Source organism: Rhodanobacter sp. OR87 (assembly GCF_000473345.1).
GTDB classification, from domain to species: domain Bacteria; phylum Pseudomonadota; class Gammaproteobacteria; order Xanthomonadales; family Rhodanobacteraceae; genus Rhodanobacter; species Rhodanobacter denitrificans.
The window spans coordinates 53,576-108,087 of sequence record NZ_AXBJ01000004.1; the positions used below are offsets into that span (position 1 = coordinate 53,576).

Here is a 54,512-nt window from a genome sequence, read left to right on the forward strand (position 1 = left end):
TCCGCACGCGCCTGCGCTACCCCGACCCCACCGCGCCGGGCGGCCGGCGCGACGTCAACGGCGTCAGCCTGCCCGGCACGCCGGCGATCATCGTCGGCTCCAACGGCCAGATCGCCTGGGGTTTCACCAACAGCTACGGCGACTGGCAGGACTGGGTGCGCGTGCGGCGCGACCCGGCCGATGCTTCCCGCTACCGCGTGCCGGACGGCTGGGCGGCCATCGAAACCCACGACGAGCACATCCAGGTCAAGGGTCGCCCCGACACCATCCTCAAGATCGAGGACACCCGCTGGGGTCCGATCATGGGCACCGACACCGACGGCACGCCGCTGGCGCTGGCCTGGATCGGCGGCCGTCCGCACGGCTACAACCTCGACCTGATGCAGCTGGAGCATGCGCCCGACGTGGCCGCGGCGCTCGATCTGGCGCCGCATCTCGGCATGCCGCCGCAGAACCTGCTGGTCGCCGACAGCCGCGGCGAGATCGGCTGGACCCTCGCCGGCAACAGCGTCCCGTTGCGCGCCGGCATCGACCCGCTGCTGCCGTCGGACTGGTCCAGGCCCGGCAGCGGCTGGCAGGGCTGGGCTGCGCCCGCCAGCTACCCGCGTATCGAGAACCCCGCCGACGGCCGTCTGTGGACGGCGAACAACCGCACCGTCGACGGCGACGCGCTGAGCCTGCTCGGCAACGGCGGCCACGACCTCGGTGCCCGCGCCCAGCAGATCCGCGACGACCTGCACGCCCGCCCCAGCTTCACTCCCGGCGACCTGCTCGACATCCAGCTGGACGACCGCGCCGTGTTCCTCTCCCGCTGGCAGCGCCTGCTGCAGGACACCCTGGCCGACAGCACCGATCCATCGCTGCAGCCGCTGCGTCGGCTCACCGCCGCCTGGCGCGGACGCGCCGCCGTCGACGGCGTCGATTACCAGCTGGTACGCGCCTTCCGCCGCCAGGTCAGCGCGGCCGTGCTGGCACCGTTTGTCGCCCGCGTGAAACAGCGCTACGCGGATTTCGGCTGGCCCGGCGAGAACAGCGCCGAAGCCGCGGTGTGGACGCTGCTCCAGCAGCAACCCGCGCAACTGCTCGATCCGGCCTACCCGGATTGGCACAGCCTGCTCATCGACGCGGCGAAGCAGGTGACGGACGAACTCGGCCAACAACCCGGCGGCCTCGCTGCCCGCCGCTGGGGCAAGCACAACCGCACCGGCATCCGCCACCCGCTGTCCGCCGCCCTGCCGTCGTGGCTGGCCCGCTTCATCGACATGCCCGACCAGCCGATCTCCGGCGACAACAACATGCCGCACGTCGCCGCCCCCGGCTTCGGCGCCTCCGAACACCTCGATGTCGCCCCCGGCCACGAGGCCGAAGGCATCCTCAACATGCCTGGCGGCCAGAGCGACCACCCGCTGTCGCCGTATTTCGGCGCGGGTCACGCGGACTGGCTCCAGGGACGACCGACGCCGCTGCTGCCGGGCGCGACGCGGCACACGCTGGTGCTGCAGCCGGCCTCGCGCTGACGCAGCGCCCGCGTGCGGCATTGGACCGCACGAATCGCCCGGCCATATCTGATCGAAGTCAAAAGTACCGCCTTCGTGTGCGCGCATGATCCGCACCGTCCACACGGCGGATTCATCCATGATCAGCTGCGACACCGTCATCATCGGAGCGGGCCCGGTCGGCCTGTTCCAGGTTTTCGAGCTGGGCCTGCTGGGGCTGGATGCGCACGTGATCGATGCCGTGCCGCATGCCGGCGGCCAGTGCACGGAGCTCTATCCGGACAAGCCGATCTATGACATCCCGGCGGTGCCGGTGTGCAGCGGGCGCGAGCTGATCGAGCGCCTGCAGCAGCAGATCCGCCCGTTCGCGCCGCAGTTCCACCTGGGCCACACCGTCACCTCGCTGGAGCGCCTGGCGAACGGCCGCTTCAGCCTGCGCACCAGCGGCGGGCTCGTGTTCGATGCCGGCGCGGTGATCATCGCCGGCGGCCTGGGCGCGTTCGCGCCGCGCACGCTCGACCTGCCGGAAGCCGCACCGCTGGTGGGCCGCACGCTGCACTACAAGGTGGCGCAGCCGGCGCTGTTCGACGGCGAGGACATCGTGATCGCCGGCGGCGGCGACGCGGCGCTGGACTGGGCGCTGGCCCTGGTCGAGCGGGTACGCAGCATGGTGCTGGTGCATCGCTCGTCCAGCTTCCGCGCGGCGCCGGCCAGCGTGGCGCGCATGCAGACGCTGTGCGACGAGGGCCGCATGCAGTTCTGCGAAGGCGACATCGTCGGGCTGGAAACCAGCGATGAAACGCTGGCGCAGGTCCGCGTGCGCACGCGCAGCGGCATGGTCCGGCGTATCGAGGCGTCGCAGCTGCTGGTGTTCTGGGGCCTGCATCCGGCGCTGGGGCCGATCGCCGACTGGGGACTGGCGCTGGAGCGCCAGCAGCTGGTGGTGGATCCGTCGACGTTGCAGACCTCGGTGCCTGGCGTGTTCGCGGTGGGCGACATCAATACCTATCCCGGCAAGAAGAAGCTGATCCTCTGCGGCTTCCACGAAACGGCACTGTGCGCCTTTGCCGCGCATGCGCACCGGCATCCCGGCGACAAGGCGAACCTGCAGTACACGACCACCAGCCCGGCACTGCAGCGGCGCCTGGGTGTGCGCGATGCCGCAGGCGCCGACGTCGTGGCGCAACCGCCGCCACGGCTCGAAGCCAGCGCGGCCTGACGCTCCCCACCCTTTCGCATTCGCACCAAGACGCACGCCGGGAGGCCCTCCCATGCACGGCTCCATCGAACCCACCGAACCGCGCTCGCCCGAGCGCCGGCGACTGCTCCGGCAGGCCGGCCAGCTCGCCATCGCCGGCGGCCTGCTGGCCGGCGGCGGCTGGGCCGTGCTCAGGCGCAAGCAGAACCTGTGGCAGGTGCGCCGCGAGCGCACGCTGATGCAGACCTCGGTGGCGGTGACCTGCCTGGCCGACGACGTGCAGGCGGCCGGCGCGGCGATCGAGGCGGCGTTCGCGCGCATGGCCGCGACCGCCGCGCAGCTGACCCGCTTCGACCCGGCCAGCCCGCTGGCGCGGCTGAACCGCGACGGCCAGCTGGCGCAGGTGCCCGCGCAGCTGGACGCGGTGCTGCGCCAGGCGCTGTCGCTCTCGCGACTGACCAACGGCGCGTTCGACCCGACCGTGCTGCCGGTGCTGCGCTACTTCGAAACGCTGCGCGGTGCGGTGACAACCAACGCGCACGAGCAGCGCGTGGCCGAAAGTCGCGACGCGCTGGTCGGCTACCGCGACCTCGCGCTGGACGCACGCGGCGCGCGGCTGCTGCGTCCGGGCATGGCGATCACCCTGGACGGCATCGCCAAGGGCCACGTGGTCGACCAGGGCATCGCCGCGCTGCGCGGCGCGGGCATCGAGTACGCCCTGATCGACGCCGGCGGCGACATCCACGCGATCTGCGGCAACGACCCCGAGCGGCACTGGAACGTCGGCATCGTCGACCCGCGCGACGTGAGCCGGGTGGCGGCGGTGGTGCAGGTGCGCAACGCGGCGCTGTCGACCTCGGGCAACTATCGCGTGTACTTCTCCGCCGACCGGCGCCTGTTCCACATCGTCAACCCGCGCACCGGCTGGTCGCCGCAAAGCTACTCGAGCGTCACCGTGATGGCGCGGCGTTCGGTGCTGGCCGACGGCATGAGCACGGCAGCGTTTTCACTGGAGCTACCGCGGCTGTCGTCGTTGATGAACGCGCAGGACCACCAGTGGCTGGCCTTCTCGCGCAGCGGCGAGCAGCGCTGGCGCTCGCGCGAACTACCGCTGATCGCCGGCACGGCGGAGCTGGCCTGATGCGCGACGCACGCTCCCGCTCCTTCATGGCCAGGCTGCTGCTCGCGCTGCTGTTGCTGCTGCCCGCCTCCGCGGCGCTGGCCGGCATCGACGCCCGCTTCCAGCAGCTGCACCAGGTGTTCCCCGACGCCGACCGCTTCGGCGACGTCGAGGGCACCCCGCCCGCGGCGGCCGTGTACCGCGGCGGCAAGGTGGTCGGCTACGTGTTCGAGACGGTGATGGTGGCGCCGGTGCCGGCCTACTCCGGCGCGCCGATCAACGTGCTGGTGTCGATCGGCACCGACGGCACCATTCGTGACGCCCGCGTACTGGAGCAGCACGAGCCGATCCTGCTGGTCGGCATCCCGGTGCAGAAGCTGTACGACTTCGTCGCCCGCTACGTCGGCCACCGCGTGGACGACCAGATCGTGGTCGGCGGCGGCGCCAGCGGCAGCGTGCGCATCGACGCGATCAGCAGCGCCACGGTGACCTCGATGGTCGCCAACGAGACGATCATGAACTCGGCGCTGAAGGTGGCCGCCTCGCGCCAGCTGATCGCCGGCGCGGCCGACACCGGCGCGGCCGCCGCGCAGGTGCGCGCCGACCACTTCGTGCCGGCCGACTGGCAGGCGCTGACCGGCAACGGCGCGATCGGCCACCTGCAGCTGGCGCGGCAGGCGGTCACCGACGCGTTCCAGGGCCAGCCGGAAAGCGGCTTGGTCGACGACCCCACCGCGCCCGCGCCCGGCCACGGCGCAGACACCTTCATCGACCTGTACTTCACCGACGTCACCCCGCCCACGGTGGGCCGCAACCTGCTCGGCGCCGCGGCCCACGCCGACCTGGTGAAGCTGCTCAAGCCCGGCGACTCGGCGATCGCGGTGATGGCCAACGGCATCTACTCGTTCAAGGGCGTGGGCTACGTGCGCGGCGGCATCTTCGACCGCGTGCACCTGCTGCAGGACGGCAAGCTGGTGCTGTTCAAGGACACCGACCTGGTGCCGATGAACGACACCCCGCTGCGCGGCAAGCCGGCCTTCGCCGAGCAGGCGATCTTCATCGTGCGCCACGGCGGCAGCGGCTTCGATGCGACCCGGCCGTGGACGCTGCAGCTGATGGTGAACCGCCAGGTCGGCCCGCTGCAGAGCATCTACCACACCTTCACCCGCGACTACCGCATGCCGGCGGTCTACACCACGCGGCCGGACGCCGCCGAAGCGCCGGCGAACGCGCTGCCGGCCGACGCGCCGCTGTGGCAGAAGGTCTGGTACGGCCGCCGGGTCGACATCGCGCTGCTGCTGGCCGGACTCACCGTGCTCACGCTGATCCTGATGTTCCAGGACTGGATCGTGACGCGCCCGCACCTGCTCGAACGCCTGCGCGTGGGCTTCCTGATCTACACGCTGGTGTTCATCGGCTGGTACGGGCTAGCGCAGCTGTCGGTGGTGAACATCCTCACCTTCATCCAGGCGGTACTGCACGACTTCCGCTGGTCCACCTTCCTGATGGATCCGCTGGTGTTCATCCTGTGGGTGTTCGTGGCCGCCACCTTGCTGCTGCTCGGGCGCGGCATCTACTGCGGCTGGCTGTGCCCGTTCGGCGCGCTGCAGGTGCTGGTGAACAAGCTGGCGCGCCGGCTGCACGTGCCGCAGTTCGAAGTGCCCCAATACCTGCACGAAAGGCTGTGGGCGATCAAGTACATCATCCTGCTGGTGCTGTTCGGGATGTCGCTGCAGTCGCTCAACCTGGCCGAGCACTACGCCGAGGTCGAGCCGTTCAAGACCGCGATCACCTTGCACTTCGCCCGTTCCTGGAGCTACCTGCTCTACGCGCTGGCGCTGGTGGCGGTGTCGGCGTTCAACAACAAGTTCTACTGCCGCTACGTGTGCCCGCTGGGCGCCGGGCTGGCGGTGTCCGGCCGTTTCCACCTGTTCGAGTGGCTGCGCCGGCGCAAGGAGTGCGGTCGCCCCTGCCAGATCTGCGCGAACGAATGCGAAGTGAAGGCGATCAACGCGATCGGCCAGATCAACTTCAACGAATGCCATTACTGCTTGGACTGCCAGGTCACCTACGCCAACGACCAGAAATGCCCGCCGCTGGTGGAGCGCCGCAAGAAGCGCGAACGCGCCGCGCGGCCGCTGCCCACTCCGGTGCTGACGATCATCCCGGCGGCGACGCCGGCAACCCCCGAGCCGGCGAAGGCCGCCGACTGACCCACCCACCTATCCAGAGGGATGGAGCGCCATGCACGACGAATCGAGCAACCAACCCGGCCAGTCCGGACAAGCTGCGGAACCGGGCAACCCTGCACGCCGCAACTTCATGAAGACCAGCGCGCTGGCCAGCCTCGCCGGCGCGGCGGGACTGGCGCTGGCGGCCTGCGGCCGCAACGGCGAGCACGCCGGCGTGGACGGCGACGAGCATGAGGACAAGCGCCAACACGAAAAAGGTGAGCACGCAGCGGCTTCCGACCACGTGCCGCCCGGCCAGCTCGACGAGTACTACGGTTTCTGGAGCGGCGGCCAGTCCGGCGAGGTGCGCCTGGTCGGCGTGCCCTCGATGCGCGAGCTGATGCGCATCCCGGTGTTCAATCCCGACTTCACCATCGGCTGGGGTGTCACCAACGAGAGCAAGCGCGTGCTCGGGCCGAACTTCCCGCCCGGCGGCGACTGCCACCACCCGCACATGAGCCAGACCGACGGCCACTACGACGGCCGCTACATCTTCATCAACGACAAGGCGCACACCCGCGTGGCGCGCATCCGCTGCGACGTGATGCGCACCGACCGCATCACCGAGGTACCCAACGTGCAGGCGATCCACGGCCTGCGCGTGCAGCGCGCGCCGCGCACCGGCTACGTGTTCGCTAACGGCGAGTTCCTGGTTCCGGCGCCGAACGACGGCCGCGACCTGGAGGACCCGAAGAAATACCAGACCATGTTCAGCGCGCTCGACGGCGACACCATGGAGGTCGCCTGGCAGGTGCTGGTGGACGGCAACCTGGACAACACCGAGGCCGACTACGCCGGCAAGTACGCGATCTCCACCTGCTACAACAGCGAGGGCGGCATGGACCTGCCCAGCACGATGCAGGCCGAGCGCGACTGGGCGGTGGTGTTCGACATCGCGCGCATCGAGGCGGCGGTGAAGAAGGGCGACTTCAAGACCATCGGCGATTCGAAGGTGCCGGTGCTGGACGGCCGCCACGGCTCCTCGTTCACGCTATACATCCCGATCCCGAAGAACCCGCACGGGATCAACGCCAGCCCCGACGGCAAGTACGTGGTGGCCAACGGCAAGCTCTCGCCCACTGTCACCGTGATGGAGTGGAGCCGCATCGACGACTGGTTCGCCGGCAAGCTCAAGGACCCGCGCGACACCGTGGTGGCCGAGCCCGAACTGGGCCTGGGCCCGTTGCACACCGCCTACGACGGGCGCGGCAACGGCTACACCACGCTATTCATCGACAGCCAGATCGCCAAGTGGAACATCGCCGACGCGATCGCCGCCCACGACGGCAAGAAGGTCAACTACCTGCGCCAGAAGATCGACGTGGCCTACCAGCCCGGCCACTGCCATACCTCGATGGGCGAGACGCGCGACGCCGACGGCAAGTGGCTGGTGTCGCTGAACAAGTTCTCCAAGGACCGCTTCCTGCCCACCGGCCCGCTGCATCCGGACAACGACCAGCTGATCGACATCTCCGGCGAGACCATGAAGCTGGTCGCCGACGGCCCGGTCTACGCCGAGCCGCACGACGTGATCCTGCTGCACCGCCGGCTGCTGATCGACAAGGTCAAGAAGAGCTGGGAGCGCGACGACCCGTTCTTCGCCGAGACGGTGGCGATGGCCAAGCGCCACGGCGTCAACGTGCTGTCCGACAGCAAGGTCATCCGCGAGGGCCGCAAGGTGTTCGTGTACATGACCTCGGCCGCGCCGATCTTCGGCCTGGGCAGCTTCAAGGTGAAGAAAGGCGATGAGGTGACCGTGGTGGTGACCAACATCGACGCGGTGGAGGACGTGAGCCACGGCTTCTGCATCGTCAACTACGGCATCAACATGGAGATCAGCCCCGGCGCCACCGCCTCGGCCACCTTCACCGCCGACAAGGCGGGCGTGTTCTGGTACTACTGCACGTTCTTCTGCCATGCGATGCACATGGAGATGAGCGGGCGGATGCTGGTCGAGGCCTGAACCGCGCCGTGCCGCCGCACCGCGCGGCGGCACGGCCGGATCTTCGCTCGCCATGAATACGCTTCGCTCCCTCGCGGCCCTGCTGCTGGCGCTGTCGCCGGTGCTGCCGGCGCATGCGCACGAGCCGCTGGAACAGGCCGTGGCCGCGGCGGCGCCGGGCGCCACGGTCAGCGTGCCGGCGGGCGTGCACACGGTGCACCTCAAGCTGGACAAACCCGTCACGCTGATCGGCCAGCCCGGCGCGATCCTCGATGGCGGCGGCAGCGGCGACGCCGTGCGCATCGGCGCGTCCGGCGTCACCGTGCGCGGCCTGACCCTGCGCCGCAGCGGCAGCGACCTCACCGCGATGAACGCCGGCATCTTCGTCGAGCGCCAGGCGCGCGACGTCACCATCAGCGGCAACCGCATCGAGGACAGCCTGTTCGGCGTCTACCTCGACGGCGCCGCCGACGTGCGGGTCGAGCGCAACACGATCCGCGGCATGCGCACGTTGCGCGTGGCCGACCGCGGCGACGGCATCCACCTGTGGAACGACACCGGCTGCACCATCGATGGCAACGACATCGCCGGCACGCGCGACGGCATCTACGTCTACGTCAGCCCGCACAACACCATCGCGCGCAACGTGGTGCACGACGTGCGCTACGGCATTCACTACATGTATTCGCAGCACAACCTGCTGCTGGACAACGTCAGCCGCGGCAATCTGGCCGGCTACGCGCTGATGTCGTCCGACCACCTCAAGGTGATCGGCAACACCGCCGAGGACGAGGATTCCTACGGCTTCCTGCTCAACTACATCTCGCACAGCGAGATCGCCGGCAACCAGATACGCCGCATCAACGGCCTGCGCGACACCCAGGGCGGCCTGATCGACGGCACCGAAGGCAAGGGGCTGTTCGTCTACCTGTCGCAGTTCAACACCATCCACGACAACCTCGCCGCCGACTCGCAGATCGGCATCCACGTGACCGCCGGCTCGGAGAACAACCGCCTGTGGGGCAACCGCTTCGTGGACAACCGCATCCAGGTGAAGTACGTGCAGAACCTCGCGCAGGAATGGTCGGCGAACAGCCGCGGCAATTTCTGGAGCGACTACCTCGGCTGGGACCTCGATGCCGACGGCATCGGCGACATTCCGTTCCGTCCCAACGACGGCGTCGACGTGCTGCTGTGGAAATACCCTTCCGCGCGCAACCTGATGTCCAGCCCCGCGGTGCTGCTGCTGCGCTACGTGCAGCGCGCGTTCCCGGTGTTCACGCCACCCTCGGTGCAGGACAGCCACCCGCTGATGAAAGCCCCCCGGTCAAGCCCATGAACCACGCGATCGAATGCGAGGCACTCGCCAAGCGCTACAGCGCACTCGCCGCGCTGGACGGCATCAGCGCCCGCGTGCCGTGCGGCCAGGTGATCGGCCTGCTCGGCCACAACGGCGCCGGCAAGTCCACCCTGATCAAGCTGATCCTCGGCCTGATCGCGCCCAGCGGCGGCCGGCTGCAGGTGCTCGGCCAGTCGCCGTGGCGCGCGCACGCGCTGCGCCGGCGCATCGGCTACCTGCCCGAGAGCGCCACGTTCTACGGCAACCTCAGCGGCCGCGAACTGCTCCACTACCTGGCGCGCCTGAAGCAGGCGCCACGCGAGCAGGTATCCGCCCTGCTCGAACGCGTCGGCCTAGCGCCCGCCGCCGACCGGCGCATCGGCACCTATTCGAAGGGCATGCGCCAGCGTCTGGGCCTGGCGCAGGCGCTGCTCGGTTCGCCCGAGCTGGTGCTGCTGGACGAACCGACCACCGGCCTCGACCCGCAGGCCACCCGCGAGCTGTATCGCATCGTCGGCGAGCTGCGCGCGGACGGCCGCTGCCTGCTGGTCTCCTCGCACCTGCTGGCCGAGCTGGAGCCGCACATCGACGGCGCGCTGATCCTGCGCCAGGGCAAGTTGCTGGCCGCCGGCAGCCTGCACGCGCTGGGCGAACAGGCCGCGTTGCCGGCGCAGGTGCTGCTGCGGCCACGCGAGCAGGCGATGCCCGAGCTGATCGCGCGTCTCGAAAGCGGTGGCCTGTCGGCGCAGCCGCGCCCCGACGGCCGGCTGGAGCTGCAAGTCCCCCGCGCCGGCAAACTGCGCACGTTGCGCGAGCTGCTGGACGACCCGGCGGTCGTCGACGTGGACGTGCGCGAACCCACGCTGGCGCAGCTCTACGACTGGCTCGGCGCCGGCCCGCCGTCACCCGTGCCATCCGCCGTGCAGGTGAACGCATGAACCCGATCCTCACCGTCGCCGCCAAGGAATTCCGCGACGACTTCCGCAACCGCTGGACGGTCGCGCTGACCGTGCTGTTCGCGCTGCTGGCGCTGGGCATCGCCTGGTTCGGCAGCGCCGCCGCCGGCCGGGTCGGCTTCACCTCGTTCGACGCCACGCTGGCCAGCCTGACCACGCTGGGCGCGTTCGTGATCCCGCTGATCGGCCTGCTGATCGCCTACGACACCATCGTCGGCGAGCGCGACGACGGCACCTTGCTGCTGATGCTCAGCTATCCGCTGGCACGCGGCCAGCTGGTGGCCGGCAAGTTCCTTGGCCACTGCGGCGCGTTGGCCGCAGCCACCCTGGCCGGCTTCGGCCTGGCGGTGGCGATCATGCAGTGGATGCAGCCGCCCACGCAGGCACTGCAGGCGTGGCTGCAGATCGGCCGCTTCATCGCGAGTGCCTCGCTGCTGGGCGCCTGCTTCGTCGGGCTGGCCTGCCTGATCAGCGTGCAGACCGCCGACAAGTCGCGCGCCGCCGGCCTGGCGTTGATCGGCTGGCTGGCCAGCGTGGTGCTGTTCGATCTCGCGCTGCTGGCGCTGCTGGTGATCAGCGGCGGCAACCCGGTCGAGCGCGCGGTGTACCCGTACCTGCTGCTGCTCAACCCGGTCGACGTGTTCCGCCTGGTCAACCTCACCGCCTTGGGCGACGGCGCCGGCAACGACCTGCTGACCGGCATGACCGCCCACCACACCTATTCGCCGCTGCTGCTGAGCCTGGTGCTGCTGGGCTGGGCGGCGGCGCCGTTTGCGTGGGCGATGCTTGCGTTCCGGCGCAAGGAAATCTGAAGGAGCCCGCGCATGCACCCGTTGCCGTTGACCGTCATCCGCCGAGCCGGCTTCATGCTCGCGCTGGTCCTGCTCGCCGGCTGCAGCGGCCGCCCGTCGCCCGCCAAGCCCGCGGTCGATACCCACGCGGACGACGCCTGCACCGTCTGCGGCATGTACCTGGACGGCTCGCCCGGCCCGCGTGCGGAAGCCTGGGTCAGTGGCCGCGCCAAGCCGCTGGTGTTCGATTCCACCCGCGACTTTTTCGCCTACGTGCTGCAACCGGAGAACCAGTCCGCGCTGCAGGAACTGTACGTGCAGGACAGCGCACGCATCGACTGGCAGCAGCCCAGCCACGCCGCGGTCAGTTTCATCGACGCGCGCCGTGCCCACTACGTGGCCTGGCAGCCGCTGCCCGGCTCGATGGGACCGACCCTGGCGCCGTTCGCCAGTCACGCGGCGGCGGAAACCTTCGTGCGTGAACATGGCGGCGCCGTACTCGCTTTCGACGAAGTCACGCCCGCGCTGGTGGCCACGCTGGACTACCGCTGCCCCGCCCAGGCCGCCGGCCGTCACGGCGCGCCGCAATGCCTGGCTCCGGCCGCGCCGTCCCTCGGCCTGTCGGCCCATCCGCAACCCGCGTTTCCGCCGGCGTCGCCACCGCCGCCGGCTCACCCACACCCACATCCGTAACGGGAATCCGGAACATGCTCGGACTGAACAGTTTTTCGCACTGGATCGTGCTGCTCGTACTGGTACTGCTGGTGTTCGGCACCGGCAAGCTGCGCCATGCCGGCCGCGACCTCGGCAGTGCCATCGCCGATTTCCGCAAGGGGCTCAAGGGCGGCCCACCGGGCGACACGTTGCCAGCGGCACGGTCGGATGCCGGCGACGAGCCGAGGCCCTGATGCGCTGACCCTTCCTGCGCGAAGCCCGACACAGGGGCTAGCCGGATCGGGTCCCGGTCAGTAGCCGCTCGCACACGGCACGGTACAGCCGCGGCAGCAGTTCCAGCTCATCCAGCGCCACGCACTCGTCCACCTTGTGGATGCTGGCGTTGACCGGGCCAAGCTCCACCACCTCGGCGCCGAGCGGCGCGATGAAGCGGCCATCCGAGGTGCCGCCGCCGGTGCTTTGCTCGGGATCGATGCCGCACAGCTCGCGGCATACCGCCACCACGACTTCGCGCAGCACGCCGCCGGGCGGAGTGAGGAACGGTTCGCCGGACAGGTTCCAGTCCAGCGCGAAGTCCACGCCGTGCCGCTGCAGGATCGCCTCGGTGCGCGCGCGCAGGTCGTCGGCGCGGCTGGCGGTGCCGTAGCGGAAGTTGATCAGCGCGGTGAGTTCGCCGGGAATCACGTTGTTCGCGCCGGTGCCGGCGTTGAGGTTGGAGACCTGGAACGAAGTGGGCGGGAAGTCGGCGTTGCCTTCGTCCCAGCGCGTGGCCGCGAGTTCGGCCAGCGCGGGGGCGAACGCGTGGATCGGATTCGACGCCTTCTCCGGATAGGCCACGTGCCCCTGCACGCCGCGCACGACGAGCGTGCCGGAGAGCGAGCCGCGGCGTCCCACGCGGATCAGGTCGCCCAGTGTTTCCTTCGCCGACGGCTCGCCCACCACGCACCAGTCGATGCGCTCGCCGGTGGCGCGGAAGCGTTCGGCCACCTTGCGCACGCCGTCGAGGTTGGTCGGACCTTCCTCGTCGCTGGTCAGCAGCAGGCCGACCCGGCCGCGATGGTCGGGATGCGCCGCCGCGAACTGCTCCAGCGCCACCACCATCGCCGCCACCGAGCCCTTCATGTCGGCGGTGCCGCGGCCGTATAGACGGCCATCACGCACGGTCGGCTCGAACGGCGGACTCTGCCACGCCGCTTCCGGGCCGCTGGGTACCACGTCGGTATGACCGAGGAAGATCAGCGTGGGACTGCTCGCGCCGTGGGTGGCCCACAAGTTGTCTACCTCGCCGTGGCGCAGGTATTCGATGGCAAAGCCGGCACGCGCCAGCCGCCCACCGACCAGCGGCAGGCAGCCGGCGTCCTCCGGCGTCACCGAACGGCGGCGGATCAGGTCACGGGCGAGTTCGAGCACGTCGGACATGGGATTCACGGAACGGGCGGCAGGCGGCAGGCGCCGGCGCAGCATAGCAAGCGCGGCGGAACGTGCGCCCTCAATCGTCGCACTCCCCATCGTGCTGGCCCAGGAAGAGCAGCGCGGCCAGCAGCACCACCACGAAGCGGAACGCACTGGCCAGGCCGTTCCATTGCGTGGACATCCACATGCCGAACCATTCGCCGCCGATCGCCATGAAGCCGCCCAGCCACAGCAGCACGCCGAGCGTGAGTCCGGCTACGGCGGGCCGCATGGCACGCCGGAACGTCGCCGCGGGCGTGCGGCGCGTGTGCCACAGGCGCCAGGCGCCAGCGCCGCACAACGCGGCGGCCAGCGTTTCGGCGGCAATGATCAGCACGTAGGCGGCGTGCTGCAGCAGCGGCGCGTGGATCGCGCGGTAGTGGATGGCGGCGTCGGGGAAGATCGAATCCATCGCCAGCACGTGCTGCACGAAGGCGAGGTTGCTGCCGTAGTCGGTAAGGTTGCCGAACGCGACCAGCCCCAGCCACAGCGCGATCGTCGCCACCAGCGCGATCTTCGAGAGGCGCAGCGTCATGTCAACGCCCGAACAGCTTCTTGAAGCCGTTGTCGCTGAAGCCCACGCTTACCGTGCCGTCCGGCAGCAGCACCACCGGACGGCGGATCAGCGCGGGATATTCCTTCAGCAGCAAGGTCCACTCCGGGTCGCTGCCGGGGTTCTTGCGTTGCGGCAGCAGGTTGCGCCAGGTGGTGGAGGACCTGTTGACCAGCTGCTCCCAGCCGCCGAGCTGCGCCGCCCAGTGTTTCAGCGTCGCCGCCGGCACCGGGGTGGCGCGGTAGTCGACGAAATCGTGCGCCACGTCGAAGCGGGCCAGCCAGTTGCGCGCCTTGCGGCAGGTGTCGCAGGTCGGCAATCCGTACAGGGAGGGTTTCATTCGCCGCTCCTGAGCAAGTCGTTGATGCTGGTCTTGCCGCGGGTCTTCGCGTCCACCTGCTTGACGATGACCGCCGCGTACAGGCTGTGACTGCCGTCCTTCGCCGGCAGGCTGCCGGCGACCACCACACTGCCGGCCGGCACCCGGCCGTAGCTGACCTCGCCGGTCATGCGGTTGTAGATGCGGGTGGACTGGCCGAGGAACACGCCCATGCCGATCACGCTGCCCTTCTCCACCACCACGCCCTCGACCACTTCCGAGCGCGCGCCGATGAAGCAGCCATCCTCGATGATGGTGGGGTTGGCCTGCAGCGGCTCCAGCACGCCGCCGATGCCGACGCCGCCGGACAGGTGCACGCCGGCGCCGATCTGCGCGCAGGAGCCGACCGTGGCCCAGGTGTCGACCATGCTGCCAGCGCCGACGTAGGCGCCGATGTTGACGTAGCTGGGCATCAGCACCGCGTCCTTCGCGATGTGCGCGCCGCGGCGCACCAGCGCGCCGGGCACCACGCGCGCACCGAGCTGCTGCAGTTCGGCGTCGTTGCCGTGGGCGAAGCGCAGCGGCACCTTGTCGAAGGCCTGCGCCGGGCCGCCGTCGACCACGCGGTTGTCGTTGATGCGGAAGTACAGCAGCACCGCCTTCTTGAGCCACTGGTTTACCGTCCAGTCGCCGTGGCCGTCCGGCTCGGCGACGCGGCGCTCGCCCGATTCGAGCAGGTCCAGCACCTGGCCGATGGCCGGCCGCAGGTGGGTCTCGATTTCGGCCTGGGTGAGCGCATGGCGACGCTCGAAGGCGTCGTCGATCAGGGTTTCGATGGCTTGCATGGGACTCGTTCGCTTGGGGCCGGGACGGCGGCCACGGCAGGGTTCGGCCATCCGCGATGGCGGGTGCGCCATTCTTCCACAGCCGGCCCGCACGCCGCGAATCGGAGCCCGGCCAGGCGGGGGCGCAAGATTCCATTTTCACCGTGCCAAGACGAGAGCCGTGCCCATCATGCGCCAAGGCCCGCGACCGCCCCGCGGCGCCCCTCCGCCAACCCGCCCCGGGGGGATCACGACATGCGCGAACAGATCAACGAGGGTTCCATGGTTTTCATCGCCGACGGCAGCGAAGGCATCGGCTCCGTCCGCGAGATCCGGCACGGGCTGCCCGAGCTGCTCGTCTACATCGAGAACGCCGGTGATTTCGTGGTGCCGATGTCGGCCGTCAAGGCGATCCACTCCGGCAAGATCGTTCTGGACTTCGACCACCTGGACCTGCGCCTGCGCAACGCCATCCGCCATGCGCGCGATTCGGAGGACCCGAACTACATCTCACCTTCGTCGGAGGATGAATAGGGAATGTACCCGTCGGCCCGTCGCCGGCGGCAAGCGCGGGTTTGCCGATACGATGGGGCTTTCCGTGGAAGGGTCGCTCGCGCCGCATGACCGACAAAGACGAGGACGGGCTCAACCGGCAACTCGACCGTTTCGAGCGGGAACTGCCGCCAGGCATCGGCCGCAGCCTGCGCTGGTTGCGCGAACCGTCGGCGCGCTGGGTACGCCTTCCAGTGGGGTTGCTGCTCATCGGCGGCGGCATCTTCAGCATCCTGCCGGTCCTGGGCCTGTGGATGCTGCCGCTCGGCCTGCTGCTGCTGACGCAGGATCTGCCCTTCCTGCGCCGCCCGATGCGACGCGCGCTGCTGTGGGCGGAACGGCGCTGGGTACGGTGGAAGCAGTCCCGCCGCCCGCCGCAAGGCAGGGACTGAAACCCGTTTCCCGATGGGTATATGGTTCGTTTGCGTGTTGGTTGCGTGCCAAAAAGCAAAAAGGCCACCCGGTAAAGATGGCCTAAGTGCTTGATATATTGGTGGGCGGTACAAGGATCGAACTTGTGACCCCTACCATGTCAAGGTAGTGCTCTACCGCTGAGCTAACCGCCCGTATCGCGCTTGACCAGCCACGCGAGCCGCGCAGTATACGGCAGCCGCCGGTGCTCGACAATATCCCGCCGGCCATGCCGCTGCCGGCTCAGCGCAAGGCCTGCTCGCGCAACTGGTGGATCTGGTCGCGCAGGCGAGCCGCATCCTCGAACTCGAGGTTCTGCGCGTGCTTGTACATCTGCGCCTCCAGCTTCTTCAGCAGGCCTGCCGCCTGCGGCGCGCTGAGTCCCGCGTAATCGGCCGCCTGTTCGGCCACGGCAGCGCGCCCGCGCGCGGATGACTTGCCGCCGCGGCGATTGCCGACCTCGCTGCGCGCGCCTTCCATGATGTCGGCGATGCGCCGCACGATGGTGGTCGGGGTGATGCCCTGCTGCAGATTCCACGCCACCTGTTTCTCGCGGCGGCGGGCGGTCTCGCCCATCGCCGCCTGCATCGAGCGGGTGACGTTGTCGGCGTACAGGATCGCCTTGCCGCGCACGTTGCGGGCAGCGCGGCCGATGGTCTGGATCAGCGAACCGGTGGAACGCAGGAAGCCTTCCTTGTCGGCGTCGAGCACCGCCACCAGCGACACCTCGGGCATGTCCAGCCCCTCGCGCAGCAGATTGATGCCGACCAGCACGTCGAATTCGCCCAGACGCAGGTCGCGGATGATCTCGCTGCGCTCGACCGTCTCGATGTCCGAATGCAGGTAACGCACCTTCACGTCGTGCTCGGCCAGATATTCGGTGAGATTCTCGGCCATGCGCTTGGTCAGCGTGGTGACCAGCACGCGGTCACCGATCGCCACGCGCTTGTGCACTTCGCTGAGCAGGTCGTCGACCTGGGTGCGCACCGGACGCACCTCGACTTCCGGGTCGACCAGGCCGGTCGGGCGCACCACCAGCTCGGTCACCGCGTCGCCGGATTTGTGCAGCTCGTAATCGCGCGGCGTAGCGGAGACGTAGATCGCGCGCGGCACGCGTGCCTCCCATTCCTCGAAGCGCAGCGGCCGGTTGTCCATCGCCGACGGCAGGCGGAAACCGAACTCCACCAGGGTTTCCTTGCGCGAGCGGTCGCCCTTGTACATCGCGCCCAGCTGCGGCACGGTGACGTGCGACTCGTCGACCACCAGCAGCCCGTCGGCCGGCAGGTAGTCGAACAGCGTGGGTGGCGGCTCGCCCGGCGCGCGCCGGGTCAGGTGGCGCGAGTAGTTTTCGATGCCCTGGCAGTAGCCCACCTCGGCCATCATCTCCAGGTCGAAGCGGGTGCGCTGTTCCAGCCGCTGTGCCTCGACCAGCTTGTTTTCGCGATACAGATATTCCAGCCGCTCCTTCAGCTCGACCTTGATCGTCTCGATCGCGTTCAGCACGCTCTCGCGCGTCGAGGCGTAATGCGTGCGCGGATAGACCGTGTAGCGCGGTATCTTGCGGATCGTCTCGCCGGTGAGCGGGTCGAACAGCGCCATGTCCTCCACTTCGCCGTCGAACAGTTCGATGCGCAGCGCCTCGGTTTCCGATTCGGCCGGGAACACATCGATGATCTCGCCGCGTACGCGGTAGGTACCACGGCGCAATTCCATCTCGTTGCGGGTGTACTGCAGCTCGGTCAGCTGGTGGATCAGCTTGCGCTGGTCGATCCGCTCGCCCTTGGCCAGGATCAGCCGCAGGCTCAGGTAGTCCTCCGGATTGCCCAGGCCATAGATCGCCGACACCGTGGCCACGATGATCGAATCCCGCCGCGATAGCAGCGCCTTGGTCGCCGACAGCCGCATCTGCTCGATGTGCTCGTTGATCGAGGCATCCTTCTCGATGAAGGTGTCCGACGCCACCACGTAGGCTTCCGGCTGGTAGTAGTCGTAGTAGCTGACGAAGTACTCCACCGCGTTGTGCGGGAAAAACTCGCGGAACTCGCCGTACAGCTGCGCGGCCAGCGTCTTGTTCGGCGCCATCACGATGGTCGGGCACTGCACCCGCTCGATCACGTTGGCGATGGTGTAGGTCTTGCCCGAACCGGTGACGCCCAGCAGGGTCTGCGCGGCCAGGCCGGCCTCGAAACCTTCGGTGAGGCGGGCGATCGCCTGCGGCTGGTCGCCGGAAGGCTGGTAGGGGGCGACGAGTTCGAAGCGGTCGGTCATCGGCTACAGATGTGGGTGGGATGGCGCATTTTAAATCGCCCCTGCTGACAGCACGCGTCAGCAGGCACCGACACCCGGATGGCGGGCGGACGGCTGCCCGGACGAAGGCCGCGCCCTAGCATGCCTCTCCGGGACCATGCAGGAGGCGATGCCGTGTCGATGTCAAGGAATCCCAGGCCGCTGCGCCGGCAACGCGGAGTGACCCTGATCGAGCAGATCATGGTGCTGGCCATCATCGCGGTGCTCATCGGCATCGCCGCGCCGCCCTTGCGGCAACTGCTGAGCCGCAACACGCTGCGGGTCGCCCAGACCGATTTCATCGCCGTCCTGCGGCACGCCCGCGAGACGGCAGTGATGAGCGGCAAACGCACGCTGCTGTGTCCCACCCGGGACGGCAGCCGCTGCAGCGATACCACCAGCTGGGAGAGTGGCTGGCTGCTCGGTCGTGACGGCGACGGCGACGACCAGCCCGACGGCAGCCCCTTGCGCGTCGGCAGCGGCTACGGGGGCAAGCTGCTCATTCGCAGCAGCAGCGGCCGGCATGTCGTGCGCTTCCGCCCCGACGGCAGCGCCAGCGGCAGCAATATCACCCTGCTGTTCTGCCAGCCGTCCCGCGCAGCCGACGCCCTGGCCGTGGCGGTTTCCAACGCCGGTCGTATCCGCGGCGCGCCCGCCAATACCGCCCAGGTCGCCAGCTGTGCCCAGCTGAACTGAGCCATGGCGGCGCCATCCGCATGACGGCATGGCATTCCCTTGACTCCGATCAACACCCGGGCGCGCCGCTGCGCACATGCTGTGCTCCGACTCCCCGAGCAGGCATGCCCATGGACAGACTGAGCGGCAAGGTGGCGCTGGTGACCGGCGCAGCCATGGGCATCGGTGCGGCCTGCGTGCGCCGCCTGCTGGAAGCGGGCGCGCGAGTGGCCCTGGTCGACCTGCACGACGGGCCGGGGCAACAGCTGGCGGCGGAGTTCGGCGACGCCGCACGCTACTTCCATGCCGACGTCTCGGTGGAAGCCGAGGTAGCCGCGGCGGTCGCCGCCACCGTAGCCGCGTTTGGACGGCTGGACGTCCTGGTCAACAACGCGGGCATCGCCGGCGCGAACAAGCCCACCCACGAGCTCAGCGAGGCCGAATGGGACCGGGTACAGGCGATCAACGTGAAGGGCGTATTCTTCTGCACCAAGCACGCGATCGCGCCGTTGCGCGCAGCCGGCGGCGGCAGCATCGTCAACCTGTCGTCGATCTACGGCCTGGTTGGCGCGGCCGACTCGCCGCCCTACCATGCGTCCAAGGGTGCGGTGCGGCTGATGAGCAAGACCGACGCGATGCTGTACGCCGCCGATCGCATACGGGTCAATTCGATCCACCCCGGCTTCATCTGGACGCCGATGGTGGAGCAGCACATCGCCTCGATGGGCGGCGACCCCGCACAGCATCGGCGCGAAACCGGCGCACTGCATCCGCTGGGCCACATGGGTGAGCCGGACGACATCGCCTGGGGCGTGGTCTACCTGGCTTCCGACGAATCGAAATTCGTGACCGGCAGCGAGCTGGTCATCGATGGCGGGTATACCTGCCGCTGATCTTCCCGAGCAAGAGGAGTTCACCATGTTCAAACACATCCTGCTGCCCACCGACGGTTCCGAGCTGTCCATGCGGGCGGTCGACACCGGCATCGAGCTGGCCGCCAAGCTCGGCGCCCGCGTGTATGCGTTCCACGTCATCGCCCCCTTCCCTGCCTCGGTCTACTTCGCCGAGTTCGTCGTGGCCAACGAGCCGAGCTATACCCGCGAAGCCATCGCCAACGGCGAACGCTACCTGGCCGACGTGCGCCAGCGTGCGCAGGCTGCCGGGGTTCCGTGCGAGGGCAGTTACGAGATCGACGCCCGCCCCTATTCGGCCATCGTCGGCGTCGCCCGCAAACAACAGTGCGACCTGATCGTGATGGCCTCGCACGGCTGGCGCGGCTTCGACCGCCTGCTGCTGGGCAGCGAGACGCACAAGGTGATCCTCAACGGCGATTTGCCGGTGCTGGTGTGCCGCTGAGCAGCGATACCGGCGGGGGCGGTCAGCGAGTCGACGCATGAGCGAAGCACCCCCCCGACTGGCCGGCCGTCCCGGCCTCGATCCGGCCGAGGCCGCGCGGCGGCTGGCCGAACATGGCCCCAACCTGCTGCCGGGCAGCACGCCGAAGAGCCTGTTCGGGATCGTCCGCGGCGTGCTGACCGAACCGATGTTCCTGATGCTGCTGGTCGCCGGCGGTCTGTACCTGGCACTGGGCGACCGGGCCGAAGCGGCGTTCCTGCTGTCGGCCGTATTCGTGGTCATCGGCATCACGCTGATGCAGGAACGCAAGACCCAGCGGGCGCTGGAGTCATTGCGTGAGCTGTCCGCGCCGCGTGCGCTGGTGCTCCGCGGCGGCGAGGAAATCCGCGTGCCCGGTCGCGATGTGGTGGTCGGCGACCTGCTGGTCTTGCACGAGGGCGACCGCATCGCCGCCGATGCGCTGCTGCTGGACGGTCACCTGGACGTCAACGAGTCGCTGCTCACCGGCGAGGCGGTGCCGGTGACCAAACTGCCGGGTGCGGAGGCCGGCCAGCTGTTCGCCAGCACCGTGGTGACCAAGGGTGTCGGCGTCGCCGAGGCCCATGCCGTCGCCGGATTCACCGCGGTCGGCCGCATCGGGCAGGCGCTCAGCACCACCGTCGAACCCGTCTCCGGCCTGCAGCTGGCTTCGCGCCGGCTGATCCGCCAGCTCGCCACCGGCGGACTGCTGCTGGCCACGGCGTATGCGCTGCTCGGCTGGCTGTGGGACGGCCACGGCCTGCTGCAGAGCGTGCTGGCCGGCATCGCGCTGACCATGGCGATCCTGCCCGAGGAGATCCCGGTGATCCTCACCGTGTTCCTCGCACTCGGCGCGTGGCGGATATCCCGGCACAAGGTGCTGACCCGCGGTGGAAACGCTGGGCGCGATCTCGGTGCTGGCGGTGGACAAGACCGGCACGCTGACGCAGAACCGCATGCAGGTGGCCGAACTGGACCTGGTCGGCGACACCTTCCGCGACGCCGGCGCCGACGAGCTGCCCGAGCCGTTCCACGAGCTGGTCGAGTTCGCCATGCTGGCGACGCCGGCCGATCCGTTCGACCCGATGGAAAAGGCGATCCAGCAGTTCGGGCTGGGTTGGCTCACCGACACCGAACACGTGCACGCCGAGTGGGCGCCGGAATTCGAATACGCGCTGTCGCCGGACATCCTGGCAATGACCCGGGTGTTCCGCGGCGACGCGCGCGACGCGCACCTGCTGGCCACCAAGGGCGCGCCGGAGGCGGTGATCGACCTGTGCCACCTGGACGCCGGGCAGGCCGCCGCGATCCTGCAGCGGGTCGAGGCAATGGCCGAGCGCGGCCTGCGCGTGCTCGGCGTGGCGCGCGGCGAGTGGCAGGGTGCCGCTTGGCCGCGCGGCCAGCACGACTTCGACTTCCGCTTCCTCGGCCTGCTGGGCTTCGTCGACCCGCCGCGCCCGGAAGTGCCGGCGGCGATCGCCGAATGCCGCGGTGCCGGCGTGCGCGTCATCATGATGACCGGCGACCACCCGGCCACCGCGCGTGCCATCGCGCGCGAGGTGGGGCTGAGCGAACGCGCCGAGGTGATCACCGGCGCGGAGTTGGCCATGCTGGACGACGCCGCGCTGGGCGAGCGCCTGCGCCACGTCGACCTGTGCGCGCGGCTCCAGCCCGAACAGAAACTGCGTCTGGTGCAACTGCTGCGCGCAGACGGCGAGGTGGTGGCGATGACCGGCGACGGCGTCAACGACGCGCCCGCGCTGAAGGCCGCCGACGTCGGCATCGCGATGGGCGAGCGCGGCACCGACGTGGCGCGCGAGGCGGCGGCGCTGGTGCTGCTGGACGACAGCTTCGCCAGCATCGTCAGCGCGATCCGCCAGGGCCGGCGCATCTACGACAACATCACCAAGGCCACCCGCTTCGTGTTCGCCGTGCACATGCCGATCATCGCGCTGGCGCTGGTGCCGACCCTGCTGCACTGGCCGGTGCTGCTGATGCCGGTGCACATCGTGCTGCTGGAGCTGTTGATCGACCCGGCCTGCTCCGTGGTCTACGAGGCCGACCCGGCCGCGGACGACATCATGCAGCGGCCGCCGCGTGTGCCGTCGGACTCGCCGTTCGCCGCCGCCAACCTGCGCTACGCGGTGATCCAGGGGCTCGGCTTTGCCGGCCTGCTGCTGCTCGGCTACGGTCTGCTGCTCGGTCAGGGCCTGGACGCGGCGCAAAGCCGCAGCGCGGTGTTCATTGCGCTGGTCGCCGGACTGTTCCTGCTGACCCTGGCCAATCGTGACCTGTCCCGCCCCGCCTTCAGTCGCATGCCGGCGCGCAACCCCTGGCTGCCGCGGATGTTCGGCGCGGTGGCGCTGATGCTGGCGGCCGTGGTCGGGCTGCCGTTCCTGCGCGGCGTGATGGGCTTGGCGGTGCCGGGCGCACTCGCCCTGCTCGCCACCGCCGGCATGCTGGCCGCCGCCGTCGTCTGGCTGGAACTGCTGCGCCGCGCGGCACCCGGCGTGGCGCGAAAGGCCGCGGCGCGCTGAGACGGCCACGTCGCACCGCCGAGGGTGCGGGCTCCCGCGCGCCAGCGCCGCCCTGTCCGGGCCGCCCGGTTCGCCGCGGAGCACGAGCATGCCGCTCCCTGCGGCGGCGCGAGCCGGCACAACCTGCCCACTGAAAGCCACGTCACTCCCGTTGACAACCGCTCCAGTTTGCGTAAGATAGTAACTAATTACTCACTGAAACGAGCCATGGCCACGAACATCCCACGCAAACACCTGCCGGCGGACGAGCGCCGCGCGGTCACCGTCGAGGCGGTCGTCAAGCTGGCCGCCGAACAGAACCCCAGCGAGATCACCACCGCGGCGATCGCCACCTCGATGAAGCTGACCCAGGGCGCGCTGTTCCGCCACTTCCCGAACAAGGACGCGATCTGGCAGGCGGTGATGGAATGGGTCGCCGACCACCTGCTGGCGCGGGTGGAGCGCGCCGCGCGCGACGCCGCGGGCCCGCTGGCCGCGCTGGAGGCGATGTTCATGGCGCACATCGCCTTCGTCGCCGAACACCCGGGCGTACCGCGCATGCTGTTCGGCGAGCTGCAGCGGGCCGAGGACACGGCCACCAAGCGGATGGTGCAGACCATGATCCGCCGCTACGGCGAGCGCCTGCGCACGTTGATCGAGGAAGGCCAGGCCGCCGGCGAACTGGACCCGCAGCTGGACCCGGCCGCAGCGGCCACGCTGTTCATCGGCAGCATCCAGGGCTTGGTGATGCAGGCGCTGCTGGCCGGCGACACCCGCCACATGCGCAAGGAAGCGGCGGGTGCGTTCGCGATCTACCGCCGCGGCATCGCGCGCGCCGCCCGCCGGTCGAGGACATGAAGATGACGGCTCACCCGCAACACCGCGTCTGGATCCGGCTGATGTCGCTGATTGCCATCGGCTTCGGCCTGCTGACCCTCAGGGAAGGCGGCGCAGTCCTGTTCGTGGACGGCGCCGCGCGCCAGGCCGCCGGCCATTACGTGCCGTTCGTGCTCTGGTTCAATTTTCTGGCCGGGTTCGCCTACGTCGTCGCCGGCGTCGGACTGTGGCTGCGCCGTCGCTGGGCGGCGTGGCTGGCGCTCGCCATCGCGCTCGCAACGGCGCTGGTCTTCCTCGCCTTCGGCTTGCATGTGGCCTTGGGCGGTGCGTGGGCGCATCGCACGCCGGTCGCCATGACCCTGCGCACGCTGGTGTGGCTCGGCATCGCGGTCCTGGCCCGGCGTTCGTCGGCGAACGCAGTGCCGGTGGCGCACACGCGCTGAACACCTCTCCTCACGTGGAAAACCCGTCGCGATGAAAACCCCGAGCCTTCCCACTGGAAAAACCCGCTGGATCGCCATCGCCATCGCGGTGATCGCGCTGGGCGGCCTCCTGGTGTTCTGGCTGTTGCGCGACCGCGGCAACCCGGACGTGCTGCGCCTGTACGGCAACGTCGACATCCGCGAGGTGGAGCTGGCCTTTCGCCAGCCCGGCCGCCTGACGAACATAGCCTTCGACGAAGGCGACGCCGTCACCAAGGGCGCGGTGATGGCGCAGCTCGACGCCACGCCGTACCGCGAGAAGCTGGCCGCGGCCGAAGCCGAGCTGGCGGCGGCGCAGGCGCAGCTGGACAAGCTGCACAGCGGCAACCGCCCGCAGGAAATCGCCCAGGCCCGCGAGCAGGTCCGCCAGGCGCAAGCCAGCGCGGACGAGGCCGCGCGCAACTTCAGGCGCCAGGACACCTTGCTCAAGTCCGGCGCCAGCAGCCAGCGCGCCGCCGACGCCGCCCGCGCCGCGCGCGACCAGTCCGCCGCCAACCTGGCCGCGGCGCAGGCCTCGCTGTCGCTGGCCAGCGCGGGCTTCCGTCGCGAGGACATTGCCGCCGGCCAGGCGCGCGTGGCCGCCGCCGAAGCCGCCGTGACCCAGGCGCGCACCGCGGTGGCCGATGCCACGCTGGTTGCGCCCAGCAACGGCGTCGTGATCGCCCGCGTGCGCGAGCCGGGCAGCATGGTGGCGAGCAGCACGCCGGTCTACAGCCTGAGCCTGCGCGATCCGCTGTACCTGCGCGCGTACATCGGCGAGGCGGATCTGGGCCGCATTGCGCCGGGCACCAAGGTACGCATCCACACCGATTCCTCCACGACCGTCTATCACGGCCAGATCGGCTTCATCTCGCCGCGTGCGGAATTCACCCCGAAGACGGTGGAGACCGCCGACCTGCGCACCGATCTGGTCTACCGCCTGCGCGTGGTGGTGTCCGACGCCGACGAGGGCCTGCGCCAGGGCATGCCGGTGACGATCGATATCGACACCGCCGGCGCGGCCGGCCAACCCGCGCGAGGGCGTTGAGATGAGCCCGCAGCCGGCCAGCGCCACGCCGCACCAGCAGGGCGATGCCGCCGTGATGATCGAGCGCGTCGACAAGCGCTTCGGCGCGATCCGCGCGCTGCGCAAGCTCAGCGCCACGATCCGCTACGGCCGCCTCACCGGCCTGGTCGGCCCCGACGGCGCCGGCAAGACCACGCTGATGCGGATCATGACCGGGCTGCTGGTTCCCGACGCCGGCAGCGTCAGCCTGGCCGGCTTCGACGTGGTGAAGGACAACGATGCCATTCACGTCGCCAGCGGCTACATGCCGCAGCGCTTCGGCCTGTACGAAGACCTGTCGGTGATGGAGAACATGCGCCTGTACGCGCGGCTGCGCGGCATGGATGCGGACCGCCACGCCGACCTGTTCGCCGAGCTGCTCGAGTTCACCCGGCTCGGGCCCTTCACCAAGCGCCTCGCCGGCAAGCTCTCCGGCGGCATGAAGCAGAAGCTCGGCCTGGCCTGCGCGTTGATGGCGCGGCCCAAGGTGCTGCTGCTGGACGAGCCCGGCGTGGGCGTCGACCCGGTCAGCCGGCAGGACCTGTGGCGCATGGTGCAGGCGCTGACCGACGAAGGCATGGCGGTGGTCTGGTCCACCGCCTACCTCGATGAGGCCGAGCGCTGCGAGAGCGTGCTGCTGCTCAATCAGGGCAAGCTGCTGTTCGATGGCCCGCCGCAGACACTCACTGCGCAGCTCGAAGGCCGCAGTTTCCGCCTCGAGAACGTCGGCGCCGAGCGCCGGGCGGTGCTGACCCAAGCGCTCGACCTGCCCAGCGTGAGCGATGGCGTGATCCAGGGCGCCGGCGTGCGCGTGGTGCTGCGCGAGGGCGCCGACACCGAGCAGATCCAGTCACTGGCCGACCAGGCGCGGGTAGAGCTGGCGCCGGTACCGGCACGCTTCGAGGACGCCTTCATCGATCTGCTCGGCGGCGGCCCCGGCGGCACCTCGGCCCTGGCCGAGCACCTGCCGCCGGTCGAACTGGGCTCGGACATCGCCGTCTCCTGCCGCAACCTGACCAAGCGCTTCGGCCCCTTCACCGCCACCGACAGCGTCAGTTTCGAGGTGCACAAGGGCGAAATCTTCGGCCTGCTCGGCCCCAACGGCGCAGGCAAGTCCACCACCTTCAAGATGCTGTGCGGCCTGCTTAAACCCACGACGGGCGAGGCGCACGTGGTGGGCCTGGACCTGCGCCGCGCCACCGGCGCGGCCAAGAGTCGCCTGGGCTACATGGCGCAGAAGTTCTCACTGTACGGCCTGCTCTCGGTGCGGCAGAACCTGGAGTTCTCCGCCGGCGTGTACCAGCTGGAAGGCGCCACGCGACGCGAGCGCATCGAGGAGATGATCGCCACCTTCGACCTCGGCGGCTGGCTGTCCGCCACGCCCGACTCGCTGCCGCTCGGGCACAAGCAGCGCCTGGCGCTGGCCTGTTCGCTGATGCACCGCCCGCCCGTGCTGTTCCTGGACGAGCCCACCTCGGGCGTGGACCCGATCACCCGGCGCGAGTTCTGGACCCACATCAACGGGCTGGCGCGCAAGGGCGTGACCATCATGGTCACCACCCACTTCATGGACGAGGCCGAATACTGCGACCGGGTGGCCATGCTCTCGCGTGCGCGCCTGATCGCGCTGGACACGCCCGACGCGCTCAAGCGCATGGCGATCACCCCGCAGCGGCCGGACCCGACCATGGAGGATGCCTTCATCCATCTGGTGCAATCCGCCGACCGCGACATCGAGGCTGCCGCATGAACGCCGCCGCACGCAAGCAGGGCGATGGCGCGCTGCCGACCGGCTCGCGGCGTTTCGACCGGCGGCGGCTGATGGCCCTGGTGGTCAAGGAAAGCCATCAGGCCCTGCGCGACCCCTCGACGCTGCTGATCGCGTTCGTGCTGCCGGTGGTGCTGCTGCTGCTGTTCGCCTATGCGGTGTCGCTGGACGCCAAGAACGTGCGCGTAGGCGTGGTGCTGGAATCGCCGGGCGCTTCGGCACAGTCCCTGGCAGCGGCCTTTTCGGGCACCCGCTTCCTCGACGTGCACTTCGCGCACGACCGGCGCGAAGTGGCCGACCAGCTGGTCTCCGGCGCGCTGCGCGGCTACGTGGTGATCCCGCAGGATTTCGAGCAGCGCTTGGCCCGGCGCGGCAGCGAGCCGCTGGTGCAGATCATCACCGATGGCTCCTACCCCAACACCGCCAACTATGTGGAGAACTACGCCCGCGGCGTGGTGCAGTCCTGGCGCGCCGGCCGCGGCGCCGCCGCGCCGCAGCAGGCCGTGATGCTGGAGCCGCGCTACTGGTTCAACCCCGAGCTGGAGAGCCGTCGCGCGCTGATCCCCGGCGCCATCGCCATCGTCATGACCATCATCGGCACCATGCTCACCGCACTGGTGGTGGCGCGCGAATGGGAGCGCGGCACCATGGAGGCGGTGCTGTCCACGCCCGCCTCCGTGGCCGAGATCCTGATCGGCAAGCTCTTGCCTTACTTCGTGCTCGGCATGCTGTCCACGCTGGGTGCCGCGGCACTGGCGGTGTTCGTGTTCGGCGTGCCGCTGCACGGCTCGCTGGCGGCCTTGCTGCTGTTGTCGGCAGTGTTCATGGTGCCGGCGCTGGGCCAGGGCCTGCTGATCTCGTCGCTGGCGCGCAACCAGTTCCTGGCGGCACAGATCGCACTGTTCACCGGCTTCCTGCCGGCCTTCATGCTGTCGGGCTTTTTGTACGAGATCGACGCCATGCCGGCGCCGATCCGCGCCGTGACCCATCTGATCCCGGCGCGCTATTTCGTCGAATCGCTGAAGACGGTGTTCCTGGCCGGCGACATCTGGGCGGTGTTCGTGCCCAACCTGCTGGCGATGGCGGCGATCGGCGTGGTGTTCTTCGGGCTGGCCAAGCGCGCCACGCGCAAGAACCTGGAGTAGCGCCGTGTCCGGTTCCCTGCTCAGCTTCACCCGCCTGCGCGCGCAGTTCGTCAAGGAAATCCTGAGCATCCTGCGCGACCCGCGCAGCCGCATGGTGGTGTTCGTGCCGCCGATCCTGCAGCTGCTGGTGTTTGCCTTCGCCGCCACGCTGGAAGTGCGCAACGTCGATATCGCCGTCTACAACCAGGACGCCGGCCGCTGGTCGCACGAGCTGGTGCAGCGGATGGACAGCGCCCGCTTCATCACCCACGTCCGGCCCGTGGACAGCCAGCGGCAGCTGCACGAACTGATCGACCGCGGCCAGGTCATCGCCGCACTGGCCATCCCGGCGGATTTCTCGCGCACGATCGCCGCCGGCGGCAGCGGCCGCGCGCAGGTGCTGGTCGATGGCCGGCGCAGCAACTCCGGCCAGATCACCGTGGCCTATCTCTCGACCATAGCCGCCGAGGTCGGCGCCGCGGTCGTGCCGGGCACGCAGACGCCGAACCCGGTCGTCGTGCGCCACTGGTTCAACCCGAACCTGGTCTACCGCTGGTTCATCGTGCCGGGCCTGACCGGTATCCTGGCGCTGTTCAGCGCGCTCCTGATCACCTCGCTGTCGATCGCGCGCGAACGCGAGCTGGGCACCTTCGACCAGTTGCTGGTGTCGCCCACCTCGACGCCGGAAATCATCATCTCCAAATCGCTGCCGGCGCTGGCGATCGGCACCTTGCTCGGCCTGTTCATGATCAGCGCCGGCGTGTTCCTGTTCGGCATCCCCTTTACCGGTTCGTTCGGCCTGCTGCTGGCGAGCCTGGTGCTGTTCATCCTGTCGGTGGTCGGCATCGGTCTGATGATTTCCGCGGTCAGCGCGACGCAGCAGCAGGCTATCCTCGGCGCCTTCGCGATCGGCGTGCCGGCGGTACTGATGTCCGGCTTCGCCACACCGGTGGAAAACATGCCGGTGGCGCTGCAATGGCTGGCGCAGGCGATTCCGCTCACCCACTTCCTGGTCATCGTCGAAGGCACGTTCCTGAAGACGATGCCGGCGCTGGACATCCTCGCCAACCTCTGGCCACTGGCCGTGATCGCGCTGGTGACGCTGACCCTGGCCACGCTGCTGGTGCGCAGCCGCCTGCAGTGACCGCCACCCAAGCCATGCCTGAAGGAGTTGCCATGACCTGCTCATCCAATCGCCGCTGCCGAGCGCCCCGCGTGGCGGCCGTCGCGCTGGGCACGCTGTTGCTCGGCGCCTGCGCCGCCGGCCCCGACTACCGCGGGCCACCGAAGGTCGACACCGGCCATGGCTGGACGCAGCCGGACACCGCCGCGCCGGCGCCGGCCAGCCTGCCCACCTGGTGGACCACGCTGGGCGATCCGACGCTGGAGCGGCTGGTCGCCACGGCGTTGGCGGACAACCTCGACCTGCGCCAGGCGCAGGCGCGCATCGCCGAGGAGCGTGCCCTGCGCGATCGCACCGCCGGCGGCCATGCGCCAACCGTGGGCGCCGGTGCCAGCGTGACCCGGCGCCGGCAGAGCAAGAACGGTCCGCTGCCGATCGGCGCCATCCCCGGACTGGCACGGGACCAGACCATCCACGACGCCGGCTTCGACGCGGCTTGGGAAATCGACCTGTTCGGCGCCACCCGGCGCGCGGTGGAAGGCGCCGAGGCGCGCCTGCAGGCCGCGCAGGACGATGCCGCCGGCGTGCGCATCAGCATCGCCGCCGAAGTGGCGCGCAGCTACCTCAGCCTGCGCGGCGCGCAACGCGAGCTGGCCGCGCGCGAAGCTTCGGTGCAGGCGCTCGCGCAGACGGCGGACCTGGTCGGCCAACGCTTCCGTGCGGGCGACGCGGCGCAGGCCGATGTCGATGCCGCGCAGGCGCGGCTGGACGCCGCCTCGGCCGGCCTGCCTGCCATCCAGGCGCGCGCGCGTGCCGCGGCGCTGGGCCTGGGCGTGTTGCTGGGCGCGCCGCCCGAGCGCGAGCTGGCCCTGCTCGACACCGCCGCTGCACCGATCACGCTGGCGCCGATCCCGGTGGGCCAGCGCGCCGACATCCTGCGCCGCCGGCCGGATGTGCGCGCAGCCGAGCGACGCCTGGCCGCACGCACTGCCGACATCGGCGTGGCGACGGCGGAGCTGTTCCCGAAGCTGTCGATCGGCGCCAGCGGCGGCTTCCAGGCGCTCGATGCGAGCCAGCTGTTCGACTCCGCCAGCCAGCGCTTCTCGCTCATGCCGCTGATCTCCTGGCGCGTGTTCGACGGCGGCCGCGTGCGCGCGGAAATTCGCGCCAGCGAGGCACGCGAGCAGCAGGCCGCGCTCGCCTACGAGAAGGCCGTGCTGACCGCGCTGGGCGACGCGGAGCGCGCGCTGGGCGACTACCGGCTGGGCGTGGAGGCGGTACGGCTGCAGCGGACCGCCCTCGACGCCGCGCGGCGCAGCTACGCCCACGCGCAGGCACGCTACGCCGCCGGCGACATCGCGCTGACCGACCTGCTGGCCGAAGAGCGCGTGCTGCGCGACGCCGAAGACGGTTACGCACGCACGCATACCGCCGCGGCGATCGACCTGGTAGCGCTGTTCAAAGCGCTGGGCGGCGGCTGGGATGCCGACGCTGGCGATGCCGATACCCGCGGCCAGGAAAAGGTCGGGGCGCGGTCGCCGGCACGGCAGGAGCAGCCACCCCATGGGTGACAGGCAACCGCAACGCCTGCGCAGGCACTGCCGGCGCCGCGACGGCGCGTGCCGGACGGACGGCTACTTGCGATGGATCCTGCGCGTGCCCTTGGTGATCACGGCACTGGTCGGCGGGTCGCTGTCCTTCGCGCAGGCCATGGCCGCCGACGCACGTCCCCCGGATGCCGTCGCCCCACGCCAGCTCCAGCTCGACCACGGCCAGCGATGGCCCGCCGATCCCGCGTTGCGCGAAGGCATGCGGCGCATCCGCGCCGTCGCACTGTGGATGCAGCAGGCGCAGGCCGAGGGTTCGCTGTCGGCACGGCAATCCCGCGCCGCCACCGCATCGATCGAAGACAGCGTGGCCGCCATCGTCGATCATCCTCCCCGCGGCGGCGGCATGGACGTCAACCTGCGCCTCCTGCTCGGCCGCGTGCTCGCCGCCGACGGACTGCCGCAACTGCTCGACTCGCTCGAACTGTACCCGCGCTATTTCGACGACCCGGGCTGGCAGCCGCTGACAGCCAACCCAGCCGCCGACCGGGGATCACCCGACCAGGCATCCACCCAAGCCACACCACCCTGACCGCCCGATCGCCGGCTACCACCGGGCAGCCTTGCCGCCGGCGCGACTGAACGAATCCGGAGAACCGCCTCCATGCAGATCACCTTTCTCGGCGCCGCCCGCGAAGTCACCGGCTCCTGCTTCCTGATCGAGACGACCACGACGAGGTTCCTGGTCGACTGCGGCATGTTCCAGGGCGGACGCGAAGCCGCCCAGCGCAACCGGCAAGCGTTCGGGTTCGATCCGTCGACGATCGATTTCGTCCTGCTGACGCATGCGCACATCGACCACAGCGGCCTGCTGCCCAAGCTGACGCGCGCCGGCTTCCGCGGCACGATCCATGCCACCGCCGCCACCGCCGACCTGCTGCAGGTGATGCTGCCGGACAGCGCCCACATCCAGGAAATGCAGGCGCTGCGCGCGCAGCGTGGCGCCCGCGGCGCGCGCGACGCGCAGGCCATCGCCGCACCGCTGTACACCCTGCGCGACGCCGACGCCTGCCTGCGCCAAGTGCAGCCCCACGGCTACGGGCGTGAGTTGCGGCCACACGCGGATGTCCGCTGCCGCTTCCGCGATGCCGGCCACATCCTGGGTTCGGCGATCCTCGAGGTCTGGGTCAGCGAAGGCGAGCGGACCACCAAGCTGGTGTTCAGCGGCGATCTCGGGCAACCGGGCCGGGTGATTCTGCGCGACCCGACGCCGATCGCCGAGGCGGACATCCTGTTCGTCGAATCGACCTACGGCAACCGCCTGCACAAGGACCTTGCCGCGACGCAGGAGGAGCTGATCGACGTGGTCGAACGCACCCTGCCCCGCGGCAACGTGATCGTGCCGGCCTTCGCGGTGGGCCGCACCCAGGAGGTGCTGTACCACCTGCACCACCTGAGCCGGGAAGGGTGGCTGCGCGACCTGCGCATCTTCGTCGATTCGCCGATGGCCGCCGAGGCCACCCGGATCACGCGGCAGCACCTGGAGCTGTTCGACGAGAACGCCGTGCGCCTCGCCGGCTGGCACGCGCTCGGCAAGGACCTGCCCTACCTCAACTTCACCGGCAGCGTGGAGGAGTCCATCGCGCTGAACCAGATCCGCTCCGGCGCCATCATCATCTCCGCCAGCGGCATGTGCACCGCCGGCCGCATCCGGCACCACCTGCGGCACAACCTCGGGCGGGCCGAATGCAGCGTGCTGATCACCGGCTTCCAGGCCCAGGGCACGCTGGGCCGGCGGCTGGCCGACGGCGCCGACCAGGTGCGGCTCTTCGGCGAGGATATTCCGGTGCGCGCCGCGATCCACACCGTCGACGGCTTGTCCGCGCACGCCGACCGGAACGCGTTGCTGGCCTGGACCGCCGGCTTCGCGCGACCGCCGGCGCAGACCTTCGTGGTGCATGGCGAGGAGATGGCGGCGCAGGCGCTGGCCAGCGGGCTGCGTGTGCGCCCCGGCTGGAACGTGACCGTCCCTGCGGCGGGCCAGCAGGTGCACTGGCACGGCAGCGGAGTCCCGGCATGAACGGCAGCGACGACAGCAAGCGGCGGCAGGAGGCGATCGTGCACGGCGAGGCCTACCGGCTGGCGCAGGAAGACGTCGCGTTTCTCGCCAGCGACGAACTGCGCGGCGTGCGCCTGCAACTCGAATTGCTCAAACCCGAGATCTCCTTGCACGCACACGCCATCCGTTCCACCGTCGTGGTCCTCGGCAGCTCACGCACCTGTTCGCCCGAGCAGGCCCAGGCCGACGTGGTGCGGCTCGCGGCTCGCGCGCAAGTCCATCCGGACGAGCCGGGGCTGGCGCGCGAACTCGCCGCCGCACGGCGCCAGCTGGCCGGCGCCCGCTACTACGAGGAAGCCCGCCGCTTCGCGGAAATCGTCTCGAGCCGCTTCCAGCGCGAGGGTCGGCGCGATTTCGTGGTGGTGACCGGCGGCGGCCCGGGCATCATGGAAGCGGCCAATCGCGGCGCCTATGAGGCGCGCGCGCGCTCGATCGGGCTCAACATCACGCTGCCGCAAGAACAGCAGCCCAACAGCTGGATCACCCCGGAGCTCGCCTTCCGCTTCCATTATTTCGCCGTGCGCAAGATGCACTTCATGATGCGTGCGAAGGCACTCGTCGCCTTTCCCGGCGGCTTCGGCACGCTGGACGAGTTGTTCGAAGTGCTGACTCTGGTGCAGACCGGCAAGATGCCGCGCCTGCCGATCGTGCTGGTCGGCAGCGCCTTCTGGCGCCGCGCCTGCGACCTGGCGTTCCTGATCGAACAGGGCATGCTCGACCCCCGTGACGCCGAACTGCTCAGCGTGGTCGAGAACGCCGAACAGGCCGTGGCCGCCATGCATGCGTTCTACGACGGCGAGCCGCCGGCATGAGCGCGCCTTCCGGCAGCGCAACGCGCCAAGCCGGCCTACCCTCCGGACACCCATCGACACCCAGCCCACAGGAGTACCGCCCATGCCTCCCACGCCACGCACTTCCACACCGCGACGCGTCGCCGCCGTCGCCTTGATGATAGTCGCCGGCAGCCTGCTGCCGGCGGCCGACGCGGCCGATGCGCCGGACCGGACCGCGCCGATGGCGTTGACGACGATCATGCGCGACCTTGGCCACGACATGCAGGGCGCCACCGACGGCATCGCGCGCGAGGACTGGCCCGCGGTGGCGACCGTGGCGGCGCGCATTGCCGACCACCCGCAACCGCCGCTGGCGGAGAAGCTGCGCATCCTCGCCTTCGTGGGCAAGGACACCGGCCACTTCCGCGGCTACGACCAGCAAGCCCACGACGCCGCGCAACAGCTGGCCATGGCCGCACAGCGGCAGGATGGCATCGCCGCGATCACGGCGTTCGCCAACGTGCAGAGCGCGTGCCTGGGCTGCCACCAGCAATTCCGCAAGCCGTTCCGCGAGCACTTCCACGGCGGACGCTGAGCGGCCCGCGAACCCTGCTCGCCGCCATGCTGGCGATGCTGCTGGCCTGACTGGGGCAGCGACGCCAGCCTGCTGCGCAACGGGTCGCCACGGACGGGCCGGCGCGGCAACGACCGCGCTTCAGCCGGACCGCCGCAGCACGCCGGCGAGGCGGGTGCCCGGCGCCACCGTGTTGAACACCGTGCCGTACTTGCGCACGTTGTCGTGCAGCAGGGCCAGTCGCTGCTCGCTCTCGTCGCTGTCCACCAGGATCTCGTAGTCGATCGATTCCAGCCGCGGCGGCACGTCCTGGCGCACGCCATGCACGCGCACCTCGACCCCGCGCAGCTGGAACTTCAGGATCGGCGCGACCCGTTCGATGCCCTTGATCATGCAGGCCGACAACGCGGCCAGCAGCAGCTCGGCGGGGTTGAACGCATCCATGCGGCCGGCCAGGTCGGTGTCCAGCCACAGTTCGGCATCCTTGCAGCGGGCGACGCTGCCGTGCGCGTCGGTTCGACGGGCGGTGACCTGGAAGCTCAGCTTGCGGGTGGTTTCGGTCATGGGTCTCTCCGCGAAGATGTGAGGAGTGTTTCGCCCGCTCAGGCGTAACCGGGTACATGCGGCGCGGCGCCTGCGACGCGTGGCAGGCTGAGGCTGACCCGCGCACCGCCCAGCGCGGAGCGGCCGAAGGCCAGCTCGCCGTGGTGCAGGTGGGCGATCGCCTGCGCGATCGACAGGCCCAGCCCGCTGCCCTCGCCCACGCTGCCTTCGGGGCGGTGGAAGCGCTCGCCCAGCCGCGCCGTGTCGTCCGCCGCAAAGCCGGCCCCGCTGTCGCTGACCTCCAGGCTGACCCGCCCGTCGTGGCCACCGACGCGCACGTTCACCTGGCCGCGCTCGGGTGCGTGGCGCAGCGCGTTGTCCAGCAGGTTCTGCGCCAGGATGCCGAGCAGACTGCGGCTGCCCAGCACGAAGTCGTTGCCGTCGTGATCCAGCGACAACTCGATCGAGCGCGCCGCCGCGCGCTCGCTGACGTCGCGCAGGGCGGCTTCGGCCACGCTCGCCAGGCGCAGCGGACCGGCGTCGTCCAGTTCGGCCAGTTTCTCGACCCGCGCCAGCATCAGGAGCTGGGCCACCAGGCGCTGCATGCGGTCGAGCGCGTCCTGCGCGCGCTGCAGGTGCCGCGCACGGGCGGCCGCATCGTCACCGCTTCCGGCCAGGTCCAGTTCCAGCCGCAACGCCGCCAGCGGATGGCGCAGTTCGTGCGCCGCGTCGGCAGTGAAGCGGCGCTCGTGCTCCAGGCTGAGCCGGAGGCGATCGACCAGCTGATCGATCGCCTCGGTGAATGGCGCCAACTCGACCGGCACCCGATCGTCGGTGAGCGAGGCCACCGCCGGATTGGCGCCGGCGGACAGGCTGCGGGTCAGCCGGTGCAGCGGCTTCAGCCCGCTGCGCAGGCCGGCGAATACCGTCGGCGGCACCAGCACCAGCAGCGCCAGCAAGGCCAGCAGCGCCGGCGCCAGCAGCTTGCGCATCAGTTCGTCGCGTTCGTCCAACGGAGCGCCAACCTGGATCCAGTACTGGTGCCGCGCATCCCAGCGCTGGAATACCCGCCAGCGCCGCCCGTCGTGGCTGATCGAATGGAAATGCGCGTCGCCCGGATCGAAGCGCAATATCGGCAGCTCGGCGCTCTCCACCAGCAGCTCGCCGCGGGCATCGCGCAGCACGATGGCCGGTCGCTGGGCCGTGGCGTCCGAGCCGACCATTTTCCTGTCCGGCAGGCGCACCGCGCCGGCGCGGGCCGCGTCGTCCGGCATCACCGCGAACACGCTGGCGGCGGTGCGCACCAGCATCTGGTCGAAGATCTCGTCGACCTCATGCAGGCTGCGCCAGGCCAGCCAGCCGGCGGCGGCGCACCACACCAGCACGATGCCGGCCACCAGCCGCAGCACCAGCCGCCGGTTGAGCGAGGGGCGGATCATGCGACCGGGCCGCCGGGCCGGTTGATCGCGTAGCCGATGCCGCGCAAGGTACGGATCCAGCCCGGACCCAGCTTGTGGCGCAGGTGGTGGATGTGCACTTCGACCGCGTTGCTGGCCACTTCCTGGTCCCAGCCGTACAGGGCCTCCTCCAGCTGGTCGCGCGAATAGGCCCGCCCGGGATGGCGCACCAGGGTTTCCAGCAGCTGGTATTCGCGCGCGGTCAGCTCCAGCGCGGCCCCCTCCAGCGTGGCGGCGCGGGCGGCCGGGGTGACTTCGAGCCCACCCACGCGGATCGCCGGTTCGAGCTGGCCATCGGCGCGGCGCAGCAAGGCGCGCAGGCGCGCGGCCAGTTCGTCCAGGTGCACCGGCTTGACCACGTAATCGTCGGCGCCGGCGTCCAGCCCGGCGACCCGGTCGGCAAGCTCGTCGCGGGCGGTCAGCAGCAGCACCGGGGTGGCGTCGCGACGCCGGCGCATGCCAGCGATGATGGCCGGCCCACTGCTGCGCGGCAGGTTCCAGTCCAGCACGGCGGCGGCGTAGCTGGTGTCGGCCAGCGCGACGGCGGCCTGGTTGCCGTCCGTGATCCAGTCCACCGCATAGCCGAGCTGGCGCAGGCCTTCGGCCAGCGCCTGCCCCAGTGCCCGATCGTCTTCGGCTAGCAGGATGCGCATGGCCTCATTCTTGTCGCGTGACTGGACGGCTCACTTGACTTGCCGCAAGTCGCGGTGCTTTTCCGCCGGCTGCGACATCCTGCCCCAGCGCGCGCTTGCGGCCGTGGACCATCGCGGCAACCAGGTTCTCGCGGTAGTGCACGCTCTCGCCCACTGCCGCCAGCACGTGCACCACGACCAGCCCCAGCACGCCGTAGGCCAGCAGCTCGTGCAGTTCCTCCAGCCAGGGCGTGCCGAAGAACGCGTCGGTGGTCTGCAGCCAGCCGGTGACGCCCACCAGCAGCACGCCGGCGAGCAGGGCCAGGATCATCATCGCCGCCGCCGGGTTGTGCCCCAACTGCCGTTGCGAGCGCCCGGCCAGTCGCGCACGCAGGTAATCGCGCACGCGGTGCGGGCCGGGCACCCAGTCGGCGAAACGTGCATGCCGCGTGCCGACCCAGCCCCACACGAAGCGCACCGCGAGCAGGACCAGCACGGCGTAGCCGATCCCGCGGTGGACCAGCTCGCCGTCCTCGGTGAAGAAATTGGCGAGGAACAAACCCGCCAGCGACCAGTGAAACACGCGTACCAGCGGATCCCATACCTTGACCGTGGCGTTCATGGCTTGTCCTCGCTCAGGTGATCGATCAGCCGCCCTTCCGCTTGACGATGCGGCCGTCGGTGGGGTCGAAGTAGATCTCGACGTTCTTGCCGGCCTTGTCCTTGCCGTAGATCTCGTAGCAGTTGCCCGAGACCTGGAACACCTTGATGGTGTAGCCTTGGTCGAGCACCTTCTGCTTCATCGCCGCTTCGGTGAGCCACTGCGCACGCGGCGCATTGGTGCATTGCGGTGCGGCGAAGGCGGACGCCGACAACGCGGCGGCGGCGAGGAAGAACGATGCAACGAGGGTGTGTTTCATGATGCGTCTCCGGTGTCGGCAGGATTGCCTTGGACGACATTGCAACCGGAACGGCTTACATGGGTCTTAAGGATCCGGCGCGTCACCCCGCAGGCGCTGAGCGGCGGCGCGCGCCCGGCGCAGCCGCAGCGGCCGGCCGCGACCGGCGACGCCGGCGGCGGGACCGGGGGCAAGGCGCTGCTCAGGCTCCCGCGCGAGAGGCCCCCGGAGGCGCCACCGCCGCGGCCACCACGATCTGGTCGCGCCCCGTATGCTTGGCGTCATACAGCGCGGCGTCGGCGCGCCGGATCAGGTTCTCGGCAGCATCGCCGTTGGCGGACTGCGCCACGCCGATGCTGATCGTGACCAGGCGGTGTGGCCACTCGAAGGTGCGAAATGCGTCGAGGATGCGCGTCGCCACCTCGCTGGCCCCGGCCACGTCGGTCTCCGGCAACAGCAGCACGAACTCCTCGCCGCCATAGCGCGCGGCCAGGTCCGACGGCCGCAGCGCAGCGCGCAGCAGGTGGCCGGTGATGCGCAGTACCTGGTCGCCGGCGAGGTGGCCGAACTCGTCGTTGAAGGTCTTGAACCGGTCCAGGTCGAGCATCAGCAGCGAAAACATCCGGTCGTGTTCGCGCTGGCTGCGCAGCAGGCCGGCCAGCGCTTCGTCGAGCGCGCGCCGGTTGGCCAGCCCGGTCAGGATGTCGGTGTCGGCGTCATTGCGCAGCAGCATGCTCTCGCGGCGCTGGCGCTCCAGTTTGTCGAACAGGTTCGCCGCCCACCACACCAGCCCGGCCACCGCGCCGCCGCTGAACAGGGTCATGAACACGAAGGCCAGCGTTTCGGACAGGCCCAGCCAGGACTGCAGCAGTTCGAATACGAACGCAAACACGGCCGGCAGCAGCAACGCCGGCAGCAGCAGTCGGCGCGCCAGCGCGCCACCCAGCGTGTCCGCCGTGGCCACCCGGGTCAGCCCGAGGGTGGGTGTGGCGGACAGCCAGCCCAGGGTCGCCAGCAGCAACAACAGCATGGTGTGGATCGGCATCCGTCCGAACAGCATGTCGTCCTTGCCGGCCAGTGCGATGCCGTAGGAAGCCAGGCCGCTCATGGCGATAGCCAGCAGGCCCACGGCCAGGCCTTCGCGCAGATACAGCCAGCGCCGGACCGGCAGCAGCAGGCCCAGGCCGCCGAGCAGCACGAACCCCGCCGCGACCGGTTCGGCCATGCGCCCGGGCCACGGGCCGGCCGCATGCGCCGGCAGACCGCCGAACAGGTGGTCGATGCCCAGGTCGGTCGCCCAGAGGTATTCCACCAGGGTGGCCTCGCCGATCGCCAGCACGAGCAGCGACAGCCAGCGGCCGAGACCCGACCACCGCGGCGAGGCGTGCCGGCTGAGCAGCAGCGAACTGCCGGAAAGCACGAAGCCGATCGCCGCATTCGCCGTCATCGCGGCCTGCCCCGGCCATACCGTGGTCAGCCGCGGCCAGTTCCACCACCAGCCGGCCAGCACCACCAGCGCCACCGCGCAGATCAGTGCGGCAGCCGCGCGCGAGAACTGCAGGAACCCCCGCACGACGTGCGAATCGTGGTGGAAAGGCACCGTGATCATGGCAAACCCCCGCGTGTGCCGGACGCCCGCCGCCGCCGTGCACGGCGGCACAACGACACAAGACGCACCATGGCACAGTCGCTGGGCGCCCCGAATTGACGACGATCAATCCGGCTGCCGGGGTACTCTGCCAGAGTGCGCCGCAAACTGCCCGGGCCGCCCTCACCCATACCGTCGGGGAACGCATGATCATCTACAGCTGCCACGGCGCCGCCAAGCAGGTCACCGGCTCCTGCCACCTGATCACCTGCAACGACCGTCGCGTGCTGATCGACTGCGGCATGTTCCAGGGCAGCGAAGAAGTCGAGCGCGCCAACGCCGAGCCGTTCGGCTTCGACCCGGCCGGCATCGACGTGCTGCTGCTCACCCATGCCCACCTGGACCACTGCGGGCGGATCCCGCTGCTGGTGCGACGGGGTTTTCGCGGCCGCATCCTCACCACCGCCGCCACCCGCGAACTGACCCGCGTGGTGATGCTGGATGCCGCCGGCCTGCAGGAGGAAGACGCGCGCCGCGCGCAACGCAACAACCGCCGCGGCGAGGCGGTGGCGCCGCCGCTGTACACGCTGGACGACGCGCTGCACGCGCTGGACTTCTTCGGCGCCGACGTCGGCTACGACAAGACCGTGCCGGTCGTCGACGGCGTCAGCGCCCGCTTCCTCGACGCCGGCCACATCCTCGGCTCGGCCTCGATCCTGCTGGAACTGGACGACGGCAAGCAGCACCGTCGCATGCTGTTCTCCGGCGACTTGGGCAACCCGGGCCGCCCGCTGCTGCGCGATCCGACCAGTGCGCCGCCGGCCGATTACGTGGTGATGGAAAGCACCTACGGCGACCGCCCGCACCGCTCGGTGCCCGACTCGGTAGAAGAGATGTACCGGGCCATCCGCGACACGGTGAACCGGCGCGGCAACGTGGTGATTCCCACCTTCGCGCTGGAACGCACCCAGGAAATCCTCTACTACCTGCACCGCGGCATCCGCGACGGCGCGATCCCCGCGCACGTGCGGGTATTCCTCGATTCGCCGATGGCGATTTCCGCCACCGAGATCTTCCGCCGCCATCCGGAATGCTTCGACGACGGCTTCCTCGACGAGTTGCAGCATGGCGACCCGTTCGCCATGCCAGGCCTGCACTTCACCCGCGAGACGGCCGAGTCGATGGCGATCAACAACGTCGACGGCGGCGCGATCATCCTGGCCGGCTCGGGCATGTGCAACGGCGGCCGCGTGCGCCACCACCTCAAGCACAACCTGTGGCGCGAGCGCTGCAGCGTGGTGTTCGTCGGCTATGCCGCGGAAGGCACGCTGGCGCGGCGGATCATCGATGGCGCAGCCAGCGTGCGCGTGTTCAACGAGGAGATCCCGGTGCGCGCGCAGGTGTGGACGATCAACGGCTTCTCCGCGCACGCCGACCAACCCTCGCTGCTGGCCTGGCTGGGCGATGCGCCGCAACGCAAGGTGTTCCTGGTGCACGGCGAATACGGCCGCGGCATGCAGGCGATGCAGGAGATGCTGGCCGCACGCGGCGTCAGCTGCCAGCTGCCCGGGCTGCACGAGCCGATCAAGATCGACTGATGCGCCCTGGCGCGCGCGCCGACGCGCGCGCCGAATGGTACGGCACGGTCACGCTGCGCCATGCCGGCTGCGAACCACTGCGCCACCGCCTGACGCTGGACGACCTCAAGCAGGACCTGCACCTGCGCCTGGACTGTTCCGCCGCGGTGACGGCGACGACGGCACGCGTGGCGCTGCCGGCAGCAACACCGGCAGCGACGGCAGCAGCGACGACGCGCCCGCTGCCCACCCACCGTCGACCATGCCGCAGCGTGGGCTGCGCCAGCTGCGGACTCTGCAGGAGTTGCTGGACGAAGGGCTCGTCAGTCCGGCCGAGGAACAGCGCGTGCGTCGAAAGATCCTGCAGCTCGGCAGCGGTGCCGACGACTGGCCGCGGCCACTACCGCGCGTGGCCCGCGCGGCAACGCCGATCGTTCCCGCGCAAGCGATGGCCGGCGCCGAAGCCCCGCGACCATGCGCGTCGAAAACACGCGCACGCTTGACCTGGATCATGCGTGCGCGCAAATGCCACACCTAGTATTCAGCCCGCCTTGCACGCGAATCCCTCGGGGTAGGGTTTCGATGGTTCTGGTGCTATCCGACGAGGCTCGAACCCTTTGGGGAAAATCGCATGACGCAACGGATCACTGATCTGACGCTTTCGATGCTGGCCTGTGTGGCAGCCCTTCTATTGTCCTGGCCATTCTGGCGCAACTTCGAGTATTGGCCCGAGTCGCATCTTGCATGGTGGATCTACTTCATCACCGGCTTCGTGCTGGCGGTGTACGTGTTCTACGTCTTCATCGGCAGCCTGCGCATCCTGTTCCTGCACGACACCCAGGAGCAGGCCACCACCGTCAAGGACAAACTCTCATGAGCTGCGGAACCGGCGGTAGCAGTTGCGAGACGCCCCGGCGCCGGGGTGCATTTCTGGTATTGGCCATCCTGGCCCTGATCTTCGTCGCGCTGTCGATCTTCTCCTTCCTGAAGTCGCGCCATCAGGTAACCCCGGACACGGTTTCCTTCGGCCCCTATCAGGCGGTCGACGGCAAGCGTGTGTTCCAGGCGTACAACTGCATGGGTTGCCACACCATGGTCGGCAACGGCGCCTACCTGGGGCCGGATCTCACCGAAGAATACAAGCGCGTCGGTCCGGCCTGGCTGGCCGCCTTCCTGCCCTCGGCCGGAGGCTGGCCGACGACCGCGGCGGTGCGTGCGCAGTTGCTCGATCCGAACCAGCAAGCCGACACCGGCACCGATTCGATCGAGGCTTACCTCAAGAAATTCCCCGGCGCAGCGCAGCGCATCGAGCGGCGCGGCGGCGGCACCACGATGATGCCCAACCTGCCGTTCAGCAAGGACGAAATCGGCCAGCTGATCGCCTACCTGAAGTACACCTCGGCAATGAACACCGAAGGCTGGCCGCCGAAGGTGGAAGTGGAAGGGTTCGACCATCGCGTGCAGCTTGCGCACGGCATCGCGCCCGTCGCCCAGGCGAACGCTGCAGCGGCATCGCCGGCGCCCGCCGCGGCCGCGCCGGATCCCGTGGCCCACGGCGCGCAACTGGTCAAGGACACCGGCTGCCTGGCCTGTCATGCCACCGACGAGAAGCGGCTGGTCGGCCCGGGCTGGGGCGGCCTGTACAACTCGAAGGTCAGCCTCGCCGACGGCAGCACGGTCACTGCCGACGACGCCTACCTGCGCGAGTCGATCCGCCAGCCCAATGCAAAGATCGTGGCGGGCTACCCGACCGGCGTGATGCCTCCCTATGGCACCTTGCTCAAGGACGATGAAGTCAACGCCATCGTGGCCTACCTCCACTCCCTGGAGAAGCAGTGATGCAGATCGAATTCCAGACTCAACGGCTGAGCATGCGTTTCTTCATGCTGATGCTGGTGCTGTTCATGCTGCAGGTCGGTTACGGCCTGCTGCTGTCGGTGCAACAGACCGACCCGACCGTGCTGGCGGGGGTGATGAACTTCAACGTCGCGCGCGCCGAGCACCTCAACCTCGGCATCCTGTGGATCCTGTGCGGCTTCATCGGCGCGATCCTGTTCGTCGGCCCGCTGCTGGCCAAACGCGAGATGGTCTCGCCGTGGCTGGTCAAGCTGCTGTTCTATGCGTTGATCGTGATCGCCGTGTGGAACTTCTTCACCCTGCGGCTGGCCCAGTTCGGCATTGCCGGGTGGTGGCACGGGCAGCCATGGCTGCAGCAGGGGCTTGAGTACCTGGAGGCAGGGCGCATCGCCGGCGTGCTGGTGCTGATCGGCTTCGCGATCCTCGCCTACGTGGTGCTGCGCACGTTCCCGCCGGTGCGCCAGTGGAACGAGATCCACTGGGGCCTCGGCCTCGGCGTCAGTGCGCTGATGGCGGTCTGGGTGTTCGGCCTGTTCTACGTGGCGCGGCTGGATCTGCAGGAATACTTCCGCTGGTTCGTGGTGCACTACTGGGTGGAGGGCGTGTGGGAAGTCATCCACATCACCCTGGTCGGCTTCCTGCTGGTGCTGATGTTCAAGGTCGACGTCAAGTCGGTGGGCTTTGCGGTGTTCTGGGGCGTGGCGCTGGTGTGGCTGTCCGGGCTGATCGGCAACGCGCACCACTATTTCTGGATCGGCACGCCGGCGTTCTGGCAATTCTGGGGCTCGCTGTTCAGCGCGCTGGAACCGCTGCCGCTGGTGTTCTGCTTCTGGCACATCTACCTCGATGCGCACACCAACAAGCGCCCGCTGGAAAACGCGCCCGCGTTCTACTTCATCCTGGGCTCGGTGGTGCTGGAGCAGATCGGCGCCGGCATCCTCGGCTTCACCATGACCTTCGCGCTGACCAACGTGTGGTCGCATGGCACCTGGGTGACGCCGGGGCATGCTCACCTGGCGCTGTTCGGCACCTTCGGCATGCTGGGCATCGCGGCGGCCTATTTCGCGGTGCCGATCCTGCGCAAGGTGCCGAACTACGACCAGCGGCTGGGCAAGCTCAGTTTCTGGCTGGTGCTCACCGGCGTGCTCGGCATGGCGTTCTCCTTCTCGATCGGCGGCACGGTGCAGATCTACGTCTACCGCATCCTCGGGCTGGACTGGTTCGGCGGTGACGTGGCCCGCTCGATGGGCGTGTTCAAGCTGATGCTGCCGCTGTTCGGCGTGGTCTTCGCGACAGGTGCGGGCGTGCTGGTCTATGACCTGCTCACCCTGGGCCGCCGCCTGGCCGTGCCGGCCGGTGCGGATGCCCACGGCGAGTCTGCCGCGGCCCATCCCGTCACCCGCTGGAGCCGGCCGCTGAGCGGCTTCGAGGCAGGCATCTGGCTGATGATGATGTGGATCTTCGGCACGATCATCACGCTCGGCCTGCTCAGCTTCAACCTGCCGCGGGTGCGCGTGGCCGGCGACCCGACCCTGCCCTACCTGCTGGCCGGCGTCGGCTACCCGGGGCTGCTGCTGGTCACCCTGCTGTTCGTGTGGCGTTTCCTCGCCTCGATGGAAGCGCGCGCGAAGGCGGTGGCGGCGCCTTCACTGTTGCGGGTGTTGCCCGCGCAAGCCTGAGTTCGAACCGGCCCCGGGGAACGGGGCCGGGAAGCAGCAAGACAAGGCCGCCGGGGAAACCCGGCGGCCTTGTTTTTGCCTGGCCAGCGGCGGCGCCCGGCGCCGGCGTGGCGGACGGCCTTACGGGCGCTGCCCGCCACGCCGCGGCAACATGCGCAGCAAGGTGTTGTCGCGGTTCACGTAGTGATGCACCAGTGCGGCCGCTGCGTGCAGGCCGACCAGGTAGTAGCCCACCGTGCCGATGGTCCCGTGGATGTCTTCCAGCAAGTCGGCGAACGCCTTGTCCGCCCCCACCAGCGCCGGCAAGTGCAGGCCGAAGAACGGCACCGGCTTGCCTGCGGCGCTGAGCACCAGCCAGCCGAGCAAAGGCATCGCGATCAGGAAGGCGTACAGCGCCAGGTGCATCAGCGCGGCCAGGCGCTCCTGCCACACGGGTGGCGCCGGCCGGATCGGCGGCCGCGGCCCCGACCCGAGACGGATTGCCAGCCGCACGAAGACCAGGGCGAACACCCCCAGGCCAAGCATGAAGTGCCAAGTCTTCAGGCCCTCGCGCAGGTCGCTCCCGCGTGGGTAGAACTCGCGCAGCTCGATGCAGGCATACACGGCGACCAGCAACAGCAGCGTCAGCCAATGCATGCCGATCGACAGCGCGCCGTAACGATCCTCGGTGTTCTTCCAGTTCATGGTGTTCTCTGCAGGTGAAAGTCGGGAGACGCCGACCCGGCCGCCAGCCTACGGCGGGGTCACGGCGCGCCATTTGACCGCAGTCAAATACACGCGGAATTTGCGCATCGTCATGCTAAGGTCCAGCCCTGCCCGGCCACAACCGGGTTCACCAGCCCCCTCCGCTCCAGCTTCGCGAGGACGTTGATGGTTCCGGAAACCAACGTTTTCGACCTGAACCAGCTGCGACGCAGTTGCTCCTCCTGCGCGCTGGGCGAGCTGTGCCTGCCGGCCGGCATCGGCCACGACGACCTGGATCGGCTGGACACCACAGTTCGCGACAAGCGGATGCTGGATCGCGGCAGCGTGCTGTACCGCGATGGCGACCCGTTCGCGGCGCTCTACGTGGTGCGTTCCGGCTCGCTCAAGACCTTCGTGCAGGACGAGGCCGGCGACGTGCAGGTGCTCGGTTTCCACCTGCCCGGCGAAATCATCGGTTTCGACGCATTGGCGCTGAACCGGCATGTCAGTCAGGCCGAGGCGCTCGAACGCAGCAGCATCTGCGAACTGCCCTATGCACGGCTGCAGCAGGTCATCAGCGAGGTGCCGGCACTGCACCGGCAGCTGATGCGGGTGATCAGCCGCGAGGTGATCGAGGAACACCGCCACCTGGTGATGATGGGCCGACAGCAGGCCCAGGAGCAGCTGGCGATCTTCCTGAAGAGCCTGGCCGACCGCTACCAGCGCCTGCAGCGCGATGGCATCGCGCTCTCCCTGCCGATGTCCCGCTACGACATCGCCAACTACCTCGGCCTGGTGGTCGAGACGGTCAGCCGGCTGTTTTCGCGGCTGGAGGAAATGGGCGTGCTCGAAGTCAATCGCAAGGCCGTGCGTATACTGCGCCCCGACCTGCTCGCCGGCCTCTGCCGCAACAACACGGCGGCGACGAAACGACACGACGCCGGCTGAGAGACCGGCCATCGAACCGCCGCGCGAACGCGCACGTGCTGGCCGGCGCCGTTGCCGACCGATGCCGCAGCACGCCGGTTCATGCATGGGCACACGGCCCGCGCTCGCGTTCCGCACGGATTGACCGAGGTCAACTCGGGCCACGGCCGGCCGGCGTAGAACTCGTCTCGCAAGCCGCCATGCCGTGGCCGCCGCCGCTCACGGCAGCGGAATCGCTCACGGTTCATCTGCCGCGGGAACAGCCCATGCCCAATATCCACCACACCGAACACACCCCCGCCCCCGCCGCGCCGTTCGGCGCCATCGAGGGAACCCACTGGATCGAGACCCTGAACGACGGCAGCCCGGTGCTGGTACGCCCGCTGCGCGCGGAGGACCGCCAGCGCGAAACGGAGTTCATCGACCGCCTGTCCGAACAGGCCTGCCGCTTCCGCTTCCTCGGCAACCTGAAGGAAGCCAGCACGGCCCTGCTCGACCAGTTGATGAACGTGGATTACCACGACCGCATGGCGTTCGTCGCGCTCGCCCACGACAACGGCGAGCTGCGCCTGGTCGGCGTCAGCCGCTACGGCGCCAGCGGCGACGACAAGCAGTGCGAATGCGCGGTGACCGTGGCCGACGACTGGCGCCACCGCGGCCTGGGCGTGCTGCTGATGCGGCGGCTGATCGAGATCGCGCGCAAGAACGGATTCCGCCGGATGTTCTCGATCGACGCCACCGAGAACGAACCGATGCGCGAACTGGCCGGTTTCCTGGGTTTCCAGCGCCGGATCGATCCGGATGACGCCACCCAGGTCATCCACTCCCTCGACCTCTGAGCACCGCCGAACCCGGGCCATCCGCCATGACAAGCACCGACCCCATGCCGCGCGTGACGCGCCCGGGCGACATCCTCGCGCTGGTGACCAACACCGACCCGTGGAGCCCCGCCGCCGTTGCCGGTGTCGCCATCGCCGCACGCTGGGACGGCAACCTGACCGGCTGCTACGTCGACCCCGCCCTGCGCAAACTCACTGCCGGCGAAGCCGGCAGCGAACCCACCGTACTCGGCCTGCTGCTCGAACCGCGGGCCGAGCTCGCCGACGAACACGCCGCCTTCGGCTCGTTCGCGCGCCACGCCGGCGTGCGCAACGCCGACTGGATCGTGGCCCGCTCCGGCATCACTCCGACCCTGCGCTGGCTCGGTGCGCGACACGACCTGGCGGTGATCGAACGCGACATGGTGCAGGCATCCGGCCTGCTCGACATCCTGGGCGAAGCGATCCTGGACTGCCGCATGCCCTGCCTGGTGCTGCCCCCGCACTGGGCCGGCGAGCTCCGCTTCGAGCGCATCGTAATCGGCTGCAACGGCAGCCTCGAGGCGATCCGCGCGATCCACTCCGCGCTGCCGTTCCTCAAGGTGGCAAAGCAGGTCACCCTGGTCGACGGCGACGTGCGCGACGGCGACGAGGGACATCCGCGCTTCGACCCGTTCGTCTATCTGCTGCGCCATGGCATCATGGCCAAGCCCAGCTACGTCCGTGCCTCCTCCACGATGGCCGGCGAGATCCTGCTGAAGGAAGTCGGCAACATCGACGCCGACCTGCTGGTGATGGGCGCCTACGGCCGCTCGCGCATGCGCGAGCGCGTGTTCGGCGGCGCCACCCGGCGCGTGCTGGAGGAAGCCACCCTCCCGGTGCTGATGCAGCACTAGCGGTGCGCTGATCCATCCGGCGCGGGCGTGGTGACGGCGTCGCGGCGACGGCGACGCCGGGCCATACCGGCCAGCACCGCCACCGCGGCAAGGCTGCCCAGCAGGGCGAGCAGCATATCCTGCTGCGCGTCCCACGGATCGCCCTGGGTGCCGAGGTAGGCCACGCCGAGGTCGCCGCCGAACCCCACGGCGGCGGCCCATTCGAACAGTTCGTACAGGGTCGAGCCGGCAGTCATCAGGCTGACCGGCACGATCCAGCGCCAGGCGCCGGGCGAGGACGTGCGCGCGGCCACCAGCTCCACCACCGCCGGCGTCACCAGCAGGCCGTAGGCGAAATGGATGGCACGGTCGAAGTGGTTGCGCGACAGGCCCAGTGCCGCATCCAGCGAGAAGCCGAACAGTGCGGCGAACCACTGGTCCCACGGCACCTCCGAGTAGGTGTAGTGCGCGCCGATCTCGTGCAGCAGCAGGAACGCGAACAGCGCCGCATAGCTGGCGTTCGAAAAGCGCAGCCGGCGAAACCCCAGCACCAGCGCCGGCAGCACCAGGAGCACCAGCACGTTCTCCATCAGCCAGTCCCGGCGATAGCGCGGCGCGATGCCCAGGGCCACCGCGGCAACCAGGAAAACAGCCAGCAACAGCAGCGGAAATCGAGATCCTTCCTTCCCGGGTCGCTCGTTCATGCCTGCCTGCATTCCGTCAGCGCTGCGCGTCGTGCCGATCATGCCACGCCGGCCGCGGGCCACTGCGACAATTCGCGCGGCGCGCCGGCCGGACCGCCTGACCTGCATCAAGATCAGCGGACACTGCCTCGCCGAGCATGCGCACACCTTTCTGGGAGATGCGCAATGAGTACCACCCGAAAACTCTGGCTTGGCCTGGCGGCCTTGCTGGTAGCGTCGTTCGCCGTGCTGCTGTGGGTCGGCAGCGTGGTCCACCAGCAGGCGCCGCCGCTGCCCGCGGCGGTCGTCACCAGCGACGGCCAGACGCTGTACACCAAGGCCGACATGGAGCAAGGCCGCCAGGTGTGGCAGAGCATCGGCGGCCAGCAACTGGGATCCATCTGGGGCCACGGCGCGCTGCTGGCGCCGGACTGGAGCGCCGACTGGCTGCATCGCGAAGCCACCGCCATGCTGGAACTGCTCTCGCGCGACGCAGGGCTGGGCCCGTACGACTCGCTCGATGCGTCCCAACAGGCGGCCCTGAAAGCGCGGGTGCAGGAAGAACTGCGCACCAACACCTACGACGCGGCCAGCAACACCATCACCGTCTCGGCGCTGCGCGCGCACGCGATGGAAGCCGTCGCGGCGCATTACATGAGCCTGTTCGGCAACGACCCGGCCACGCACAAGCTGCGCGTAGGCTATGCCATGCGCGAGAACACCGTGGCCGAGATGGAGCATCGGCGCGCGGTCACCGCGTTCTTCTGGTGGACCAGCTGGGCCGCCGCCACGCAGCGACCGAACGAGGCGATGAGCTACACCCAGAACTGGCCGTACGAACCGCTGGTCGGCAACGTGCCGACCTCGACCAGTTTCCTGTGGTCGGTCTTCAGCATCCTGTTCATGATCTTCGGCATCGGCCTGCTCGGCTGGCATCACGCGCGCCAGGCAAGCCATGAACCCCTGCCGCCGATCCCCTCGCGCGACCCGTTGACCGAAATGAAGGCGACGCCTTCGATGAAGGCTACCGGCAAGTATTTCTGGACCGTGCTGGCGCTGTTCCTGGCGCAGATCCTGCTGGGCGCCACCACCGCGCATTACCAGGTGGAAGGCCAGCAGGCCTACGGCTTCGCGCTGGCCAACTACCTGCCGTACAGCCTCACCCGCACCTGGCACACCGAGCTGGCCGTGCTGTGGATCGCCACCGCGTGGCTGGCGACCGGCCTGTACATCGCGCCGCTGATCTCCGGCCACGAGCCGAAGTTCCAGCGACTCGGGGTGAACTTCCTGTGGGTCTGCCTGCTGCTGATCGTGGTCGGCTCGTTCGCCGGCCAGTGGTTCGCGGTGATGGACAAGATGGGCCTGCAATACAACTTCTGGTTCGGCCACCAGGGCTGGGAATACACCGACCTCGGCCGCTTCTGGCAGATCTTCCTGTTCATCGGGCTGATGCTGTGGCTGTTCCTGGTCGGCCGCGCGCTGTGGCCGGCGATGCACGGCGGCAGGGAAGGCGCCTCGATCGTGGGCCTCTTGTTCCTGTCCACCGTGGCGATCGGCCTGCTCTACGGCGCCGGCCTGATGTGGGGCGAGCACACCCACATCGCGATGGTCGAGTACTGGCGCTGGTGGGTGGTGCACCTGTGGGTGGAAGGCTTCTTCGAGGTGTTCGCCACCGCGGTGATCAGCTACCTGTTCGTCAAGCTGGGCCTGCTGCGCGTGGGCAGCGCCACCACCAACGTGCTGTTCGCCACCATCGTGTTCATGGCCGGTGGCGTGCTCGGCACGCTGCACCACCTGTACTTCAGCGGCACCACCACGGCGGTGATCGCGCTCGGCGCCAGCTTCTCGGCGCTGGAAGTGGTGCCGCTGGCGCTGATCGGGCTGGAAGCCCACGACACCTGGAAGAAGCAGCACGCCGCGCCGTGGATGGCGCGCTACCGCTGGCCGATCCTGTTCTTCGTGGCGGTGAGCTTCTGGAATCTGGTCGGCGCGGGCCTGCTCGGCTTCCTGGTCAACACGCCGATCGCGCTGTACTACATGCAAGGCCTGAACCTCACCGCCAGCCACGGCCATACCGCGCTGTTCGGCGTGTACGGCATGCTCGGCCTGGGCCTGATGCTGTTCTGCCTGCGCGGCATCAAGCCGCAGGCGCAGTGGCGCGAAGGCTGGCTGCGCGGCGCGTTCTGGTGCCTCAACATCGGCCTGTCGCTGATGGCCGCGCTGACCCTGCTGCCGCTGGGCATCCTGCAGCTGAAGGCGGTGCTGGAACACGGCTACTGGTTCGCCCGCTCGGCCGAGTTCATGGATCGCCCGCTGATCCACATGCTGGTGTGGATGCGCGTGCCGGGCGACACCCTGTTCGCCGTCGGCGCCCTGCTGATCGCGGTGTTCGTCGCCGCCCTGTGGCTGTGGCCGAAGCGCCGGACCGCCAGCGCGCCCCTGCCGCAGGGCGTTCCCGAGCGCGCGTGATCCCTCGCGCACATGACGTACGTCAGGGCGCGCCGCACGGCATGCCCTGATGCTTTTACCGTATCCCGAACCCCGGAACCCGCATGTTCGAGTTCTATCCGCAGATCAAATGGGTGCACATCGCCTGCGTGCTGGCCAGCGGCACGCTGTTCGCGTTGCGCGGGCTGCTGGTGCAGGCCGGCCACGCCGGCGCCGCGCAGTGGGAGCCGGTGCGCTGGCTCAGCTACGCCATCGACACCACCCTGCTCACCGCCGCATTGATGCTGGTGAGCATCCTGCCCGGCGCGATGTTCGCCAACGGCTGGCTGACCACCAAGCTGGTGCTGCTGGTGGCCTATGTGGTGCTCGCCATGCTCGCCCTGAAACGGACACGCACGCCGCGCGCGCGGCGGGCCTTCTACGTGGCGGCACTGGCCACCTACGTCTACATGCTGGGCGTGGCCCGCATGCATCATCCGCTGAGCTGGCTGCACGGATGGCTGGCATGAGCGCGGCACAACCGTTCGACCACGTCGAGCCGCGCGACCACACGCTGGACGCCTGCTTCCTCGGCCCCTACGGCGAGAACGACACGCTGCTGGAAAAGCTGCTGGTGGAGTTCCTGCGCGATCACGTCTACTGGCGGCGCAACTTCCACCCGGAGGACCCGCCGGCGATCGGCACCGGCGCCGCGCACCACCCGGACTACCTCGCCTTCGAATCGCGCATGCGCCGCGAGCTGCACCAGCTCTCCGCCGCGCTGAAGAAGTCGGTGCCGTTCCACAGCCCGCGCTACATCGGCCATATGGCTTCCGACCTGCTGCTGCCGGGACTGGCCGCGCAGATGCTCACGCTGCCGTACAACCCCAACAACGTCAGCGAGGACGCCGCCCCGGTCACCGTCGACCTGGAAGTGCAGGCGGGCCTGCAACTGGCGCGCATGCTCGGCTATCCGCACGACCCGGCGCAGGAGGCCTGCGCGTTCGGCCACCTCACCTCCGGCGGCACCCTGGCCAACTACCAGGCGCTGCGCCTGGCATTGGCACTGAAAGCGTTCCCGGTGGCGCTGCGCGCCGCCGGCGCGCCGGAGCTGGCGCTGCCGGCGGACGACTGGAGCGCCTTCAATCTTTCCACGGCCGACGGCATCGCGTTGCTGGAGACCTGGCAGCACTGGCTGGCCGCGCAGACACCGGCGCAACGCGCGCACTGGCTGCACCGGGTCGAGAACGAGCGCATCGAACAACTCGGTCTGGCCGGCTTCTTCGCCGCGCACCCGCAGCTGCGCGTGCCGCTGGTGCTGGCGCCGGTCACCGCGCACTACTCGTGGAGCAAAGGGCTGAAGCTGCTCGGCCTGGGCCGCGACCAGCTGGAGCTGCTGCCCACCGACGGCATGCGGCTGGACCCGGCCGCGCTGCGCGATACCCTGGAGCGCTGCGCGCGCGAGCGCCAACCCGTGCTGATGTGCGTGGCCGTGCTCGGCGGCACCGAGTACGGCACCATCGACCCGATCGACGCCGTGCTCGCCGCGCGGCAGGCCTCGCGCGGGCGCGGCCTGGATTTCGCCGTGCACGTCGACGCCGCCTGGGGCGGCTACCTGGCCACATTATTCCGCAACGAAGACGGCTCGCTGCGCACGCGCGAGGAGGTGGCCGCCGACTACGTGCAGTTCCCCACGCCGGCAGTGCATGCGGCGTTCGCTGCGCTGGGCGAGACCGACTCGGTCACCGTCGACCCGCACAAGCTCGGCTACCTGCCCTACGGCAGCGGCGCCTTCATCTGCCGCGACCACCGCGCGATGACGCTGCTGGCCGAACGCGCCGACTACGTGTTCCACGCCGCCACGCCGGCCGGATATCTGGCGCGCTACCGCAGCCTGGGCCAGTTCATCCCGGAAGGCTCGAAATCCGGCGCGGCCGCCGCCGCGGTGTACGTGACGCACCGGGTGCTGCCGCTGGACCACGCCCACTTCGGCGCCCTGCCGCGCGCCACCGTGCGCGCGGCGGAGACCTTCCACGCACGTGCGCAGCGTTTCGCGCTGGAGCTGGCCGACGACGTCCACGCGCTGGTGCCGTTCGCGCCGGACAGCAACCTGGTCTGCCTCGCGCTCAACCCCTGCGGCAACACCTCGGTGGCCGCAGCGAACGCCTTCGTGCGCGAGCTGCACGACACCCTGCGCTGCGACCCGCACCAGCCGCTGCAGACCAAGGAATTCTTCGGCTCGGTGACCAGCCTGCGCCCGGACATGCTGGGTCCGGTGCAGACCTCGCGCATCTTCGCTGCGCTGGGCCTGGATACGGCCAGCCTCGGCCCGGACGAGGACCGGCTGCTGATCCTGCGCCACACGCTGATGAACCCGTACCTGATCGATCACGAAAACGGCATCAGCTACATCGACCGCTATTTCGACTTCCTCGGCCGTCGCATGCGCATGCTGCGCGGCGGCGCCACCAGCCAGACATGAACCCGGAGCCTCCCATGGACAGCGTCCTGCGCCTGGTCAGCCTGCAACACGAGACGGATCGCCGCTGGGTGCACGACGCCCTGGCGAAACTGGCGCAGGAAGCGGCACGCTCGGCCGACACCCACCTGCTGAAGCTGAACTTCCCCGGCTTCCACGGCATCGACTTCTACTTCAAGGACGAGGCCGCGCACCCCAGCGGCAGCCTGAAGCATCGCCTCGCCCGCTCGCTGTTCCTGTACGCACTGTGCAACGGCCGCCTGCGCGGAGGCCAGGGCGTGGTGGACGCCTCCTCCGGCAGCACGGCGATCTCCGAAGCGTGGTTCGCACGCCTGCTCGGCCTGCCCTTCACGGCGGTGATGCCGGCCTGCACCGCACCGGGCAAGATCCACGACGTGCGGGCGCTGGGCGGCGAGTGCGACCTGGTCGACGACCCCGCCCAGGTACACGCCCGCGCCGCCGAGCACGCCGCGCGCGGCGCCTGCCACCTGGACCAGTTCGGCCTGGCCGAACGCGCCACCGACTGGCGCGGCAACAACAACATCGCCGAGTCGATCATCGGCCAGCTCGCGCTGGAGGCCGAACCGGAACCCGCGTGGATCGTCTGCGGCGCCGGCACCGGCGGCACCTCGGCCACCATCGGCCGCTACCTGCGCTACCGCCGGCTGCACACGCAGCTGTGCGTGGCCGAGCCGGCCGGCAGCGCCTATGTGCACGGCTGGCGCAACCGCGACGCACAGGCGCTGGCCAGCCAGCCAACCCTGATCGAAGGCATCGGCCGGCCGCGGGTGGAACCGGGCTTCATCTTCGAGGTGGTCGACCGGGTAAGCGAAGTGCCCGACGCCGCCTCGATCGCCGGCGCCTGGCTGCTGGAGGAGCTGTTCGGCCACCGCTACGGCGGCTCGTCCGGTACCAACCTGGTCGCCTGCCTGCAGCTGGCCGCCTCGATGCGTGCCCGCGGCGAGCGCGGCAGCATCGTCAGCCTGCTGTGCGACCGCGGCGAGCGCTATGCGCAGACGCTGTTCGATCCGTCGTGGCTGGCCGCCCACCGCATCGACCTCGCGCTGTGGACGACCGCGCTGCGCGCCAGCCTGGCCAGCGGCCGCCCGCCGCTCACCGCATGAGCGCGGCCGGACCGCGCGAACCGGCGCCACCCGCTGCGACGGTTGCCGTGCTCGGCTACGGCCGCTTCGGCCAGGCCTTCGCCGGGCTGCTGCAGCAGGCGGGGCATCGCGTGCGTGCATGGGATCCGCGCGCGCAGATCCCCGCTGCGCTGGCTGCCACG

53 protein-coding genes, 1 tRNA gene and 1 pseudogene (2 of these 55 running past the window's edge) are annotated in these 54,512 nt (G+C 69.6%); 41 read left to right on the plus strand and 14 right to left on the minus strand.

What is annotated here, in order from left to right; translation table 11 throughout:
* From RHOOR87_RS0104855 to tatA, 10 genes are all read left to right on the plus strand, one after another.
* Window positions 1–1,517, plus strand: the 3' portion of a protein-coding gene (locus tag RHOOR87_RS0104855) for a penicillin acylase family protein (protein WP_027484398.1). Its footprint begins 898 nt before the window's first position; only the last 1,517 of its 2,415 coding nucleotides appear in the window; its start codon lies beyond the left edge, outside the window; the stop codon is at window positions 1,515–1,517.
* 118 nt (window positions 1,518–1,635) lie between these two features.
* On the plus strand, window positions 1,636–2,715 hold the full coding sequence (locus RHOOR87_RS0104860; protein ID WP_027484399.1) for an NAD(P)/FAD-dependent oxidoreductase: 1,080 nt from the start codon (window positions 1,636–1,638) through the stop codon (window positions 2,713–2,715).
* A 52-nt stretch (window positions 2,716–2,767) separates the two neighbouring features.
* Window positions 2,768–3,835: an FAD:protein FMN transferase gene (locus RHOOR87_RS0104865; protein ID WP_027484400.1), complete on the plus strand. Its 1,068-nt coding sequence runs from the start codon at window positions 2,768–2,770 to the stop codon at window positions 3,833–3,835.
* A complete protein-coding gene (locus tag RHOOR87_RS0104870; protein ID WP_027484401.1) occupies window positions 3,835–6,027 on the plus strand; it encodes a NosR/NirI family protein in 2,193 nt (730 codons plus the stop codon). Before RHOOR87_RS0104865 ends, RHOOR87_RS0104870 begins: the two co-directional genes overlap by 1 nt.
* A 31-nt stretch (window positions 6,028–6,058) precedes the next feature.
* On the plus strand, window positions 6,059–8,008 hold the full coding sequence (gene nosZ / locus RHOOR87_RS0104875) for a TAT-dependent nitrous-oxide reductase (RefSeq protein WP_027484402.1): 1,950 nt from the start codon (window positions 6,059–6,061) through the stop codon (window positions 8,006–8,008).
* 52 nt (window positions 8,009–8,060) lie between these two features.
* Window positions 8,061–9,326, plus strand: coding sequence for a nitrous oxide reductase family maturation protein NosD (locus RHOOR87_RS0104880; protein ID WP_015448326.1), 1,266 nt, complete (start codon window positions 8,061–8,063; stop codon window positions 9,324–9,326).
* Window positions 9,323–10,264 (plus strand): ABC transporter ATP-binding protein, encoded by a 942-nt coding sequence (locus RHOOR87_RS0104885; protein ID WP_027484403.1) that lies wholly within the window; start codon window positions 9,323–9,325, stop codon window positions 10,262–10,264. The genes RHOOR87_RS0104880 and RHOOR87_RS0104885 overlap by 4 nt, the downstream gene beginning before the upstream one ends.
* Complete coding sequence (locus RHOOR87_RS0104890; RefSeq protein ID WP_015448328.1) at window positions 10,261–11,094, plus strand: ABC transporter permease subunit; 834 nt, start codon at window positions 10,261–10,263, stop codon at window positions 11,092–11,094. Before RHOOR87_RS0104885 ends, RHOOR87_RS0104890 begins: the two co-directional genes overlap by 4 nt.
* Window positions 11,095–11,106: 12 nt before the next feature.
* Window positions 11,107–11,766 (plus strand): nitrous oxide reductase accessory protein NosL, encoded by a 660-nt coding sequence (locus tag RHOOR87_RS0104895; RefSeq protein ID WP_015448329.1) that lies wholly within the window; start codon window positions 11,107–11,109, stop codon window positions 11,764–11,766.
* 14 nt (window positions 11,767–11,780) lie between these two features.
* Window positions 11,781–11,981, plus strand: coding sequence for a twin-arginine translocase TatA/TatE family subunit (gene tatA, locus RHOOR87_RS0104900; protein ID WP_015448330.1), 201 nt, complete (start codon window positions 11,781–11,783; stop codon window positions 11,979–11,981).
* 37 nt (window positions 11,982–12,018) lie between these two features.
* On the opposite strand, the gene dapE is transcribed toward tatA, so the two are convergent.
* The 4 genes from dapE to dapD all read right to left on the minus strand — a co-directional run bounded on the left by dapE (window position 12,019) and on the right by dapD (window position 14,917).
* Window positions 12,019–13,167: a succinyl-diaminopimelate desuccinylase gene (gene dapE, locus RHOOR87_RS0104905; RefSeq protein WP_015448331.1), complete on the minus strand. Its 1,149-nt coding sequence runs from the start codon at window positions 13,165–13,167 to the stop codon at window positions 12,019–12,021.
* Window positions 13,168–13,237: 70 nt separating this feature from the next.
* Window positions 13,238–13,735 (minus strand): DUF2165 domain-containing protein, encoded by a 498-nt coding sequence (locus tag RHOOR87_RS0104910; protein ID WP_007507655.1) that lies wholly within the window; start codon window positions 13,733–13,735, stop codon window positions 13,238–13,240.
* Between the two features lies 1 nt (window position 13,736).
* The gene (locus RHOOR87_RS0104915) at window positions 13,737–14,093 is read right to left on the minus strand and encodes a Spx/MgsR family RNA polymerase-binding regulatory protein (RefSeq protein WP_015448332.1); all 357 of its coding nucleotides are present in this window, start codon (window positions 14,091–14,093) and stop codon (window positions 13,737–13,739) included.
* Window positions 14,090–14,917 (minus strand): 2,3,4,5-tetrahydropyridine-2,6-dicarboxylate N-succinyltransferase, encoded by an 828-nt coding sequence (gene dapD, locus RHOOR87_RS0104920; RefSeq protein ID WP_007507650.1) that lies wholly within the window; start codon window positions 14,915–14,917, stop codon window positions 14,090–14,092. Before dapD ends, RHOOR87_RS0104915 begins: the two co-directional genes overlap by 4 nt.
* 234 nt (window positions 14,918–15,151) lie before the next feature.
* Between dapD and RHOOR87_RS0104925 the strand changes: the two genes are divergently transcribed.
* Window positions 15,152–15,430: a hypothetical protein gene (locus RHOOR87_RS0104925; protein ID WP_015448333.1), complete on the plus strand. Its 279-nt coding sequence runs from the start codon at window positions 15,152–15,154 to the stop codon at window positions 15,428–15,430.
* Window positions 15,431–15,516: 86 nt separating this feature from the next.
* Window positions 15,517–15,840 (plus strand): hypothetical protein, encoded by a 324-nt coding sequence (locus tag RHOOR87_RS0104930; RefSeq protein WP_015448334.1) that lies wholly within the window; start codon window positions 15,517–15,519, stop codon window positions 15,838–15,840.
* Window positions 15,841–15,939: 99 nt separating this feature from the next.
* Here RHOOR87_RS0104930 and RHOOR87_RS0104935 read toward each other — a convergent pair.
* Both RHOOR87_RS0104935 and uvrB read right to left on the minus strand, forming a co-directional pair.
* Window positions 15,940–16,014: transfer RNA gene (locus tag RHOOR87_RS0104935), tRNA-Val, on the minus strand.
* An 88-nt stretch (window positions 16,015–16,102) separates the two neighbouring features.
* The gene (gene uvrB, locus RHOOR87_RS0104940; RefSeq protein WP_015448335.1) at window positions 16,103–18,127 is read right to left on the minus strand and encodes an excinuclease ABC subunit UvrB; all 2,025 of its coding nucleotides are present in this window, start codon (window positions 18,125–18,127) and stop codon (window positions 16,103–16,105) included.
* 159 nt (window positions 18,128–18,286) lie between these two features.
* Between uvrB and RHOOR87_RS0104945 the strand changes: the two genes are divergently transcribed.
* The 16 genes and pseudogenes from RHOOR87_RS0104945 (at window position 18,287) to RHOOR87_RS0105015 (ending at window position 34,123) form a co-directional block, all read left to right on the plus strand.
* A complete protein-coding gene (locus tag RHOOR87_RS0104945) occupies window positions 18,287–18,841 on the plus strand; it encodes a GspH/FimT family pseudopilin (protein ID WP_081602825.1) in 555 nt (184 codons plus the stop codon).
* 110 nt (window positions 18,842–18,951) lie between these two features.
* Entirely contained in the window at window positions 18,952–19,713 is a 762-nt protein-coding gene (locus RHOOR87_RS0104950; RefSeq protein WP_007507639.1) for a glucose 1-dehydrogenase, read from the plus strand.
* A 25-nt stretch (window positions 19,714–19,738) separates the two neighbouring features.
* Window positions 19,739–20,176: a universal stress protein gene (locus RHOOR87_RS0104955; protein WP_007507635.1), complete on the plus strand. Its 438-nt coding sequence runs from the start codon at window positions 19,739–19,741 to the stop codon at window positions 20,174–20,176.
* Between the two features lie 37 nt (window positions 20,177–20,213).
* Window positions 20,214–21,008 (plus strand): annotated as a pseudogene (locus RHOOR87_RS20700) (HAD-IC family P-type ATPase); the annotation flags it as partial.
* A gap of 76 nt (window positions 21,009–21,084) precedes the next feature.
* Window positions 21,085–22,731: a cation-translocating P-type ATPase gene (locus RHOOR87_RS18995; RefSeq protein WP_231381727.1), complete on the plus strand. Its 1,647-nt coding sequence runs from the start codon at window positions 21,085–21,087 to the stop codon at window positions 22,729–22,731.
* Between the two features lie 207 nt (window positions 22,732–22,938).
* Window positions 22,939–23,568, plus strand: coding sequence for a TetR family transcriptional regulator (locus RHOOR87_RS0104965; protein WP_015448338.1), 630 nt, complete (start codon window positions 22,939–22,941; stop codon window positions 23,566–23,568).
* A gap of 2 nt (window positions 23,569–23,570) precedes the next feature.
* Window positions 23,571–23,990, plus strand: a complete 420-nt coding sequence (locus RHOOR87_RS0104970) for a hypothetical protein (RefSeq protein WP_015448339.1) — start codon at window positions 23,571–23,573, stop codon at window positions 23,988–23,990.
* A gap of 31 nt (window positions 23,991–24,021) precedes the next feature.
* Window positions 24,022–25,056, plus strand: a complete 1,035-nt coding sequence (gene hlyD, locus RHOOR87_RS0104975; protein ID WP_015448340.1) for a secretion protein HlyD — start codon at window positions 24,022–24,024, stop codon at window positions 25,054–25,056.
* Window position 25,057: 1 nt separating this feature from the next.
* Entirely contained in the window at window positions 25,058–26,824 is a 1,767-nt protein-coding gene (locus RHOOR87_RS0104980; RefSeq protein ID WP_027484406.1) for an ATP-binding cassette domain-containing protein, read from the plus strand.
* Window positions 26,821–27,987, plus strand: coding sequence for an ABC transporter permease (locus RHOOR87_RS0104985; protein ID WP_027484407.1), 1,167 nt, complete (start codon window positions 26,821–26,823; stop codon window positions 27,985–27,987). Before RHOOR87_RS0104980 ends, RHOOR87_RS0104985 begins: the two co-directional genes overlap by 4 nt.
* Window positions 27,988–27,991: 4 nt before the next feature.
* On the plus strand, window positions 27,992–29,110 hold the full coding sequence (locus RHOOR87_RS0104990) for an ABC transporter permease (protein WP_015448343.1): 1,119 nt from the start codon (window positions 27,992–27,994) through the stop codon (window positions 29,108–29,110).
* A 32-nt stretch (window positions 29,111–29,142) separates the two neighbouring features.
* Window positions 29,143–30,660 carry an efflux transporter outer membrane subunit gene (locus tag RHOOR87_RS0104995; RefSeq protein WP_015448344.1) on the plus strand — a complete coding sequence of 506 codons (1,518 nt, stop codon included), beginning with the start codon at window positions 29,143–29,145 and terminating at the stop codon, window positions 30,658–30,660.
* 85 nt (window positions 30,661–30,745) lie between these two features.
* Window positions 30,746–31,228, plus strand: a complete 483-nt coding sequence (locus RHOOR87_RS0105000) for a hypothetical protein (protein ID WP_231378399.1) — start codon at window positions 30,746–30,748, stop codon at window positions 31,226–31,228.
* Window positions 31,229–31,300: 72 nt separating this feature from the next.
* On the plus strand, window positions 31,301–32,716 hold the full coding sequence (locus tag RHOOR87_RS0105005) for an MBL fold metallo-hydrolase (RefSeq protein ID WP_027484408.1): 1,416 nt from the start codon (window positions 31,301–31,303) through the stop codon (window positions 32,714–32,716).
* Window positions 32,713–33,567 carry a TIGR00730 family Rossman fold protein gene (locus tag RHOOR87_RS0105010; RefSeq protein ID WP_027484409.1) on the plus strand — a complete coding sequence of 285 codons (855 nt, stop codon included), beginning with the start codon at window positions 32,713–32,715 and terminating at the stop codon, window positions 33,565–33,567. Before RHOOR87_RS0105005 ends, RHOOR87_RS0105010 begins: the two co-directional genes overlap by 4 nt.
* A gap of 82 nt (window positions 33,568–33,649) precedes the next feature.
* Window positions 33,650–34,123 carry a cytochrome c gene (locus RHOOR87_RS0105015; RefSeq protein WP_027484410.1) on the plus strand — a complete coding sequence of 158 codons (474 nt, stop codon included), beginning with the start codon at window positions 33,650–33,652 and terminating at the stop codon, window positions 34,121–34,123.
* Window positions 34,124–34,243: 120 nt separating this feature from the next.
* On the opposite strand, the gene RHOOR87_RS0105020 is transcribed toward RHOOR87_RS0105015, so the two are convergent.
* The 6 genes from RHOOR87_RS0105020 to RHOOR87_RS0105045 form a co-directional block, all read right to left on the minus strand.
* Window positions 34,244–34,666: an OsmC family protein gene (locus RHOOR87_RS0105020; protein ID WP_027484411.1), complete on the minus strand. Its 423-nt coding sequence runs from the start codon at window positions 34,664–34,666 to the stop codon at window positions 34,244–34,246.
* Between the two features lie 38 nt (window positions 34,667–34,704).
* Window positions 34,705–36,084, minus strand: coding sequence for an ATP-binding protein (locus RHOOR87_RS0105025; protein ID WP_027484412.1), 1,380 nt, complete (start codon window positions 36,082–36,084; stop codon window positions 34,705–34,707).
* Window positions 36,081–36,755, minus strand: coding sequence for a response regulator transcription factor (locus RHOOR87_RS0105030; protein WP_027484413.1), 675 nt, complete (start codon window positions 36,753–36,755; stop codon window positions 36,081–36,083). Before RHOOR87_RS0105030 ends, RHOOR87_RS0105025 begins: the two co-directional genes overlap by 4 nt.
* A gap of 4 nt (window positions 36,756–36,759) precedes the next feature.
* Window positions 36,760–37,356 (minus strand): cytochrome b/b6 domain-containing protein, encoded by a 597-nt coding sequence (locus RHOOR87_RS0105035; RefSeq protein ID WP_027484414.1) that lies wholly within the window; start codon window positions 37,354–37,356, stop codon window positions 36,760–36,762.
* 25 nt (window positions 37,357–37,381) lie between these two features.
* Window positions 37,382–37,654 carry a PepSY domain-containing protein gene (locus tag RHOOR87_RS0105040; protein WP_007507599.1) on the minus strand — a complete coding sequence of 91 codons (273 nt, stop codon included), beginning with the start codon at window positions 37,652–37,654 and terminating at the stop codon, window positions 37,382–37,384.
* 181 nt (window positions 37,655–37,835) lie between these two features.
* Window positions 37,836–39,242 carry a GGDEF domain-containing protein gene (locus RHOOR87_RS0105045; protein ID WP_027484415.1) on the minus strand — a complete coding sequence of 469 codons (1,407 nt, stop codon included), beginning with the start codon at window positions 39,240–39,242 and terminating at the stop codon, window positions 37,836–37,838.
* Window positions 39,243–39,427: 185 nt separating this feature from the next.
* On the opposite strand from RHOOR87_RS0105045, the gene RHOOR87_RS0105050 reads away from it, so the two are divergent.
* From RHOOR87_RS0105050 to RHOOR87_RS0105070, 5 genes are all read left to right on the plus strand, one after another.
* Window positions 39,428–40,819 (plus strand): MBL fold metallo-hydrolase, encoded by a 1,392-nt coding sequence (locus RHOOR87_RS0105050; protein WP_027484416.1) that lies wholly within the window; start codon window positions 39,428–39,430, stop codon window positions 40,817–40,819.
* 241 nt (window positions 40,820–41,060) lie between these two features.
* Window positions 41,061–41,336 (plus strand): hypothetical protein, encoded by a 276-nt coding sequence (locus RHOOR87_RS0105055; RefSeq protein WP_027484417.1) that lies wholly within the window; start codon window positions 41,061–41,063, stop codon window positions 41,334–41,336.
* A gap of 93 nt (window positions 41,337–41,429) precedes the next feature.
* Complete coding sequence (locus tag RHOOR87_RS0105060; protein WP_027484418.1) at window positions 41,430–41,675, plus strand: hypothetical protein; 246 nt, start codon at window positions 41,430–41,432, stop codon at window positions 41,673–41,675.
* Window positions 41,676–41,734: 59 nt separating this feature from the next.
* Window positions 41,735–42,637, plus strand: a complete 903-nt coding sequence (locus tag RHOOR87_RS0105065) for a c-type cytochrome (protein WP_007507590.1) — start codon at window positions 41,735–41,737, stop codon at window positions 42,635–42,637.
* Entirely contained in the window at window positions 42,637–44,334 is a 1,698-nt protein-coding gene (locus RHOOR87_RS0105070) for a cbb3-type cytochrome c oxidase subunit I (protein WP_007507588.1), read from the plus strand. Before RHOOR87_RS0105065 ends, RHOOR87_RS0105070 begins: the two co-directional genes overlap by 1 nt.
* 120 nt (window positions 44,335–44,454) lie before the next feature.
* Here RHOOR87_RS0105070 and RHOOR87_RS0105075 read toward each other — a convergent pair whose 3' ends face one another.
* On the minus strand, window positions 44,455–45,018 hold the full coding sequence (locus RHOOR87_RS0105075; protein ID WP_027484419.1) for a cytochrome b: 564 nt from the start codon (window positions 45,016–45,018) through the stop codon (window positions 44,455–44,457).
* Window positions 45,019–45,204: 186 nt separating this feature from the next.
* Here RHOOR87_RS0105075 and RHOOR87_RS0105080 point away from each other — a divergent pair, with 186 nt between their 5' ends.
* The 3 genes from RHOOR87_RS0105080 (at window position 45,205) to RHOOR87_RS0105090 (ending at window position 47,659) form a co-directional block, all read left to right on the plus strand.
* Window positions 45,205–45,966: a cyclic nucleotide-binding domain-containing protein gene (locus RHOOR87_RS0105080; RefSeq protein ID WP_027484420.1), complete on the plus strand. Its 762-nt coding sequence runs from the start codon at window positions 45,205–45,207 to the stop codon at window positions 45,964–45,966.
* A gap of 245 nt (window positions 45,967–46,211) precedes the next feature.
* The gene (locus RHOOR87_RS0105085; protein ID WP_027484421.1) at window positions 46,212–46,784 is read left to right on the plus strand and encodes a GNAT family N-acetyltransferase; all 573 of its coding nucleotides are present in this window, start codon (window positions 46,212–46,214) and stop codon (window positions 46,782–46,784) included.
* A gap of 26 nt (window positions 46,785–46,810) precedes the next feature.
* A complete protein-coding gene (locus tag RHOOR87_RS0105090; RefSeq protein ID WP_027484422.1) occupies window positions 46,811–47,659 on the plus strand; it encodes a universal stress protein in 849 nt (282 codons plus the stop codon).
* Here RHOOR87_RS0105090 and RHOOR87_RS0105095 read toward each other — a convergent pair.
* Window positions 47,656–48,342: a DUF2238 domain-containing protein gene (locus RHOOR87_RS0105095; RefSeq protein ID WP_027484423.1), complete on the minus strand. Its 687-nt coding sequence runs from the start codon at window positions 48,340–48,342 to the stop codon at window positions 47,656–47,658. The two genes, RHOOR87_RS0105090 and RHOOR87_RS0105095, sit on opposite strands and share 4 nt — an antisense overlap.
* Before the next feature lie 165 nt (window positions 48,343–48,507).
* Between RHOOR87_RS0105095 and RHOOR87_RS0105100 the strand changes: the two genes are divergently transcribed.
* The 5 genes from RHOOR87_RS0105100 to RHOOR87_RS0105120 all read left to right on the plus strand — a co-directional run.
* Entirely contained in the window at window positions 48,508–50,790 is a 2,283-nt protein-coding gene (locus tag RHOOR87_RS0105100; RefSeq protein WP_027484424.1) for a nitric-oxide reductase large subunit, read from the plus strand.
* Window positions 50,791–50,873: 83 nt separating this feature from the next.
* Window positions 50,874–51,278, plus strand: coding sequence for a SirB2 family protein (locus RHOOR87_RS0105105; protein ID WP_027484425.1), 405 nt, complete (start codon window positions 50,874–50,876; stop codon window positions 51,276–51,278).
* The gene (locus RHOOR87_RS0105110) at window positions 51,275–53,230 is read left to right on the plus strand and encodes a pyridoxal-dependent decarboxylase (protein ID WP_027484426.1); all 1,956 of its coding nucleotides are present in this window, start codon (window positions 51,275–51,277) and stop codon (window positions 53,228–53,230) included. The genes RHOOR87_RS0105105 and RHOOR87_RS0105110 overlap by 4 nt, the downstream gene beginning before the upstream one ends.
* 14 nt (window positions 53,231–53,244) lie before the next feature.
* Complete coding sequence (locus RHOOR87_RS0105115; RefSeq protein WP_027484427.1) at window positions 53,245–54,351, plus strand: PLP-dependent cysteine synthase family protein; 1,107 nt, start codon at window positions 53,245–53,247, stop codon at window positions 54,349–54,351.
* Window positions 54,348–54,512, plus strand: partial view of a prephenate dehydrogenase/arogenate dehydrogenase family protein gene (locus RHOOR87_RS0105120; protein ID WP_037115595.1) — the beginning only. The gene runs 642 nt beyond the window's last position; the window shows 165 of its 807 coding nt (coding positions 1–165); its start codon is at window positions 54,348–54,350; the stop codon falls past the right edge of the window. Before RHOOR87_RS0105115 ends, RHOOR87_RS0105120 begins: the two co-directional genes overlap by 4 nt.

What these genes read in the sequence shown, in the direction of transcription:
- RHOOR87_RS0105020 (WP_027484411.1), bottom strand. Translation starts at nt 34,666, where the DNA reads ATGACCGAAACCACCCGCAAGCTGAGCTTCCAGGTCACCGCCCGTCGA.
- RHOOR87_RS0104895 (WP_015448329.1), top strand. Translation starts at nt 11,107, where the DNA reads ATGCACCCGTTGCCGTTGACCGTCATCCGCCGAGCCGGCTTCATGCTC.
- RHOOR87_RS0104890 (WP_015448328.1), top strand. Translation starts at nt 10,261, where the DNA reads ATGAACCCGATCCTCACCGTCGCCGCCAAGGAATTCCGCGACGACTTC.
- RHOOR87_RS0105085 (WP_027484421.1), top strand. Translation starts at nt 46,212, where the DNA reads ATGCCCAATATCCACCACACCGAACACACCCCCGCCCCCGCCGCGCCG.
- RHOOR87_RS0104955 (WP_007507635.1), top strand. Translation starts at nt 19,739, where the DNA reads ATGTTCAAACACATCCTGCTGCCCACCGACGGTTCCGAGCTGTCCATG.
- RHOOR87_RS0104865 (WP_027484400.1), top strand. Translation starts at nt 2,768, where the DNA reads ATGCACGGCTCCATCGAACCCACCGAACCGCGCTCGCCCGAGCGCCGG.
- RHOOR87_RS0104950 (WP_007507639.1), top strand. Translation starts at nt 18,952, where the DNA reads ATGGACAGACTGAGCGGCAAGGTGGCGCTGGTGACCGGCGCAGCCATG.
- RHOOR87_RS0104910 (WP_007507655.1), bottom strand. Translation starts at nt 13,735, where the DNA reads ATGACGCTGCGCCTCTCGAAGATCGCGCTGGTGGCGACGATCGCGCTG.
- uvrB (WP_015448335.1), bottom strand. Translation starts at nt 18,127, where the DNA reads ATGACCGACCGCTTCGAACTCGTCGCCCCCTACCAGCCTTCCGGCGAC.
- RHOOR87_RS0104915 (WP_015448332.1), bottom strand. Translation starts at nt 14,093, where the DNA reads ATGAAACCCTCCCTGTACGGATTGCCGACCTGCGACACCTGCCGCAAG.
- RHOOR87_RS0105010 (WP_027484409.1), top strand. Translation starts at nt 32,713, where the DNA reads ATGAACGGCAGCGACGACAGCAAGCGGCGGCAGGAGGCGATCGTGCAC.
- RHOOR87_RS0105030 (WP_027484413.1), bottom strand. Translation starts at nt 36,755, where the DNA reads ATGCGCATCCTGCTAGCCGAAGACGATCGGGCACTGGGGCAGGCGCTG.
- RHOOR87_RS0105050 (WP_027484416.1), top strand. Translation starts at nt 39,428, where the DNA reads ATGATCATCTACAGCTGCCACGGCGCCGCCAAGCAGGTCACCGGCTCC.
- dapD (WP_007507650.1), bottom strand. Translation starts at nt 14,917, where the DNA reads ATGCAAGCCATCGAAACCCTGATCGACGACGCCTTCGAGCGTCGCCAT.
- RHOOR87_RS0104885 (WP_027484403.1), top strand. Translation starts at nt 9,323, where the DNA reads ATGAACCACGCGATCGAATGCGAGGCACTCGCCAAGCGCTACAGCGCA.
- tatA (WP_015448330.1), top strand. Translation starts at nt 11,781, where the DNA reads ATGCTCGGACTGAACAGTTTTTCGCACTGGATCGTGCTGCTCGTACTG.
- RHOOR87_RS0105055 (WP_027484417.1), top strand. Translation starts at nt 41,061, where the DNA reads ATGCCGCAGCGTGGGCTGCGCCAGCTGCGGACTCTGCAGGAGTTGCTG.
- RHOOR87_RS0105040 (WP_007507599.1), bottom strand. Translation starts at nt 37,654, where the DNA reads ATGAAACACACCCTCGTTGCATCGTTCTTCCTCGCCGCCGCCGCGTTG.
- RHOOR87_RS0105105 (WP_027484425.1), top strand. Translation starts at nt 50,874, where the DNA reads ATGTTCGAGTTCTATCCGCAGATCAAATGGGTGCACATCGCCTGCGTG.
- RHOOR87_RS0105090 (WP_027484422.1), top strand. Translation starts at nt 46,811, where the DNA reads ATGACAAGCACCGACCCCATGCCGCGCGTGACGCGCCCGGGCGACATC.
- RHOOR87_RS0105075 (WP_027484419.1), bottom strand. Translation starts at nt 45,018, where the DNA reads ATGAACTGGAAGAACACCGAGGATCGTTACGGCGCGCTGTCGATCGGC.
- RHOOR87_RS0104995 (WP_015448344.1), top strand. Translation starts at nt 29,143, where the DNA reads ATGACCTGCTCATCCAATCGCCGCTGCCGAGCGCCCCGCGTGGCGGCC.
- RHOOR87_RS0105025 (WP_027484412.1), bottom strand. Translation starts at nt 36,084, where the DNA reads ATGATCCGCCCCTCGCTCAACCGGCGGCTGGTGCTGCGGCTGGTGGCC.
- RHOOR87_RS0105005 (WP_027484408.1), top strand. Translation starts at nt 31,301, where the DNA reads ATGCAGATCACCTTTCTCGGCGCCGCCCGCGAAGTCACCGGCTCCTGC.
- RHOOR87_RS0105045 (WP_027484415.1), bottom strand. Translation starts at nt 39,242, where the DNA reads ATGATCACGGTGCCTTTCCACCACGATTCGCACGTCGTGCGGGGGTTC.
- RHOOR87_RS0104985 (WP_027484407.1), top strand. Translation starts at nt 26,821, where the DNA reads ATGAACGCCGCCGCACGCAAGCAGGGCGATGGCGCGCTGCCGACCGGC.
- dapE (WP_015448331.1), bottom strand. Translation starts at nt 13,167, where the DNA reads ATGTCCGACGTGCTCGAACTCGCCCGTGACCTGATCCGCCGCCGTTCG.
- RHOOR87_RS0105080 (WP_027484420.1), top strand. Translation starts at nt 45,205, where the DNA reads ATGGTTCCGGAAACCAACGTTTTCGACCTGAACCAGCTGCGACGCAGT.
- RHOOR87_RS0104980 (WP_027484406.1), top strand. Translation starts at nt 25,058, where the DNA reads ATGAGCCCGCAGCCGGCCAGCGCCACGCCGCACCAGCAGGGCGATGCC.
- RHOOR87_RS0105110 (WP_027484426.1), top strand. Translation starts at nt 51,275, where the DNA reads ATGAGCGCGGCACAACCGTTCGACCACGTCGAGCCGCGCGACCACACG.
- RHOOR87_RS0105035 (WP_027484414.1), bottom strand. Translation starts at nt 37,356, where the DNA reads ATGAACGCCACGGTCAAGGTATGGGATCCGCTGGTACGCGTGTTTCAC.
- RHOOR87_RS0104880 (WP_015448326.1), top strand. Translation starts at nt 8,061, where the DNA reads ATGAATACGCTTCGCTCCCTCGCGGCCCTGCTGCTGGCGCTGTCGCCG.
- RHOOR87_RS0105070 (WP_007507588.1), top strand. Translation starts at nt 42,637, where the DNA reads ATGCAGATCGAATTCCAGACTCAACGGCTGAGCATGCGTTTCTTCATG.
- RHOOR87_RS0105115 (WP_027484427.1), top strand. Translation starts at nt 53,245, where the DNA reads ATGGACAGCGTCCTGCGCCTGGTCAGCCTGCAACACGAGACGGATCGC.
- RHOOR87_RS0104860 (WP_027484399.1), top strand. Translation starts at nt 1,636, where the DNA reads ATGATCAGCTGCGACACCGTCATCATCGGAGCGGGCCCGGTCGGCCTG.
- RHOOR87_RS0104945 (WP_081602825.1), top strand. Translation starts at nt 18,287, where the DNA reads ATGTCAAGGAATCCCAGGCCGCTGCGCCGGCAACGCGGAGTGACCCTG.
- RHOOR87_RS0104925 (WP_015448333.1), top strand. Translation starts at nt 15,152, where the DNA reads ATGCGCGAACAGATCAACGAGGGTTCCATGGTTTTCATCGCCGACGGC.
- RHOOR87_RS0104930 (WP_015448334.1), top strand. Translation starts at nt 15,517, where the DNA reads ATGACCGACAAAGACGAGGACGGGCTCAACCGGCAACTCGACCGTTTC.
- RHOOR87_RS0104870 (WP_027484401.1), top strand. Translation starts at nt 3,835, where the DNA reads ATGCGCGACGCACGCTCCCGCTCCTTCATGGCCAGGCTGCTGCTCGCG.
- RHOOR87_RS0104970 (WP_015448339.1), top strand. Translation starts at nt 23,571, where the DNA reads ATGACGGCTCACCCGCAACACCGCGTCTGGATCCGGCTGATGTCGCTG.
- RHOOR87_RS0104965 (WP_015448338.1), top strand. Translation starts at nt 22,939, where the DNA reads ATGGCCACGAACATCCCACGCAAACACCTGCCGGCGGACGAGCGCCGC.
- RHOOR87_RS0105015 (WP_027484410.1), top strand. Translation starts at nt 33,650, where the DNA reads ATGCCTCCCACGCCACGCACTTCCACACCGCGACGCGTCGCCGCCGTC.
- RHOOR87_RS0105095 (WP_027484423.1), bottom strand. Translation starts at nt 48,342, where the DNA reads ATGAACGAGCGACCCGGGAAGGAAGGATCTCGATTTCCGCTGCTGTTG.
- RHOOR87_RS0105100 (WP_027484424.1), top strand. Translation starts at nt 48,508, where the DNA reads ATGAGTACCACCCGAAAACTCTGGCTTGGCCTGGCGGCCTTGCTGGTA.
- hlyD (WP_015448340.1), top strand. Translation starts at nt 24,022, where the DNA reads ATGAAAACCCCGAGCCTTCCCACTGGAAAAACCCGCTGGATCGCCATC.
- RHOOR87_RS0105060 (WP_027484418.1), top strand. Translation starts at nt 41,430, where the DNA reads ATGACGCAACGGATCACTGATCTGACGCTTTCGATGCTGGCCTGTGTG.
- nosZ (WP_027484402.1), top strand. Translation starts at nt 6,059, where the DNA reads ATGCACGACGAATCGAGCAACCAACCCGGCCAGTCCGGACAAGCTGCG.